The 55058-nt window shown below is 57.6% G+C and carries 59 protein-coding genes and 5 tRNA genes (1 of these 64 running past the window's edge); 38 read left to right on the forward strand and 26 right to left on the reverse strand.

Features of this window, described 5'->3' with window-relative positions:
* On the reverse strand, positions 1 to 253 hold a 253-nt coding region (locus TU76_RS20000; RefSeq protein WP_048352387.1), incomplete at its 3' end, for a transporter substrate-binding domain-containing protein.
* Positions 254 to 602: 349 nt separating this feature from the next.
* Between TU76_RS20000 and TU76_RS20005 the strand changes: the two genes are divergently transcribed.
* The 6 genes from TU76_RS20005 to tcuC all read left to right on the forward strand — a co-directional run bounded on the left by TU76_RS20005 (position 603) and on the right by tcuC (position 6268).
* Positions 603 to 884 carry a hypothetical protein gene (locus TU76_RS20005; RefSeq protein ID WP_019825411.1) on the forward strand — a complete coding sequence of 94 codons (282 nt, stop codon included), beginning with the start codon at positions 603 to 605 and terminating at the stop codon, positions 882 to 884.
* 70 nt (positions 885 to 954) lie between these two features.
* Positions 955 to 1158, forward strand: a complete 204-nt coding sequence (locus TU76_RS20010) for a hypothetical protein (protein ID WP_019825413.1) — start codon at positions 955 to 957, stop codon at positions 1156 to 1158.
* 56 nt (positions 1159 to 1214) lie between these two features.
* Positions 1215 to 2150: a LysR family transcriptional regulator gene (locus tag TU76_RS20015; protein ID WP_019825415.1), complete on the forward strand. Its 936-nt coding sequence runs from the start codon at positions 1215 to 1217 to the stop codon at positions 2148 to 2150.
* Between the two features lie 170 nt (positions 2151 to 2320).
* A complete protein-coding gene (tcuA, locus tag TU76_RS20020) occupies positions 2321 to 3775 on the forward strand; it encodes an FAD-dependent tricarballylate dehydrogenase TcuA (RefSeq protein ID WP_046809263.1) in 1455 nt (484 codons plus the stop codon).
* On the forward strand, positions 3762 to 4919 hold the full coding sequence (tcuB, locus tag TU76_RS20025) for a tricarballylate utilization 4Fe-4S protein TcuB (protein ID WP_046809264.1): 1158 nt from the start codon (positions 3762 to 3764) through the stop codon (positions 4917 to 4919). The genes tcuA and tcuB overlap by 14 nt, the downstream gene beginning before the upstream one ends.
* Before the next feature lie 47 nt (positions 4920 to 4966).
* On the forward strand, positions 4967 to 6268 hold the full coding sequence (gene tcuC, locus TU76_RS20030; protein WP_037032257.1) for an MFS transporter: 1302 nt from the start codon (positions 4967 to 4969) through the stop codon (positions 6266 to 6268).
* A 272-nt stretch (positions 6269 to 6540) separates the two neighbouring features.
* On the opposite strand, the gene TU76_RS20035 is transcribed toward tcuC, so the two are convergent.
* Positions 6541 to 7314, reverse strand: a complete 774-nt coding sequence (locus TU76_RS20035) for a ParA family protein (protein ID WP_048352388.1) — start codon at positions 7312 to 7314, stop codon at positions 6541 to 6543.
* Positions 7315 to 7689: 375 nt separating this feature from the next.
* Between TU76_RS20035 and TU76_RS20040 the strand changes: the two genes are divergently transcribed.
* A complete protein-coding gene (locus tag TU76_RS20040; RefSeq protein ID WP_048352389.1) occupies positions 7690 to 8436 on the forward strand; it encodes an outer membrane beta-barrel protein in 747 nt (248 codons plus the stop codon).
* Between the two features lie 287 nt (positions 8437 to 8723).
* Here the strand turns inward: TU76_RS20040 and TU76_RS20045 are convergent.
* A tRNA-Val gene (locus tag TU76_RS20045) sits at positions 8724 to 8800 on the reverse strand.
* 184 nt (positions 8801 to 8984) lie between these two features.
* On the opposite strand from TU76_RS20045, the gene TU76_RS20050 reads away from it, so the two are divergent.
* Entirely contained in the window at positions 8985 to 10268 is a 1284-nt protein-coding gene (locus TU76_RS20050; protein ID WP_048352390.1) for an NAD(P)/FAD-dependent oxidoreductase, read from the forward strand.
* 120 nt (positions 10269 to 10388) lie between these two features.
* Here TU76_RS20050 and TU76_RS20055 read toward each other — a convergent pair whose 3' ends face one another.
* Entirely contained in the window at positions 10389 to 11066 is a 678-nt protein-coding gene (locus TU76_RS20055; protein WP_046809266.1) for a lipoprotein, read from the reverse strand.
* 224 nt (positions 11067 to 11290) lie between these two features.
* On the opposite strand from TU76_RS20055, the gene TU76_RS25435 reads away from it, so the two are divergent.
* Positions 11291 to 11458 carry a hypothetical protein gene (locus TU76_RS25435; protein WP_019826110.1) on the forward strand — a complete coding sequence of 56 codons (168 nt, stop codon included), beginning with the start codon at positions 11291 to 11293 and terminating at the stop codon, positions 11456 to 11458.
* 888 nt (positions 11459 to 12346) lie between these two features.
* On the opposite strand, the gene TU76_RS20065 is transcribed toward TU76_RS25435, so the two are convergent.
* Together TU76_RS20065 and TU76_RS20070 are read right to left on the reverse strand one after the other, a co-directional pair.
* Positions 12347 to 13102, reverse strand: coding sequence for a TerC family protein (locus tag TU76_RS20065; protein WP_019826113.1), 756 nt, complete (start codon positions 13100 to 13102; stop codon positions 12347 to 12349).
* Positions 13103 to 13132: 30 nt separating this feature from the next.
* Complete coding sequence (locus TU76_RS20070) at positions 13133 to 13372, reverse strand: hypothetical protein (RefSeq protein WP_046809267.1); 240 nt, start codon at positions 13370 to 13372, stop codon at positions 13133 to 13135.
* A 135-nt stretch (positions 13373 to 13507) separates the two neighbouring features.
* Here TU76_RS20070 and nhaR point away from each other — a divergent pair, with 135 nt between their 5' ends.
* Positions 13508 to 14407 (forward strand): transcriptional activator NhaR, encoded by a 900-nt coding sequence (gene nhaR / locus TU76_RS20075; RefSeq protein WP_019826115.1) that lies wholly within the window; start codon positions 13508 to 13510, stop codon positions 14405 to 14407.
* On the opposite strand, the gene TU76_RS20080 is transcribed toward nhaR, so the two are convergent.
* Positions 14394 to 15557 (reverse strand): MFS transporter, encoded by a 1164-nt coding sequence (locus TU76_RS20080; protein ID WP_048352391.1) that lies wholly within the window; start codon positions 15555 to 15557, stop codon positions 14394 to 14396. The two genes, nhaR and TU76_RS20080, sit on opposite strands and share 14 nt — an antisense overlap.
* Before the next feature lie 283 nt (positions 15558 to 15840).
* Between TU76_RS20080 and sstT the strand changes: the two genes are divergently transcribed.
* Positions 15841 to 17073, forward strand: a complete 1233-nt coding sequence (gene sstT, locus TU76_RS20085; RefSeq protein ID WP_048352392.1) for a serine/threonine transporter SstT — start codon at positions 15841 to 15843, stop codon at positions 17071 to 17073.
* A gap of 56 nt (positions 17074 to 17129) precedes the next feature.
* Here sstT and TU76_RS20090 read toward each other — a convergent pair whose 3' ends face one another.
* Entirely contained in the window at positions 17130 to 17639 is a 510-nt protein-coding gene (locus TU76_RS20090; protein WP_048352393.1) for a DUF1993 domain-containing protein, read from the reverse strand.
* A 109-nt stretch (positions 17640 to 17748) separates the two neighbouring features.
* Between TU76_RS20090 and TU76_RS20095 the strand changes: the two genes are divergently transcribed.
* Positions 17749 to 19065 (forward strand): MFS transporter, encoded by a 1317-nt coding sequence (locus TU76_RS20095; RefSeq protein ID WP_048352394.1) that lies wholly within the window; start codon positions 17749 to 17751, stop codon positions 19063 to 19065.
* A gap of 131 nt (positions 19066 to 19196) precedes the next feature.
* The gene (locus TU76_RS20100) at positions 19197 to 19868 is read left to right on the forward strand and encodes a YceH family protein (protein ID WP_019826140.1); all 672 of its coding nucleotides are present in this window, start codon (positions 19197 to 19199) and stop codon (positions 19866 to 19868) included.
* A gap of 38 nt (positions 19869 to 19906) precedes the next feature.
* Here TU76_RS20100 and TU76_RS20105 read toward each other — a convergent pair whose 3' ends face one another.
* Positions 19907 to 20725: a shikimate 5-dehydrogenase gene (locus TU76_RS20105; protein WP_048352395.1), complete on the reverse strand. Its 819-nt coding sequence runs from the start codon at positions 20723 to 20725 to the stop codon at positions 19907 to 19909.
* Positions 20726 to 20955: 230 nt separating this feature from the next.
* Here TU76_RS20105 and TU76_RS20115 point away from each other — a divergent pair, with 230 nt between their 5' ends.
* From TU76_RS20115 to TU76_RS25665, 3 genes are all read left to right on the forward strand, one after another.
* A complete protein-coding gene (locus tag TU76_RS20115) occupies positions 20956 to 21306 on the forward strand; it encodes a hypothetical protein (protein WP_019826143.1) in 351 nt (116 codons plus the stop codon).
* Between the two features lie 160 nt (positions 21307 to 21466).
* The gene (locus TU76_RS20120; protein WP_019826144.1) at positions 21467 to 21661 is read left to right on the forward strand and encodes a hypothetical protein; all 195 of its coding nucleotides are present in this window, start codon (positions 21467 to 21469) and stop codon (positions 21659 to 21661) included.
* Between the two features lie 95 nt (positions 21662 to 21756).
* Positions 21757 to 21951, forward strand: coding sequence for a hypothetical protein (locus TU76_RS25665; RefSeq protein ID WP_082113487.1), 195 nt, complete (start codon positions 21757 to 21759; stop codon positions 21949 to 21951).
* On the opposite strand, the gene TU76_RS20125 is transcribed toward TU76_RS25665, so the two are convergent.
* Both TU76_RS20125 and TU76_RS20130 read right to left on the reverse strand, forming a co-directional pair.
* Entirely contained in the window at positions 21899 to 22210 is a 312-nt protein-coding gene (locus TU76_RS20125) for an AzlD domain-containing protein (RefSeq protein WP_048352397.1), read from the reverse strand. The genes TU76_RS25665 and TU76_RS20125 overlap by 53 nt on opposite strands.
* On the reverse strand, positions 22207 to 22902 hold the full coding sequence (locus TU76_RS20130) for an AzlC family ABC transporter permease (RefSeq protein ID WP_048352436.1): 696 nt from the start codon (positions 22900 to 22902) through the stop codon (positions 22207 to 22209). Before TU76_RS20130 ends, TU76_RS20125 begins: the two co-directional genes overlap by 4 nt.
* A 204-nt stretch (positions 22903 to 23106) precedes the next feature.
* Here TU76_RS20130 and TU76_RS20135 point away from each other — a divergent pair, with 204 nt between their 5' ends.
* A complete protein-coding gene (locus TU76_RS20135) occupies positions 23107 to 23625 on the forward strand; it encodes a Dps family protein (protein ID WP_019826151.1) in 519 nt (172 codons plus the stop codon).
* Between the two features lie 217 nt (positions 23626 to 23842).
* On the opposite strand, the gene TU76_RS20140 is transcribed toward TU76_RS20135, so the two are convergent.
* Positions 23843 to 24784: a class I SAM-dependent methyltransferase gene (locus TU76_RS20140; RefSeq protein ID WP_019826152.1), complete on the reverse strand. Its 942-nt coding sequence runs from the start codon at positions 24782 to 24784 to the stop codon at positions 23843 to 23845.
* A 229-nt stretch (positions 24785 to 25013) separates the two neighbouring features.
* Here TU76_RS20140 and TU76_RS20145 point away from each other — a divergent pair, with 229 nt between their 5' ends.
* The 3 genes from TU76_RS20145 to pbpG all read left to right on the forward strand — a co-directional run bounded on the left by TU76_RS20145 (position 25014) and on the right by pbpG (position 27079).
* Entirely contained in the window at positions 25014 to 25565 is a 552-nt protein-coding gene (locus TU76_RS20145; protein WP_046810525.1) for a DUF2975 domain-containing protein, read from the forward strand.
* A gap of 9 nt (positions 25566 to 25574) precedes the next feature.
* Positions 25575 to 25784, forward strand: a complete 210-nt coding sequence (locus TU76_RS20150; RefSeq protein WP_046810526.1) for a helix-turn-helix domain-containing protein — start codon at positions 25575 to 25577, stop codon at positions 25782 to 25784.
* A 356-nt stretch (positions 25785 to 26140) separates the two neighbouring features.
* Positions 26141 to 27079 carry a D-alanyl-D-alanine endopeptidase gene (pbpG, locus tag TU76_RS20155; protein ID WP_048352398.1) on the forward strand — a complete coding sequence of 313 codons (939 nt, stop codon included), beginning with the start codon at positions 26141 to 26143 and terminating at the stop codon, positions 27077 to 27079.
* Between the two features lie 134 nt (positions 27080 to 27213).
* Here pbpG and TU76_RS20160 read toward each other — a convergent pair whose 3' ends face one another.
* The 8 genes from TU76_RS20160 to gltX form a co-directional block, all read right to left on the reverse strand.
* Positions 27214 to 27666, reverse strand: a complete 453-nt coding sequence (locus TU76_RS20160; protein ID WP_019826160.1) for an Hsp20 family protein — start codon at positions 27664 to 27666, stop codon at positions 27214 to 27216.
* Between the two features lie 124 nt (positions 27667 to 27790).
* Positions 27791 to 28750, reverse strand: a complete 960-nt coding sequence (locus TU76_RS20165) for a tRNA dihydrouridine synthase (RefSeq protein ID WP_048352399.1) — start codon at positions 28748 to 28750, stop codon at positions 27791 to 27793.
* A gap of 73 nt (positions 28751 to 28823) precedes the next feature.
* Positions 28824 to 29258, reverse strand: coding sequence for an acyl-CoA thioesterase (locus TU76_RS20170; RefSeq protein WP_019826163.1), 435 nt, complete (start codon positions 29256 to 29258; stop codon positions 28824 to 28826).
* A 151-nt stretch (positions 29259 to 29409) separates the two neighbouring features.
* Positions 29410 to 29485 (reverse strand) — tRNA-Glu (locus TU76_RS20175).
* 77 nt (positions 29486 to 29562) lie between these two features.
* A tRNA-Ala gene (locus TU76_RS20180) sits at positions 29563 to 29638 on the reverse strand.
* Positions 29639 to 29688: 50 nt separating this feature from the next.
* Positions 29689 to 29764 (reverse strand) — tRNA-Glu (locus tag TU76_RS20185).
* Positions 29765 to 29839: 75 nt separating this feature from the next.
* Positions 29840 to 29915: transfer RNA gene (locus TU76_RS20190), tRNA-Ala, on the reverse strand.
* A gap of 292 nt (positions 29916 to 30207) precedes the next feature.
* Positions 30208 to 31689 (reverse strand): glutamate--tRNA ligase, encoded by a 1482-nt coding sequence (gltX, locus tag TU76_RS20195; protein ID WP_019826165.1) that lies wholly within the window; start codon positions 31687 to 31689, stop codon positions 30208 to 30210.
* Positions 31690 to 31901: 212 nt separating this feature from the next.
* Between gltX and TU76_RS20200 the strand changes: the two genes are divergently transcribed.
* From TU76_RS20200 to TU76_RS20245, 10 genes are all read left to right on the forward strand, one after another.
* Positions 31902 to 32852, forward strand: coding sequence for a 2-hydroxyacid dehydrogenase (locus TU76_RS20200; protein ID WP_019826167.1), 951 nt, complete (start codon positions 31902 to 31904; stop codon positions 32850 to 32852).
* A 69-nt stretch (positions 32853 to 32921) separates the two neighbouring features.
* Positions 32922 to 33872, forward strand: coding sequence for a siderophore-interacting protein (locus TU76_RS20205; protein ID WP_048352400.1), 951 nt, complete (start codon positions 32922 to 32924; stop codon positions 33870 to 33872).
* Positions 33873 to 34196: 324 nt separating this feature from the next.
* Positions 34197 to 35408, forward strand: coding sequence for a PepSY-associated TM helix domain-containing protein (locus TU76_RS20210; RefSeq protein ID WP_019826294.1), 1212 nt, complete (start codon positions 34197 to 34199; stop codon positions 35406 to 35408).
* Complete coding sequence (locus TU76_RS20215) at positions 35405 to 35944, forward strand: hypothetical protein (protein ID WP_048352401.1); 540 nt, start codon at positions 35405 to 35407, stop codon at positions 35942 to 35944. The genes TU76_RS20210 and TU76_RS20215 overlap by 4 nt, the downstream gene beginning before the upstream one ends.
* A complete protein-coding gene (locus TU76_RS20220) occupies positions 35944 to 36279 on the forward strand; it encodes a hypothetical protein (RefSeq protein ID WP_019826298.1) in 336 nt (111 codons plus the stop codon). The genes TU76_RS20215 and TU76_RS20220 overlap by 1 nt, the downstream gene beginning before the upstream one ends.
* Positions 36276 to 36830: a DUF6162 family protein gene (locus tag TU76_RS20225; RefSeq protein WP_019826300.1), complete on the forward strand. Its 555-nt coding sequence runs from the start codon at positions 36276 to 36278 to the stop codon at positions 36828 to 36830. Before TU76_RS20220 ends, TU76_RS20225 begins: the two co-directional genes overlap by 4 nt.
* 34 nt (positions 36831 to 36864) lie before the next feature.
* Positions 36865 to 37803: a metal ABC transporter substrate-binding protein gene (locus tag TU76_RS20230; protein ID WP_019826302.1), complete on the forward strand. Its 939-nt coding sequence runs from the start codon at positions 36865 to 36867 to the stop codon at positions 37801 to 37803.
* On the forward strand, positions 37800 to 38555 hold the full coding sequence (locus TU76_RS20235; protein ID WP_019826304.1) for a metal ABC transporter ATP-binding protein: 756 nt from the start codon (positions 37800 to 37802) through the stop codon (positions 38553 to 38555). Before TU76_RS20230 ends, TU76_RS20235 begins: the two co-directional genes overlap by 4 nt.
* Positions 38552 to 39451 (forward strand): metal ABC transporter permease, encoded by a 900-nt coding sequence (locus tag TU76_RS20240; RefSeq protein WP_016780336.1) that lies wholly within the window; start codon positions 38552 to 38554, stop codon positions 39449 to 39451. The genes TU76_RS20235 and TU76_RS20240 overlap by 4 nt, the downstream gene beginning before the upstream one ends.
* Positions 39452 to 40357, forward strand: coding sequence for a metal ABC transporter solute-binding protein, Zn/Mn family (locus TU76_RS20245; RefSeq protein ID WP_019826306.1), 906 nt, complete (start codon positions 39452 to 39454; stop codon positions 40355 to 40357). It begins immediately after the preceding gene.
* 223 nt (positions 40358 to 40580) lie between these two features.
* Here the strand turns inward: TU76_RS20245 and cycA are convergent, their stop codons facing one another.
* The 3 genes from cycA to TU76_RS20260 form a co-directional block, all read right to left on the reverse strand.
* Positions 40581 to 41990, reverse strand: coding sequence for a D-serine/D-alanine/glycine transporter (gene cycA / locus TU76_RS20250; RefSeq protein ID WP_019826308.1), 1410 nt, complete (start codon positions 41988 to 41990; stop codon positions 40581 to 40583).
* 348 nt (positions 41991 to 42338) lie between these two features.
* The gene (locus TU76_RS20255) at positions 42339 to 43667 is read right to left on the reverse strand and encodes an ATP-binding protein (protein WP_019826310.1); all 1329 of its coding nucleotides are present in this window, start codon (positions 43665 to 43667) and stop codon (positions 42339 to 42341) included.
* Positions 43664 to 44344 carry a response regulator gene (locus TU76_RS20260; protein WP_019826312.1) on the reverse strand — a complete coding sequence of 227 codons (681 nt, stop codon included), beginning with the start codon at positions 44342 to 44344 and terminating at the stop codon, positions 43664 to 43666. Before TU76_RS20260 ends, TU76_RS20255 begins: the two co-directional genes overlap by 4 nt.
* 146 nt (positions 44345 to 44490) lie before the next feature.
* On the opposite strand from TU76_RS20260, the gene dsbD reads away from it, so the two are divergent.
* From dsbD to TU76_RS20280, 4 genes are all read left to right on the forward strand, one after another.
* The gene (gene dsbD / locus TU76_RS20265; RefSeq protein WP_048352402.1) at positions 44491 to 46233 is read left to right on the forward strand and encodes a protein-disulfide reductase DsbD; all 1743 of its coding nucleotides are present in this window, start codon (positions 44491 to 44493) and stop codon (positions 46231 to 46233) included.
* Positions 46234 to 47106, forward strand: a complete 873-nt coding sequence (locus TU76_RS20270; protein ID WP_019826323.1) for a TlpA disulfide reductase family protein — start codon at positions 46234 to 46236, stop codon at positions 47104 to 47106. It begins immediately after the preceding gene.
* The gene (dsbG, locus tag TU76_RS20275; protein ID WP_046809822.1) at positions 47085 to 47858 is read left to right on the forward strand and encodes a thiol:disulfide interchange protein DsbG; all 774 of its coding nucleotides are present in this window, start codon (positions 47085 to 47087) and stop codon (positions 47856 to 47858) included. Before TU76_RS20270 ends, dsbG begins: the two co-directional genes overlap by 22 nt.
* A 203-nt stretch (positions 47859 to 48061) precedes the next feature.
* Complete coding sequence (locus TU76_RS20280) at positions 48062 to 48610, forward strand: RNA polymerase factor sigma-70 (protein WP_046809821.1); 549 nt, start codon at positions 48062 to 48064, stop codon at positions 48608 to 48610.
* A 132-nt stretch (positions 48611 to 48742) separates the two neighbouring features.
* Here TU76_RS20280 and TU76_RS20285 read toward each other — a convergent pair whose 3' ends face one another.
* Positions 48743 to 49534, reverse strand: coding sequence for a substrate-binding periplasmic protein (locus tag TU76_RS20285; RefSeq protein ID WP_046809941.1), 792 nt, complete (start codon positions 49532 to 49534; stop codon positions 48743 to 48745).
* 189 nt (positions 49535 to 49723) lie between these two features.
* Here TU76_RS20285 and TU76_RS20290 point away from each other — a divergent pair, with 189 nt between their 5' ends.
* Positions 49724 to 50266 carry a 3'-5' exonuclease gene (locus TU76_RS20290; protein ID WP_019826647.1) on the forward strand — a complete coding sequence of 181 codons (543 nt, stop codon included), beginning with the start codon at positions 49724 to 49726 and terminating at the stop codon, positions 50264 to 50266.
* Positions 50267 to 50345: 79 nt separating this feature from the next.
* Complete coding sequence (ppnP, locus tag TU76_RS20295; RefSeq protein WP_046809940.1) at positions 50346 to 50627, forward strand: pyrimidine/purine nucleoside phosphorylase; 282 nt, start codon at positions 50346 to 50348, stop codon at positions 50625 to 50627.
* A gap of 151 nt (positions 50628 to 50778) precedes the next feature.
* Here ppnP and TU76_RS20300 read toward each other — a convergent pair whose 3' ends face one another.
* Positions 50779 to 52536 carry an ABC transporter transmembrane domain-containing protein gene (locus TU76_RS20300; protein WP_019826651.1) on the reverse strand — a complete coding sequence of 586 codons (1758 nt, stop codon included), beginning with the start codon at positions 52534 to 52536 and terminating at the stop codon, positions 50779 to 50781.
* 253 nt (positions 52537 to 52789) lie between these two features.
* Between TU76_RS20300 and TU76_RS25445 the strand changes: the two genes are divergently transcribed.
* Positions 52790 to 52966 (forward strand): PA1571 family protein, encoded by a 177-nt coding sequence (locus TU76_RS25445; protein ID WP_046809938.1) that lies wholly within the window; start codon positions 52790 to 52792, stop codon positions 52964 to 52966.
* Positions 52967 to 53128: 162 nt separating this feature from the next.
* On the opposite strand, the gene pdxB is transcribed toward TU76_RS25445, so the two are convergent.
* A complete protein-coding gene (gene pdxB, locus TU76_RS20310) occupies positions 53129 to 54271 on the reverse strand; it encodes a 4-phosphoerythronate dehydrogenase PdxB (protein WP_048352403.1) in 1143 nt (380 codons plus the stop codon).
* Between the two features lie 175 nt (positions 54272 to 54446).
* Here pdxB and TU76_RS20315 point away from each other — a divergent pair, with 175 nt between their 5' ends.
* Positions 54447 to 55058 carry the 5' portion of an MATE family efflux transporter gene (locus TU76_RS20315; RefSeq protein ID WP_037032484.1) on the forward strand. 789 nt of this gene lie beyond the right edge of the window, so the window shows 612 of its 1401 coding nt (coding positions 1-612); it begins with the start codon at positions 54447 to 54449; the stop codon falls past the right edge of the window.

Genomic DNA, 55058 nt, shown 5'->3' on the forward strand with positions numbered 1-55058 from the left:
GGCCAGCGGCGATCACATCCCAGGACGGTGTTTCCAGCTTGAGCTTGACCCCTAGCCGTTGCGCCACGGCCTTGGCGACATCCACGTCAAACCCGTCCAGTTGGTTCTGATCATTGAGAAAGGAAAACGGCGGATAGCTCTCCATCAGCACGCCCGTCATCTCCCCTTTTTGGGTCACGCGATCCAGGGTGGGACCGGCAAAAGCCGTGGCACAGGTCGCAAGCAGTGCGAAGCCGAGAGGGAAGAGCGCCATAGTTTTCAAAGACCAATACTCCAATCATTTCAAAGTCATTTGAATAGATTAAAACGTACTATAAATCTCATTTGTACGTGTTTTATGGAATAAAAACCTCGCTTCGAGCTATATCGGGCACACACCGAAAGCCTCGCCAAACGGGCTTCCCACTTCGAGGCTTATCTGAGGGGTTAAACCAGACCGGGATGACCCTTTGCTTTGGCTTGTGACCGCGATATTCGCAACACGGATTCAACTTCCCTCGCGGTGCTATTGCATAACCGTCAAAGTCCGGTAGAACCTTGATGATCAGCGCAAGAACGTGCAGAGACTTGCCACCGATTTCGGCAATTGAAGGAAAATCATTATGGATATGGAAAAACTAAAGACGTTGTTGAAACCCTGGCTCTCGGCAGAGACATGGCACAGCGGGGATCCATTGGACGATCAACGCTTTCACCTGGCGTTAAAAAGCGCTTTCGATGAGTTCGGTGTACACATCAGTTCAGATGACTTTCAGCAGGCCATTGTGCTGTGCCTGCATGAGTACCGACCCAGGGATGTCACGTCATTTGAAAACGATGTCGAAGAGTTCGCGCAACGCGGCGAAGACATCGCCAGCTACCTGACCGACCTCAAGCCACATTGATTCTCCCGTCTGTTCACTGTGCCAGTCGCTCCCGGCACATCGCCGGGAGGTCACACCTCCAAGGCTCGGCGTGGGCAAATCGCTCATTGCCTTTTGTGAAAGCGCCGGCCACAAGCGTGGCATGCATGCCGTGCAGCTTTATACCAATGAGATGATGGCCGACAATCTGTTGGTCTACCCCAGACTTGGGTATGCAAACGTTGGGCAACGCACTGAAGACGGCTTCAAGCGCGTCTATTTCGAGAAGTTGCTCACGCCGCCAGACTTGATCTGATTTGTGCGGCAGCAAACGATCAGGGATTCAAATAACTGTTTCGCGGGACACTGACATTGGAATTAAGACAGCTGCGCTATTTCGTCAAAATCATCGAACATGGCAGTCTCGGGCGTGCGGCACTGGAACTGGACGTTGGGGTGTCAGCCCTCAGCCAGCAGATCTCAAAGCTCGAAAGCGAGCTGTGCACCCGCCTTCTTAATCGCACCACCACTGGCGTGACGCCGACAAGCGCCGGCCTTGGTTTTTTACACCACGCCCAACTGACACTGCGCCAAGCCGAAAACGCCATTATGGCGGCCCATCGCGGGCGAATGAGTGGCTACGTGAGCGTGGGCCTGCCACCCACCACCGCCACAGTGCTCGCCCTGCCGTTGATCAACGCAATGCGTGCCCGGTATCCAGACATACAACTGCACCTCGTAGAAATGCTCTCCGGGCACCTGGCTGCACAGCTCAACGCCAGACAAATTGACCTGGCCATTCTGTTCCAGCTCGAAGGCGGTAAACGCTGGAGCGTGACTCCCCTGCTGGACGAAAAGCTGTTTGTCATTGCCTCCCCCACTCTGCCCCAAGCGCCTTGTGGTGACAGCGTGCAGCTGGCAGACCTTGGTGGCTTGCCGCTGGTCATGCCCAGTGCGCAGCACGGTTTGCGTACGGCCTTGGTGAGCGCGTTCGAGCGGGTCGGTTTAACACCCAATGTCATCATGGAAGTGGACGGACTCGCCGTTCTGATGAACGCCGTCCGGGCCGGTCATGCTGCGACCATTCAACCGGGAGCCGCAGCGGCATTGAAAGACGAGTCCGGACTCTCACTGGTCAGAATTGCCGATCCCCATGTGGGACGACGCAACCTTCTGGCCACATTGGCTGACGACGAATTGTCGCCGGCTGCGCTGGCAACCCGGTTGGTCATGGTCGACGTAGCGCGGCAACTGGTTGTCGACAAACAGTGGCCGGGAGCAACGTGGATTGAGGAACAGGACGCTTAATCCCGGGTTCAGCCTCAAGTTGAGCGGTATCGTGTAAAGGCCAAGCCTTTAGCAAAACTAAACACCCCGCGTCAAAAGCAGCCTTTCGGCCCTCCCCCCCCCGCCTCTATCGTGCCCTCAACTCGCAAGGAGCACTTCGTTCCCGCCTCCTTGCAAATCGAGGAGCGATAATGATCGATGTTTTAATCGTGGGGGGTGGCAACGCAGCCTTGTGCGCCGCTCTAATGGCGCGAGAAGCTGGCGCCAGCGTGATGCTGCTGGAAGCCTCTGCGAAAATCTGGCGCGGGGGTAACTCACAACACACCCGCAACTTGCGCTGCATGCACGATGAGCCGCAGGACGTGCTGATCGATGCCTACCCGGAAGAAGAGTACTGGCAAGATCTTTTGAAAGTCACCGGCGGTATTACGGATGAGAAACTCGCGCGCATCGCTATCCGCGCATCGTCCACCTGTCGCGACTGGATGCGCGCTCACGGCGTGCATTTTCAGCCCCCATTGTCTGGCGCACTGCATGTGGCGCGTACCAATGCTTTTTTCATGGGTGGCGGCAAAGCATTGATCAATGCGTACTACCGCAGTGCCGAACGCCTGGGTGTAAAAATCCGCTACAACGCTCAAGTGACCGACATTGAGCTGGACGACGACAAGTTCGTCGCAGCCCACATTGGCGAGCACCTGGTTGATGGCCAGCCTATGGCGGCTGAACGCATTGAAGCCCGGGCGTGCGTGTTGGCCAGCGGTGGTTTCGAGTCCAACCGTGAGTGGCTCCGCGAAGCGTGGGGCCAGAACGAACGCGGTGAGTGGCCGTCCGATAACTTCCTGATCCGTGGAACCCGATTCAATACCGGCGTTGTGCTCCGGCGCATGCTTGATCTGGGCGCTGATGTGATCGGCGATCCGACCCAGGCCCACATGGTAGCAATTGATGCCCGCGCGCCCCTGTACGACGGCGGCATCTGCACACGTATCGACTGCGTTTCGCTTGGGGTGGTAGTCAATCGTGATGGCGAACGCTTTTATGACGAGGGCGAGGATTTCTGGCCTAAGCGCTATGCGATCTGGGGGCGCCTGGTCGCCAGACAACCAGGCCAGCAGGCGTACTCGATCATCGATCAACAAGCCATCGGCCGCTTCATGCCGCCCGTATTCCCCGGGACCACAGCCAATACTCTGCAGGACCTGGCCCGCCAACTGAACCTGCCTCAAGAGCAATTCGTCAAGACCGTCGAGGACTACAACAACGCCTGTCGCGTCGGCACGTTCGACCACACCGCGCTGGACGACTGTCACACACAAGGGCTGACACCTGCCAAGACCCATTGGGCAAGGCCGCTGGTCAAACCACCTTTCTATGCCTACCCGCTGAAACCGGGTGTCACGTTCACCTACCTGGGCCTTGCAACCGACCACACCGCCGCCGTGCATTTCAACGGCAAGGCGAGCCCCAACCTGTTCGTAGCCGGAGAAATGATGGCCGGAAATGTTCTGGGCAAGGGATACACCGCCGGCATAGGCATGGCCATCGGCACTGCGTTCGGCCGTATTGCCGGTGTGCAAGCGGCGGCCTCGGTGGGCTTTGGCGCTTCATCTGCGAACACGGAGTCTCGACATGCAACTGTTTGATCCCAACGCGTCGGGCGAGCTGATACCGGCCCTGAACCTTGACGAAAGTGAAGTCCAGCGGCAGATGACCATCTGCAATGCCTGCCGTTACTGCGAAGGCTTCTGCGCGGTTTTTCCGGCAATGACACGGCGCCTGGAGTTCACTCAGGCGGATATTCATTACCTGGCAAACCTGTGCCACAACTGCGGCGCATGCCTGCACGCCTGCCAATACGCCGCCCCCCATGAGTTCGAGGTCAATGTCCCGAAAGCCATGGCCAAAGTGCGGCTTGATACCTACGCCGAATACGCGTGGCCACGGGCGATGGGCAAGTTGTATCAGCGCAACGGGTTGACACTGGCGCTGGCATCCGGAGCGGGCCTGGCACTGTTTTTATGCCTGACACTGATGATCATGGGCAACCTGTTCACCGCGATCCCTGGAGGCAACTTCTACGGGATTTTCCCGCACAACACCCTGGCGCTAATGTTTGGCGCAGTGTTCGGTTTTGCGGTACTTGCGCTGACCCTGGGAGTACGGCGCTTCTGGCACAACATCTCACCGCCTGCAGCCTCCCTGCCGTTAAAAACCTCAGCGGCGCTGGAGGCGACGGCCAACGTTGCTCAACTCAAATACCTGGACGGCGGTCATGGTCAGGGCTGCAACAACGCCGACGATACATTTACCTTATGGCGCCGCCGGTTTCACCACCTCACCTTCTACGGCTTCATGCTGTGCTTCGCAGCAACCGGTGTCGCCACGCTGTATCACTATCTGCTGAAGTGGTCGGCGCCTTACCCGGTGTTTAGCCTGCCCGTGATGCTGGGCATTGTCGGTGGCATTGGCCTGCTGATCGGTCCCGCAGGTCTCCTTTGGCTGAACCTGCGCCGCAACCCTGCCCACGGCGACGAGAAACAAAAACCCATGGACCTGGGCTTCATCGCCCTGCTGTTTCTGGTGAGCGCAAGCGGCCTGGCGCTCCTGGCGTTTCGCGAAACCAGCGCATTGGGCTTGATGCTGGCTATCCATCTCGGGCTGGTCATGGCGTTTTTCCTGACCATGCCCTACAGCAAGTTTGCCCATGGAGTCTTCCGCAGTGCAGCGCTGCTCAAACACGCCATCGAAAAGCGTCAACCCAACCCGATTAACGCCGGCAGCGACTGACGGTCAGGTCACTCATTCCAATAACAATAGTGAGCACAACGGTAGCCATGATGAAAACTACAACGACAACAACCCGCGCCAAGGGGTCAAAACTGGGCGCCATCTTGCGGGTCACCAGCGGCAACTTTCTTGAACAGTTCGACTTCTTCTTGTTCGGGTTTTATGCGACCTACATCTCCCGGACGTTCTTTCCTGCTACCAGCGAATTTGCCTCGCTCATGATGACCTTCGCCGTGTTCGGCTCAGGCTTCCTGATGCGTCCGCTGGGTGCGATTGTGTTGGGGTCTTACATCGACAAGGTGGGCCGTCGCAAAGGGCTCATCGTGACGCTGTCGATCATGGCGGCCGGTACTGTATTAATCGCCCTGGTACCGGGCTATGCCAGTATCGGCATAGCGGCTCCGATTCTGGTGTTGTTGGGCAGGCTGCTACAGGGCTTCTCCGCCGGCGCGGAAATGGGTGGTGTTTCTGTGTATCTCGCGGAAATAGCTACACCGGGGCGCACCGGTTTTTACACCAGTTGGCAATCCGCCAGTCAGCAAGTTGCAATCGTCGTCGCAGCTGCATTGGGCTACACGATCAACGCCACCTTGCAGGCCGCTGAAATCGCCGATTGGGGCTGGCGCATTCCGTTCTTTATTGGCTGCGTGATCATCCCGTTCATTTTCATTATTCGCCGCTCCCTGGAAGAAACCGAAGCCTTCACGGCACGCCACCATCGGCCAACAACCCGCGAGGTTTTTCGCTCGATGCGTGACAACTGGCGTACCGTTCTGGCAGGCGGCTTGCTGGCGTCCATGACCACAACCACGTTCTACCTGATCACGGTTTACACCCCAACGTTTGGCAGAACCGTACTGAACCTGAGCACCACTGACAGCCTGGTGGTGACTCTGCTGGTGGGCATCAGCAACTTTTTCTGGCTGCCTGTGGGCGGCGCACTCTCTGACCGTATCGGGCGTCGGCCTCTGTTGCTGGCGATTTCCTTGCTGTGCATCTTCACCGCCTACCCCGCCATGCACTGGCTGGCGCAAGCCGCCAGCTTCGAACGACTGCTTGCTGTTCTGCTGTACTTCTCATTCTTCTTCGGTATTTACAACGGCGCCATGGTCGCGGCACTGACCGAAGTGATGCCACAAAACGTACGTGTGGTCGGGTTCTCCCTGGCCTTCAGCCTGGCGACTGCGGTGTTTGGCGGTTTCACTCCGGCAATCTCGACCCTGCTTGTTCAGGCCACCGGGGATAAGGCTTCACCTGCGTACTGGTTGATGTTCGCGGCAGTGTGCGGATTTACAGCGACAACGATTCTTTATCGTCGGCAAAGATCGTTAGCGGTCAGCGTCGTTTAGCACCGGCTCGATGCGTGTCACTCATTCACAGCGGGAGCTGGGTCTGAGTGACATTGGGTCGGTTAGCACGTTTCGTTTCGGGCAGCCGCTTCTCCATCGGCTGATAGACCAACCCTGCGAGCGCCCCCACGCCCCCACGCCCCCTGCAAGTGTGAATCCGTAGCTTTCATAGGCGGTTATCGAAGACAGCGATGCATGGACGGTCACTGATTCACCTCTGGCCTGCTCCAGCGCCGCACTCATCCTGGGCAGTATCTACCTTGCCCTTGCGATTAACTCGCCTGCTCCAACGCTGAAAAAAGGCTTACATATTCCAATGAAAGCTTATGCCGTGGCGCCAAGTGAATCATGGGCACAGACGCCTCATGGGACTCACGCATTTTGATTGTGCTGCTCAAATAGTTGGGCAATACAGGCATACCCTCCGCTATCAATTCGTCGATAAGCTGGCGGTGCAAACTGGCGCGCCCTACAAACTGGTTGACCACCACGCCCTCGACGACCAACGATTCATTATGGTCAGCCTTCAATTCGGCCACTTGCGCGATGACGCTGTAAAGCGCCTGACGGGAAAATTTGTCGCAATCGAAGGGAATCAACACACGGTCGGCGGCGATCAGCGCACTGTATGAGTAGAAATTAAGCGTGGGCGGCGTATCGATATAAATACGCTCGTAATCCTGCGAAAGCTCGACCAACAAGCGGCGCAGTTTATTGACCTTGAATTTCGACTCGAGCTTTGACTGGAGCTCAGCAAGCTCACCATTAGCCGTGACCAAGTGCAGGTTGTCATAGTGCGTTTCAGTGATTGCGACTCGATTCTTTTTGCTGGCGGGGCCACTGGAGAGGGTTTGCTTGAAAAAGTCGGCAATCCCCATAGGGATATCATCACCTGAGAGCCCCGTCAGATAGTGGGTGGCATTAGCCTGATGATCGAGATCCACGAGGAGCGTGCGATAGCCTTCAGCAGCACTGACAGCTGCCAGATTGCAGGCAATGCTGGATTTGCCAACGCCCCCTTTCAGATTGAATACAGCGCGGCGCATAAGACAGATACCCTGAGAAAAACCTCCCCTGATAATAAGAATGAAATATTTCAGTAATGTTTCTACGCGACAAAATGTTTCAAGTTTAAGACAGGCCAGTTTCCATTGCCGGTTCAAGGGAAAGCCTCAGGCCAGAGCATGGCATGATTGAACAATCGGCGGGTTCATGGCAGCCAGGCGGGTGAGTCAGCGCGTACGCGCCAAGCCTTCCTGGATCAATCGCCGGGTGCGCGCTCAGCACCTTAGCGCTTGAACTCAACGCAAAACCCAGATCTGGATTGACGGGTTTTACCGATATTTTTTGGAACTTTTTTTGGACGGGTTACATCAAAGCGCCGTTCAATATTTTTATCTACGTCATGGAGACATTCTCGAATGCTTACTGCAAAACTGCTGCGTCACACCTGTGCCCTCGCGCTGTTCAGCGCACCATTGGCAGTGATGGCCGCCCCAAGCACCGACCCCCTCTTCACTATCGGCCTGCTGGGCTCCTACAGCGATTTCAAGTTTGAAGGCGGTCGCGAGTCCGACAAGGAGCATTTGGGCCAAGGCGGTGTGTTCGCTAACTTCGGCAACAAGATGACCGCCGAATCTGGTTTCATCTACCAGATCGGTGGTGAAGCCAAATACAGCAAAAAGAATGACAACAAGCTCAAGGAAGCCCAAGCCGACCTGGACCTGGGCTGGCGTGCCGCGCTGGATGCGCGCAACTTCGTTGACGTGATCGTGGGTGGCGGCTACAGCTGGACCCGTTTCGAGCCTGAGATCAACGATCTGGACACCAAGCTGACCCTCAAATCGCCGTTTGCCAAGGCAGCACTGGGTTACAACCACCAGTTCGACACCTCCACCCTGCGAGTTGAAGTGGGTGCCCGTCACTCCATGGGGGGGCGCGCACGCATTAAGGTCGACGACTTCGGCAGCGACAGCGTCGACATGAAAGACCGTACCAACCCGTACGCGGAAGTTTCGCTACTGATGAACCAGAACGGTGACATGCCGATCAACGCGGGCGTGTACTACACCCGTACCGAGTACAAGATCGACGAAGATTCGCCGGTGGCCGACAACACCAAACTCAAGCGTGACGAGTTCGGCGTGAAGGTCGGTCTGGCGTTCTGATTTTTATAGCAGGCCTCGTATCATCGGGGCCTGCACCCGCCCTCGCACTTTGGCACAGGCCTGACAGGTCAAAAGCGCGATCAGTCCCTGGTCGCCGTAGCCGATAATTCTTTGAGCATGCGCAGAGCCAACCGAGTTCTAGTGAGGCCATGAGCCACGCCGCCGGAACAGGTGGTGGCTTATGCTCTCTTGGCACTACGAGAAGTCGTTTTGCAAATCGCAGACAACAAAAAAGGGCCCACCTTTCGGTGAGCCCTTCTAGACCGCCCAGCAGAGCGGATTTTGTTTGGTAGGCGCGATTGGACTCGAACCAACGACCCCCACCATGTCAAGGTGGTGCTCTAACCAACTGAGCTACGTGCCTGCTGTGGGGTCGCATTCTATAGATTTGCGGAGGGGTGTCAACACCTTTTTTGCAGCTAACCCTATGAATAGTCGAATTTTTTATTTTCCCCACAAAAAAGCTCATCTGCCAGTGGCTGGCGGGGGGATTTCAACTCAGGTAGCATCGGTCGCACTCGTAAAAAATATAAAACAGAGGCTGCAGAATGTCGAACACTCCCTATCCCCAGTCCTACTATGCGGCTTCAGCTAATTCGACTCCTGAGCGCCCTGCCCTGCAGGGTGAGGTTGAGACGGATGTCTGTGTGATCGGCGCCGGCTACACCGGACTGTCGAGCGCGCTGTTTTTGCTGGAGGCCGGTTTCACGGTCACGGTACTGGAAGCCGCGAAGGTGGGGTTCGGCGCTTCGGGGCGTAATGGCGGCCAGATCGTTAACAGCTATAGCCGCGATATCGATGTGATCGAGCGCACGGTGGGTGCCAAGCAGGCGCAACTGCTGGGGGATATGGCCTTTGAGGGCGCCAAGATCATTCGTGAACGGGTGGCCAAGTATCAGATCCAGTGCGATTTGAAAGACGGTGGGGTGTTTGCTGCGATCACTGGCAAACAGATGGGCCACCTGGAAGCTCAGAAGAAGCTTTGGGAACGCTATGGCAACACGTCCTTGGAACTACTGGATCAGCGCCGGATCCGTGAAGTGGTTGCCTGTGACGAATATCAGGGCGGGCTGCTGGACATGAGTGGTGGGCATATCCACCCGCTCAACCTGGCACTGGGTGAGGCAGCCGCCGTCGAGTCACTGGGCGGCAAGATTTACGAGCAGTCACCTGCGATCCGTATTGAGCGCGGTGCCAACCCTGTGGTTCATACGCCTCAGGGTAAGGTCAGGGCCAAGTTCATCATCGTTGCGGGCAATGCTTATCTGGGCAACCTGGTGCCCGAGCTGGCCTCCAAATCCATGCCCTGCGGCACGCAGGTCATCACGACCGACCCCCTTAGCGAAGAGCTGGCCAAAACGCTGCTACCCCAGGACTATTGCGTCGAAGACTGTAATTACCTGCTCGACTACTATCGCCTGTCCGGTGACAAGCGACTGATCTTTGGTGGTGGCGTGGTGTATGGCGCGCGGGACCCGGCCAATATCGAGGCGATTATCCGGCCAAAAATGCTAAAGGCCTTCCCGCAGCTCAAGGATGTGAAGATTGATTACGCCTGGACGGGTAACTTCCTGCTGACATTGTCGCGCTTGCCTCAGGTCGGACGTATCGGTGACAACATCTATTACTCCCAAGGCTGCAGCGGTCACGGGGTGACTTACACCCATCTGGCCGGCAAAGTGCTGGCCGAAGCCCTGCGCGGTCAGGCTGAGCGCTTTGATGCCTTTGCCGACCTGCCTCATTACCCGTTCCCCGGAGGACAACTGCTACGTACACCGCTGACCGCTTTGGGTGCGTGGTACTACAGCCTGCGGGACAAGTTTGGTTTTTGACTGTCATTGAGTGCCTTCGCGAGCAGGCTCGCTCCCACTTCAACTTCGGCGCCCACAGAGTTCGAGCCGTGCTGGGATTATTGTGGGAGCGAGCCTGCTCGCGATGCATACCCGCGCAAATTATGGGCGGGACTCCAGGGTCTTGATGGCTCTGGCCCCTGCCTGTTCCTGACCGGAGCGGGACAGGTCATTGGCCACTTTCAACCAGCGGGCCTTGTCGACATTGGCCGGTAATTGTGTCGGCGACAGGATCAACACCGCCCAACCACCCGCATCCTTCCAGGCTGACTCGAACGTATCGAAGTCCATAAGGCGTCGCCGCTCCATGCCTGCCCGCAACAGCACCGTCCCCTTGGCGCGGTTGTACCCTACAAGCATCCCGTAGCGCGGTTCTGTCCAGAGTGTTCCGTCATTGAAGCGCAACATGACCGGATAACCTGCCGCCACTTGGGCCAATAATGCATGCAAGGACGTGTCCAGCGGGTAAACCATCAACCCATAGCCAGCCGCCAGTTGTTCTATGCTGCCTTGCAACGACGCCTCGGCCTCCGGCAGTTTCAGCGGCTTGACCAAAAGCCCCGGGGTGATTCTGATCCGTTGCTCGCCGAGCATGCCGGCCAATGTCTGCGGGGCACCTTGATTGGCATTACCGCGAAAAAAGGGCACGCCATTGAGCTCGACTCGCTCAGGCAAACGCCGAAACTCGGGCGATTCGACACTGGCACACCCTACAATCGCCAACGCTAACAACGCCGCCAGCCACTTTCGCGCTGATATCAATCCAGTTACAGCCTGCATATTCCCTCGCCTTGAATGAACGCCAGACCGTAAGGACTGCCATGGCCGACGATCATAGGGCGCCAATAAGGCGAGGTATAGCCTTAAGCCACAGCCCAATCGTCGAGATAGAGCAAATCTGTTAGTCCAACACGACCTTCGGTCAATAGACTGCAACACTGCACAGACTAGACTGTCCACTGCTTAGCGTGTGTTTGAGCCCGTAGGGGGCAAAGGAGGCACTGATGAGCCCGATACTCACTATTTTCCTGCTGATCACAGGCTGGCTGGCCGTTGCCGGTGCCATGCTCTGGGGCCTGATGCGCATCAGTCGCCATCACCACCCGCAGGTGCAGGCCAAACCGCTGGACACCCCTGAAAAACTGGTGGTTGGCGCAGCAAAAACCCATTAGCACCTACTCAAACAGGGGGAGCTAATGGGCTTTTGTACTTCAGAAACTCAACGCTACACGTTGAAATACTTGGATATCCGCGCTGCAAAAGTTATCGGCTGAATACTCGCTTTTGAACTCCAGCTTTTGAATCCCGCAAGTAATTGACTTAACGCTGCTCGGAAAGCTCTACGCGCCCATCACAACTCACAATAGCAATCATTTGTCTCGCGTCTGAAACGAAGGGCACAGACCACCAGTTGTTGTGACTGTCGTAAATTGCCTCACCGTCTGGCTGGTAATGCGCAATCCCACCCTCCCCCGGATTACGCTCTAAATGACCTTTGATGGAGTTGTCAAAAAAGATACGGTCTGCCTCTGGGCAGGAGACATCGGAGTTATCCCCACACCCTTGAACAAAGATCGTCATTATTAGTACAGCGACTCTGGAGGCGCTCATCCACAATCCTCCCATTTTATTTCCTGCCCTTTAATTTGATAGGTTGAGTGATGTGAAAGTTGAATACCCTTTGCTGGCTGGCTGAGCGCCGATAAAGGTAGCGCCTAACTGGAGAGCATCCGACATAATCAAACTCCTTAAATGCTAATGATTAGCATTTAAGGATCTGCACAGTACACAATCAAACCACCATTTAATACTGGATGTTTACACATCAGGTACATCAGCCCCCATACGGGTAGTCACAGCGGTCAACGTAATAAGTTACTAATAGCTTGTTATTACTTGACTCATTACATCCCCAAAACGCTTAGACGCACACGGCTCGATAAACACAAAACTGGAAAGCGGTTATATCGGATTGTGAGGCAGACCCAGGATTTGAAAGTTCCCACAAAAAAGCCGCCCACCCCATACAGGGTGGACGGCTTTTTAACAGCAATGTCCGCTTACTTCACCAGGGCAGCCTGACGTTTTTCTCGTACCCGCCGCGCCAGAATGTTGAGTGTTTCAACAGTGGCCGAGAATGCCATCGCCGCATACACATACCCTTTAGGTACATGGGCGCCAAAGCCTTCGGCGATCAGGGTCATGCCGATCATGATAAGGAAGGCCAGCGCCAGCATCACCACGGTCGGGTTGTCATTGATGAACTTGGCCAGAGGCTCCGAAGCCAGCAACATCACCAGCACTGCCACTACAACTGCAATCACCATGATCGGCAAGTGCTCGGTCATGCCTACGGCAGTAATAATGCTGTCGATGGAGAACACCAGGTCCAGCATCAAGATCTGCCCGATAGCCGCGGCAAAACCCAAAGTGACTTTCGAGGACACGCTCTCGGTTTTTTCTTCCGCCTGCGGAGTCATGCTGTGGTGGATTTCGCTGGTTGCTTTCCACACCAGGAACAAACCACCGGCAATCAGGATCATGTCCTTCCACGAGAAGGCCTTGCCCAGTACTTCAAACACTGGCGTAGTCAATTGAACGATGTAGGCAATGGTACCCAGCAAGCCCAGTCGCAGAATCAGTGCCATGCCAATCCCTATGCGACGGGCTTTGGTGCGGTACTGCTCTGGCAGTTTGTTGGTCAAAATCGAGATAAAGATCAGGTTATCGATGCCCAGCACGATTTCCATCACAATCAACGTGGCTAAAGCGACCCAGGCTGCGGGGCTGGCAGCCAGTTGTAAAAGATATTCCATAAGTGTGCTCGGACTCTGCAGTAAGACTGGTTAGATAGCTTTGGACGATTCTTCGTTTTCTTGCTCAGGCTTTTCTTTTTCAATCAGCCCACCCGTGGCATCACTGAGCGCTTGTTCAGCTGCTTTGTGGGTGTCATCAATTGCCTGTTTAGCGGATTCAGCAGTCTTGCTCAACATTTGTTGCGCCGCTTTTTCAGCCTGATCGCAACCGGTCATGAGCAACAAGCCTGCCGACAATAGTAGTGCAACACCTGATTTTTTAATGTTCATGATCTTTTTCCTCTCTAAACCGACGACCACCTGGGTGGCTTGCGCATGACGCGGGATTCTAGAGAATCAAACACTTCAGTAAAATTCGTATTTATAAGCGCTATACTTCGTTTTTTACGAAGTGTTGCAGCGCTGATGCTTAATTACCGTCAACTCCATTATTTCTGGGTCGTGGCCAAAACCGGCAGCATCGTTCGCGCCTGCGAGCAACTGAACCTCACCCCGCAAACCATCAGCGGGCAAATCAGCCTGCTGGAAGACACCTACGGCCTGCCCTTGTTTCAAAAGGTCGGGCGCCAACTTGAGCTCACAGAGACCGGGCGCCAGGTGTTGCCCTATGCCGAGCAGATCTTTCAAGTCGGTATCGAGCTGGAAAGCATGCTGCGCATGGCGCCCAAGGAGCAGCAGATTCTGTTTCGGGTAGGCGTGGCCGATGTGGTGCCCAAGTCGATCGTGTATCGCTTGATCGCTCCGACCATGGAACTGGATGAGCCGATCCGTATCACCTGTCGTGAAGACAAGCTGGACCGGCTCCTGGCAGACCTGGCCATTCAACGTCTGGATCTGGTGATTTCCGACAGCCCGATGCCCTCCCACCTCGACATCAAGGGCTTCAGTCAAAAACTGGGCGAGTGCGGCATCAGTTTTTTCGCCACCCCTGCCCTGGCCAAGCATTACTCAGAAAACTTTCCGCAGTGCCTGCAAGGCGCGCCACTCCTGATTCCTGGGCCCGAAACCGTGTTGCGTAGCCGCTTGCTGCGCTGGCTGGCCGAGCAGCAGATACAGCCGCGGATCGTCGGTGAGTTCGATGACAGTGCACTGATGCAGGCTTTTGGCCAATCCGGGATCGGCGTATTCATTGCCCCCAGCGTGATTGCCCAGGAAGTGATACGCCAGTTTGACGTTGAGTTGATCGGCCATACCGAGGCTGTGACCGAATCGTTTTACGCCATTACCGTCGAGCGAAAAATCCGCCACCCCGGCATCGTTGCCATCACCGAGGGGGCCCGACGCGAATTGTTTACCCCGCGCTGACGCAAACGGGGCGCACCTTTGCGGTCATCAGCAGCAGCGCCAGCAAAATCGAGATCAGGATAAACCCGGCAGCGGCAAACCCAAGGCTGCCCAAACCATAGTTATCTATCACCCGACCACCGACCATAGCCCCCAGGCCAATACCCAGGTTGGCCCCGGCGATATTCAACGACGCCGCAAATGCCGGGGCATGGGGCGCGACTTTCATCAAGCGCACGTGGCTGACCAGGAACATTGCCGCCTGACTCACGCCCCAAATGCCCATCGCCGCCGCCAGGGCCAGGGTTGAGTGAATGCTGGGCACCAAGGCCACCAGCCCCCCGATCATGAAGGCACAAAATACCATCGAGGCAATCAGCGGATGGCGATCGACCATGCGCCCGCCCAACGAGTTACCAATCAAACCGACCGCACCAAAGCCCATCAGGCACCAGCCCACCAACGTCCCGTCAAACCCCGCCAGCCGCTCAAGGATGTCCGCCAGATAGGTGTAAGCGGTGAACATGCCGCTGAACACCAGCACCGACAACACGATATGGCCGATCATCAAAGGGCTGCGCAACAAGCCGAATTGCGACCTGAGGGTGACGGTCTCTTTGACCACACGGGTGTTTGGCAGGTAAATCCACAGCAGCATGGCCTTGGCCAGCGCAACCACAGCCAGAATGGCGAAGGCACTACGCCAGCCCCATGCATCAGAGATCAAGGTGCCTACCGGAATGCCAAATACCGTCGCACAGACAATCCCGAACCCGATTTTGGCAATCGCGCGCCCGGCATAATCCGGACCTACGATATCCACTGCCGTTTCACTGGCCAGGGCCCAGAACACCGGCAAGCCCAGTGCCGGCAACAGCCGCGCAAAGGCCATCACCCAAATATTCGGCGCCAGCGCCGCCACGGTGTTGGCGAAGGCGAACATCAGCAAAATCGAGATAAACAGCGGCTTTCGCGGAAAACGTGCAAACCAGGCGGTCAAAAACGGGCCAAGGGCGGCCACCGTAAAGGCAAACAAGGTCACCAGCAGACCGGCCTGGGGCACGCTGACATCAAGGTCGCGGGCAATCGAAGGCAGCAGGCCGACGATCACAAACTCAGTAGTGAGCACAGTAAAGCCGGCCGCGGACAGCAGCAGGATGGGCAACAGCATGAATAACTCCAGAGACAACGAGACCAGCGAAAGCCAGAAAGGCACGCTGATTTGAAGAAAAGTAGGGGGATACGCAATGTTAACAGAATGATTCAACCCTAAGCCATGTTGCTCGGGACGCGTTCTATCGCCGATGTGGCAGATTGCCCCTGCGTAGGAAAGCACCTACATCTCTATGATAAAGTTAGCCTTCCCGCCGACTTGCGTCGATCAGCCCGCCCGTTTGCCGCTGATCGCCCCATGGTTTTTTCAACGCACCACCCAGAACAACTAGAGAAACCCTATGACTGATGCTCCACCTACCTTGCTGCAGAAGCTCAAGGGCACCAGCCTGGTGACCCAGATTGTGATCGGTCTGATCGCCGGCATTTTGTTGGCCTGGCTTGCGCCTTCCGCAGCGCTCTCGGTGTCCTTTATCGGCAAGGTGTTCGTCAGCGCCTTGAAAGCCGTTGCCCCCATCCTGGTGTTTGTTCTGGTCATGGCATCGATTGCCAACCACAAACACGGCCAGGAAACCCACATCCGACCCATCCTCGTTCTGTACCTGTTCGGTACTTTTGCCGCTGCGGTCGTGGCCGTTATCGCCAGCATGCTATTTCCGTCCAACCTGGTGCTGGCCACTGAAAACATCGCCATTGCCGCACCCGGCGGTATCAGCGAAGTGCTGCAAAGCCTGCTATTGAGCGTGGTAGACAACCCGGTCAACGCACTGATCAACGCCAACTTTATCGGCATTCTGGCGTGGGCTATCGGGATGGGGGTTGCCATTCGCCATGCGGGTGACACCACCCGTACCGTGCTCAGCGACCTGTCCAACGGCGTCACGCTGATCGTGCGCGTGGTGATTCGCTTTGCACCACTGGGCATCTTCGGACTGGTGGCTTCAACACTGGCGACCTCGGGTTTCGGCGCATTGCTGGGCTACCTGCACCTGCTGACGGTGCTGATTGGTTGCATGCTGTTTGTGGCGCTGGTGGTCAACCCGCTGATCGTGTTCTGGAAGCTGCGTCGCAATCCGTATCCGCTGGTATTCCTGTGCCTGCGCGAAAGCGGGATAACCGCCTTCTTCACTCGCAGTTCGGCCGCCAACATTCCGGTGAACATGGCGCTGAGCGAACGCCTGGGCCTGCACGAAGACACTTACTCGGTCTCCATCCCGCTGGGCGCAACCATCAACATGGCGGGCGCGGCGATCACCATTACGGTGCTGAGCCTGGCCGCAGTCCATACATTGGGCATTGAGGTCGATATTCCGACAGCCATCCTGCTCAGTGTCGTGGCAGCCATTTGCGCCTGTGGCGCATCGGGTGTTGCGGGAGGTTCGCTGCTGTTGATCCCGTTGGCGTGCAGCCTGTTCGGCATTCCAAGCGAGATTGCGATGCAAGTCGTGGCGGTGGGCTTCATCATCGGCATCCTGCAGGGTTCGGCAGAAACCGCGCTCAACTCGTCCACTGACGTACTGTTTACGGCTGCGGCCTGCATGGCCAAGGAAGACTCAACCCTGCAGCAGGGCTGAGTCAATCAGCAAAACCTGTGGGAGCCGGGCTTGCCCCGCCTCCACAGGTGATTTGCTTAGAACGCGCCCATGTAGTCGCGCTTGCCGACTTCAACGCCATTGTGGCGCAGGATCGCGTAAGCAGTGGTCACGTGGAAGAAGAACTGCGGCAGGCCGTAGGTCAGCAGGTAAGCCTGGCCGGTAAAGCGTTTTTCTTTCGGAGTGCCCTGACGGGTGATGATTTCGATGCCTTCCTTGCCGTCGATTTGCTCAGGCTTGATCCCGTCAACAAAGGCCAGCACCTTGCTGATCAGTGCTTGCAGGTCAGCAAAGGTCACTTCGCTGTCGTCGTACTTCGGCAATTCGATTTCAGCCAGACGGCCCGAAACACCCTTGGTGAAATCAACGGCGATTTGAACCTGACGCACCAGCGGGAACATGTCCGGCGCCAGACGCGCTTGCAAAAATACGCTTGGCTCGATGTTCTTGGCCGTCGCGTGAGCTTCAGCCTTGGTCAGAACACCGCTCAGGGCGTTGAGCATTTGCTTGAAGACAGGAACGGAAGCGGCGTACAGAGAGATAGTCATGAAAGTCTCGACAGTCTGTGGGCGGGATTGGATGTGCGGCGATTATAGACACGCCTGTAGTCATCTGGTGTATGAAGATCAACCATAAGGCAACACCCGGGAAACACACATGCCCTCTACACATCCTGGCACTCCTCCCGCGACAACCCTGCCGGACCCGGTTCAGGCGCTTTATCGCAAGATCACCCGCAAACTCATTCCCTTCCTGTGCTTCTGCTATCTGGCCGCCTACCTGGACCGGATCAATATTGGCTTCGCCAAGCTGCAAATGCTGGGCGATCTGCAGTTCAGCGAAACGGCTTTTGGCCTTGGCGCCGGGCTGTTTTTCGTCGGCTACATCATTTTTGAGGTGCCGAGCAACCTGGCCCTGGAGAAAGTCGGCGCCAAGATCTGGATTGCCCGGATCATGATCACCTGGGGCCTGCTTTCGGCCTGCACCATGCTGGTCACCACCCCTACCCAGTTCTATATCGTGCGCTTCTTGCTGGGTGCGGCCGAGGCCGGATTTCTGCCCGGCGTTCTCTACTACCTGACGACCTGGTTTCCGACTCACCGACGGGGCCGCATCATTGCCCTGTTCATGATTGGCATGCCGCTCTCCAGCGTGATCGGCGGGCCGCTCTCGGGCTGGATCATGGGCGCGTTCGACAACACGGCAGGGCTCAAGGGCTGGCAGTGGCTGTTTATCATCGAAGCGATTCCCAGCGTTTTGCTGGGTATTCTGACGTTCTGGGCCCTGCCCAACAGCCACCACACCGCTAAATGGCTGAACGACAAAGAAAAAGCGCTGCTTGAAAACGAGCTGCGCCAGGATGACGCCGAAGGCAAAAACAGCAAGCACAGCTTTCGCGACGGCTTTTTCAACCTCAAGGTCTGGATGCTCGGGGGTATCGACTTCTCCATCCTGCTCAGCGCCTACGCCATGGCTTTCTGGATGCCCACCTTCATTCGCAATGCGGGCGTGGCCGACAACTTCCATATCGGTGTACTGACCGCCCTGCCCAGCGCCGCCGCCCTGATTGGCATGCTGTTGATTGGCGCAAGTTCAGACCGTCATCGCGAACGTCGCTGGCACATCATCGTGCCTTTTCTGATCGGCGCGGCGGCCATGGCCGGCACGACCTTCTATAGCCATAACGTCTTTGCCACGGTTTTACTGTTCGCCATTGCCTCGGCCGCCATCATCGGGGCCGTACCGGTGTTTTTCAGCTTGCCGGCGACCTTTCTCAAAGGGCGGGCAGCGGCCACGGGATTTGCCCTCGCGTGCTCGCTGGCCAATATCGCCGGCCTGGTGAGCAATTCGCTGATGGGCATCGCCATTGACGTGACCGGTAGCGGTTCAGGAGCGCTTTGGTTCTTCGCAGGCTGTCTGCTCCTGAGCAGCCTGCTGGTGATCGCCTTGCCAGCGAAACTGGTCAACCGCTGACACGCGACTAGGAACGCCTGTGGGAGCGAGCCTGCTCGCCCCCACAGCGCGGGGCTTACATGGCAGTCGCCCTGCCGCGCAAAAGACTCCACAATGGTCGCTGGCAACGGTTACTCAATTTGGAGAAGAAAATGGAAGTTCCCGCTAGTCAGCTCTCAGAAGACACTCAAATCGAATCTGACACCGGACCTCTGCTCAACAGCATCGAGATCCGCATTCTCGGCTCCCTGATCGAGAAACAGGCCACCAACCCTGAAACCTACCCTCTGACGCTCAACGCGCTGGTACTGGCGTGCAATCAGAAAACCAGCCGTGAACCGGTGCTTAATCTCACTCAAGGACAGGTCGGACAAAGCTTGCGCGCCCTGGAAGGCCGCGGCTTTACCCGATTGGTGATGGGTAGCCGTGCTGACCGCTGGGAGCATAAGGTCGACAAGGCGCTGGAACTGGTGCCTGCGCAAGTGGTTCTGCTGGGCTTGTTGTTTCTGCGGGGCCCGCAAACCCTGAACGAGCTCTTGACCCGCAGTTCGCGCATGCACGATTTCGAAGACATAGAGCAGGTGCAGCACCAGCTGGAACGTCTGATCGCCCGCGATCTTGCGCTGCTGGTGCCGCGCCAGAGCGGCCAGCGCGAAGACCGCTACATGCACGCGATGGGGGATCCGGCTGACATCGACACACTCATGGCTAACCGTCAGCAGCCTGCAGAGCGCAGCAGTGGCTCCATGGTATCGCTGGAGCGCTTTGAAGCTCTTGAAGCGCGCATCGCAGCCCTTGAGGCTCGCCTGGCAGACCTGGAATAAAGCGGATGTCGGGCGAGGTCACTCGCCCGACCCTGCCATCAGCTGCGGGCAAATGCCACCGCTGCCTGGAACTGCTCGGCACTAGGTCGAACACCGGTGTACAGCACGAACTGTTCCAGTGCCTGAATCGCAATAACCTCCAGCCCCGTGATCACCTGCTTGCCCTGAGCACGGCCACGGACGATCAATGGCGTTTCTACCGGAATCGCCACCACATCAAAGACAATATCGGCGCGATCGATGGCATCTGCTTCAAAGGCCAGATCTTCGGCTTCTGCCCCGCCCGCCATGCCCACCGGAGTGACATTGATCAGCATCTGGGGCCTGTGTGCGGCCAACTCCGGCTGCCACTCGTAACCACAGCTTGCCGCCAGCGCCCCCCCTGTCACCTCGTTACGCGCCACAATCAACCCATTGCGATAGCCACCGTCGCGCAATGCCGAGGCAACGGCCTTGGCCATGCCACCACTGCCACGCAATGCAAAAGTGGTGTCCTTAGGAACCTTGTGACTGTCGAGCAATTGCGCGATGGCAATGTAGTCCGTGTTGTACGCTTTGAGGTGACCATCGGTATTGACGATGGTGTTGATCGACGCGATGGCCCGAGCCGAGGCGTCCAGTTCGTCCACCAACTCAATGCACGCTTCCTTGAACGGCATGGACACACCGCAACCTCGAATCCCCAGGGCACGGATACCGGTCACTGCTCCCTTGAGGTCTTTGCTGCTGAACGCCTTGTAGTAAAAGTTCAGGCCCAGTTGTTCGTATAGATGATTATGAAAACGCAGTCCGAAGTTCCCCGGTCGACCCGACAGCGATATGCACAGCTGGGTGTCTTTGTTCGGATTCATTTGCATGCTCATCTCCTTGCTGAATGCTTTTAGATGGACGGCACAAGCCGTACCGGAAGTTTTGCTGGATCATAGTGCAGTTGCGAACGCTGAAACGTCTCAGCGCCCGCAGACCTTACACAAAATTTACCAACGCGCTTCGCAGTTTTTAATAAAACACGGTCTTAACGTTATCCCCGCAATTATCCGTGGTCTGGTGCAGGCCGAAAGTCGGGGCTGAAATTCGAGGAATCGTCATGATGCGTACCATCCCCAAAGTTGCTTTGCTTATCGGCGCCCTGGCTGCCTCTGGGCAGGCATCCGCTCATGGCGGTTGGGGTGCCGGACCTGCCATTTTTGGTGCGGTCGTCGGCGCCGCGGTTGTGGGTTCGGTCATTGCAGGCCAGGAGCAGCGCCCGGTGTACGTGCAACAACCGGTCTATGTCCAGCCGCAACCTGTTTACGTTCAGGCCCCGCCGGTCTACTACCAACCGCAACCGGTGTATGTCCAACCCCCTCAGCCTGTCTATTACGAGGGCTACTACGGTCGGCCGCACCCGGCCTACTATGGCCCGCCACGTGGCTATTACGGCCCGCCGCGCTGGTAGTCCCGGCGCAGGCAAGCCGGCAGGCTTTTTGCAGCTGTCGGTGGGTCCGAATAGACAATGTGAATGTCGCTGATGAGACACCGTACTGGCCCGGACTGCGGCATGATGGAGCGCCATTGGCGCGATCATCGGCACATTAATAAAAACAAGGACGGCCTCTATGCCTACACAAAACCCGCACCACATCGTAGGGCTCTGCACTTCAAGCAAGGTGTACAACACCCTGACCGAGCTCAAACAGCTCGAAGGCCATCGCACCGCCAAGCTGGTCTCACTCCTGGCCCAGCATCTGGTGCGCGAGGGATTACTGAGCGATCAGGAAGTCATGCACATGCTCGATCAAGTGGTTGACTGACACCTCATCGCCATCAATGACGACTATCACGCGCAATGATTTTTTGCGCAGCGGCCCAGCCCGTAAGGTAGCGACATTGTTTGAAGGAGGTGTTTATGCCCAAGATTCATGTCATGTCGGTCATCGGTAGCGCAGTACCCGCTCCGCTTCGCGCGCACGGCCTGCTGGCGTGCTGGTATGTGGTCAGTGACGGCGTTGCCCTCAGCGGCCCCTTTACCTCCCGTGCCGCCGCGCAAATCAAAGCCACCAGCGAAACAGATAGAACAGCGCCGCACTCAACGCGACACTGAGCAGGACGTTACGGCTCCAGAGCATGACCCCAATGGTGCATAGCCCGGCCAACAGGTACGGGTTGCCCGGGCTCAGGTCGACCCCGTGATCCTTGACGAAGATGATTGGCCCGCAAATCGCTGTCAGCATCCCCGGCACCGCGAATCCCAAAAATTCCTTTACCCCGCGATTCAAACGAATCGGCAACCGCGGCTCCAAAAACAGGTAGCGGTTGAAAAACAGTATCAGCGTCATCCCGCCTATGATTGCCCAAATCATGCCCAGTACCCTCCCAGTCGCTTGCACAGATAGCCTGCAACCATGCCCGACAGCCCTGCCAGCACAATGGCCGACTCCCAACCCCAATAACTGAACAGCACCACGGTCAGCAACGACACTGCTATGCAGACGATTGTCGGAAAGTTGCGAACGATGGGTGTGATTAACGCAATGAACGTCGCGGCAATCGAGAACTCCAGCCCCAGTTGATCCAGCCCCGGGATACTCTTGCCCAGCAGCACGCCCAGAAGGGTGAAAATATTCCAGCCCACGTACATGCACAGCCCAACGCCCAGTGCGTACCAACGATCGAACGTCTTCTGGTCAAACGGGCTGACCAGGGCAAAGAACTCATCGGTCAGCAAAAAGCCCAGCCCCAGACGCCATCTCGGTTCGAGTGGCGCCACCAGCGGTCGCAAATGCATGGCATAGAGCAAATGTTGCGAGGTCAGCAGCAAGGTAGTCACCAGGATTGAAATCACACTCGCCCCTCCCTTGATCATGCCGATCGCCACCAATTGCGCCGCACCGGCAAACACAAAAAGCGAGAGCCCCTGGCTTTGCGCGGGCGTCAATTGGGCATCGATGGCCGTGGAGCCGGCCAACAACCCCCAAGGGGCACACGCCAGCGTGAGCGGAAGACAGGCCATGGTGCCGCGCACAAACGCGGTTCGAGCAAGGGAATCAGACATAACAAACATTCCGGCAGTAAGCAGCGGCAAAGGGTCGCAACTTGACTGACGAAAGTCTTGAACGATCTTGCTCACAGGCCCTCAAAACTTTACGCGGGCTCCTTGAGACGCCCCGACGCGTTTGACGAGAGGCCGATCCTGGTCTTTAGTCAGCCGCATTCAAGTGACGTTAATTCCGATCAACCGCTGCCACGAGGAACCACCATGAAAGACCTGAAATCCGCCAAGGAAAGCAGAAAGGCCGATCTGCGGACACCTACGGCATTAAGCGAAGAAGCCTGCATCAACATTGCAGCCGAAGTGAATGCCCTGCTGGCTGATACCTTCGCCATTTACATGAAAACCAAGAACTTCCACTGGCACATGTCCGGTCCGCATTTCCGTGATTTCCATCTGCTGCTGGACGAGCAAGCCGATCAAATCTATGCGACCACCGACGCCATTGCCGAACGCGTACGCAAGCTGGGGCGCACGACGCTTCGCTCGATTGGCCATATTAAAAAGCTCCAGCGCCTGCTGGATAACGATGCCGACTTCGTCACTCCGGAAGACATGCTGGCAGAGCTGCGCGAAGACAACATCCAACTGGCGGCCTACATGCGTGAGACTCACGACATGTGCTCCGAACTCGGGGATGTAGCCACCACCAGCCTGCTGGAAAACTGGATCGACGAAGCCGAACGCCGCGTGTGGTTCCTGTTCGAGTCGTCGCGCACTAAATAACCGGCAAATTTTGTAGGAGCGGACTTGCTCGCGATACAGGCGACGCGGTTCGGCTGGAGCACCTGCTCGATGCCATCGCGATTAAGCCCGCCCCCACATGAACCATGAATTTTGTTTCACAGTCTTTGAGTGCAGCGAGAGGTATATTCACTGCGCTCATTGCTCATTCAATGAACCCCTTGGCCCGCACCTCCCCCAGCGGGCTTTTTTTTGCCTGTCAAACGCCTTGCTGGAACACCAGCGCTTTCAAACCGCATTCGGTATCGGCATCAGGGAACTCCGGGGGGTTATCCAGGCGCTGGACAAAACGCAGGCCGGGCGCATCACGGGTGACGCCATCGATCAGAAAGTCCGAACCCAGTGCAGGGTCGTTCATGCACGCCAGGACCGTGCCGTTTTCGCTGAGCAATTCCGGCAAACGGCGCACTACGCGCTGGTAATCCTTGGTCAACAGGAAGCTGCCTTTCTGGAACGACGGCGGGTCGATGATCACCAGATCGTAAGGACCGGTGCTTTTCACCTTGCCCCAGGACTTGAACAGTTCATGCCCCAGAAACGTCACCTTGCTCATGTCGTGCCCGTTCAACCGATGGTTGTCGCGGCCACGGCTCAGCGCTGCACGTGACATATCGAGATTGACCACATGCTCGGCGCCACCTTCTATCGCGGCCACTGAAAAGCCGCAGGTGTAGGCAAAAAGGTTCAATACCCGTTTGCCCCCGGCGTTGGCCCGCACCCAGTCACGGCCGTAGCGCATGTCCAGGAACAGGCCGTTGTTCTGCTTGCGGCCCAGGTCCACCCGATAGCGCAACCCGCCTTCCGTCAGCGTCCACTCATCAACCGCCTCACCCACCAGCCATTCGGTGTCGCTCTGCAGCGTATAGCGATGTTGCAGCACCAACGTGTGTGCGCCGCTGGCTTGCCATGGGGGTGACTGCACGAGAGTCATCAACAGTTGCTTCAAGGCGTCCAGCTGCCCGGCATCGGGCTCCTTGAACAGCGAGACCAGTACCACGCCTTGCAGCCAGTCCACCGTCAACTGCTCAAGCCCCGGCCAGCAACGTCCGCGCCCATGGAACAAACGTCGGGTTTCATCGGGCGCAGCCTCAAGAGCAGTCAATAGGTGCAGATGCAGAGTGGTTAACGCTTCAGGAGTCATCAGGCCGGCCGGTCAATTTCAAGGGCCGGCATTTTACACAATTGCATCGCCCTGCCTAACCTGCACAACTCGCTCATGCACCCGTAACCGCCCTTCCTGAAAAACTTAAAATTATCGTTTTACAATCATTTATTATCGAATTACGATACTTCCACCGCAAAACACCGCCTACCGTTTCTGCGCAGAATCCGGGCACTTAAAACCATCAGTACGACAGAAGGACTTTTAGATGAAAACTGATCACTTGGCCGATCGCAGCCGAATCCTGGCAACAGCCACTCTGGCACTCGTCGTGACCATGCTGCTGGCCAATATCGCTTACTGGATTTTCCCCAACGTCATTGGCACCTATGTCGGCGGATTCAGCCTCAGCGCCATGAGCAAAACACTGAATGCAGACATTCTTCAGATGCCCTGGTGGCAAGTCGCAGGTGCAATCGTGCTCTCCAGTATCCCCCTGCTGATACTGGCCAAGGGTTTGCTGGCACTGCGCAGCCTGTTTCTGGCCTACAGCAACGGGGAATACTTCTCGGCAGAGTCGGCTGAACTGTTGGGCAAAGTTGGCAAAAGCGTCTCTTTGTGGGTGCTGGCTTGCCTGCTGCTGACACCGGTCATGAGTGTCTGGATTACATTTTTGCGCCCTGCTGGCGAGCGTTTGCTCACTATCAGCTTTGAACCGTCGCATCTTGTTGCCTTATTCCTCTCCGCTTCTCTTATGATCATCGCCCGCAGCCTATACAACGCCTGTTCGTTGGCTCGTGAAAATCAGCAGTTTGTTTAAGAGGCCAAGATGCCGATCGAGATTAAGCTGGACGTGATGCTGGCCACCCGCAAGGTCAAATCCAAAGACCTCGCGCAGAGGGTCGGTATCACCGAGCAGAACCTGTCACTGCTCAAACAAGGGAAGGTAAAAGGTATAAGGCTCGCCACCCTGGAGGCTATTTGCATAGCGCTGGATTGCCAGCCCGGAGACCTGCTGCATTATCGAGCCGAATCGTAAAACTCCCGCTCACGCCTGTGGGGCCACCGCCCCACAGGCGTTGTACTTGGCCCCGCCTCCAGCGTTACTGACTGCTCGCCACCTCCAGGGGCCGGGTCAAACGCTTACTCTGTTCAGCCAGCCAACAGCTTTGCACTGCTAGGCTCGCCCGGGCACGAATCCCTGCTTCGCCAGCACTTGCAATTGACGTCTGCCAATGCACTGGCGCCTCAAAGCCTCATCCACGAATATTCGCTGATAAACCCTTCGAAATCAGGCATTTCTGCCGCTATTGATCCATACTGACAAAATGTAACGTTATGTGTGTAACAGCCGTTGCAGCCAGGTAATTCCCAACCATCCTTGAGTCATTCTGCGTGAAAATTCATCTTTCTATTTTAAGCCTGTGTTTAGTTCTGGCAGGCACCAGCGCCTCTTCAATCGCCGCAGCGGCTGAAAGCATTTCGGCCCCAAGGGATACCTCACAACTGCATATCGCCTCAGGCAGCGCGATGCTGATCGACCTGCAGACCAACAAGGTCATTTTTGCCAGCAACCCTGACGCCATCGTCCCCATCGCTTCCGTGACCAAACTGATGACCGCCATGGTGGTGCTGGACGCCAAGCAGTCGATGGATGAATACATTTCGGTCAACATCAGCGACACCCCAGAAATGAAAGGCGTGTTTTCGCGGGTCAAGATTGGCAGCGAGCTCTCGCGTCGCGAAATGATGCTGATCACCCTGATGTCATCGGAAAACCGCGCGGCTGCCAGCCTTGCCCATCACTATCCAGGCGGTTATGTGGCCTTTATCGCAGCCATGAACGCCAAGGCCAAAAGCCTGGGCATGATGAGTACCCATTACGTTGAGCCGACCGGCCTGTCGATTCACAACGTGTCCACCGCCCGCGACTTGAGCAAACTCCTGGCAACGGCGCGGCACTACCCGATGCTCAGCCAGTTGAGCACCACCAAAGAAAAAACCGTGGCGTTCCGCAAGCCCAACTACACCCTGGGCTTTCATAACACCGATCATCTGGTCAATAAGGACAAGTGGAATATCAAGATCACCAAGACCGGCTTTACCAATCAAGCCGGCCACTGCCTGGTGCTGGTAACCGAGATGGGCAATCGCCCGGTTTCGCTGGTGATTCTGGATGCCTTTGGCAAATACACCCACTTCGCCGATGCAGGGCGGATTCGCAACTGGGTTGAAACCGGTAAAAGCGGCAGCGTGCCCGACGTAGCCTTGCGCTACAAAGCCGACAAGAACCTGCAAAAACATCAGTTGACCGCAGGCCAGGCAGGAAAGTGATATTCAAGACGTAAATTGCAGGCACTTGCCCCGGGGAGAGATCGGGGACAAATGCCTGCGTACTGCACCTATCATGCACGCGGATAAAAAGAACCCCGCCTGAAGACGGGGTTCTTTGCTAACGCGTGCTCAGATCAGTGTTGCAGAGCAGGCTGCGAATCCCCATTGATCGGGATACGTTTGGCTTTTGCCTCTTCCGGTACCACCCGCTGCAGGTCGATGCTGAGTAAACCGTTGCTCAGGTTTGCACCTTTGATCTCGATATGGTCGTCGAGACGGAAGGACAATTTAAATGCCCGCTGTGCAATGCCTTGATGCAAGAAGGTCACGCCTTCTTCGCTGGTACTTTCACGTTTGCTGCCGCTTACGGTCAGCACACCTTTCTCTACTTGCAGGTCCAGATCATCTTGCTGGAAGCCTGCAGCTGCAACCACGATGCGATAGCTGTCCTCACCCCGTTTTTCAACGTTGTAAGGTGGGTAGCCGCCGCTCGAATCATTGCGCAAAGCGGTTTCAAACAAATCACTAAAACGGTCAAAACCGACAGAATTACGGAACAGTGGCGCCATTGAAAATGCGTTGCTCATAATTTCATCCTCCTGATTTCAGCGAGATTTAGTTACGCGACCCGGTTTCGGCATCGCGTACCCCTTAAATAGGGACCGTCAAAACCGTTTCAAGGGTTTTTCTGAAAATTTTTTTTCAGCCGTTTCAGGCAGCGTCTGCTGGCGGGTTGTTGACCAGATGGCGGACCTTTTCACAGTCGGTCTCACGACGCATGGCATTGAACAATACGACCGCTTCGGGATAGTTGCGCGTCAGCATGGCCAACCACTGCTTCAGGCGCCCGGGGGCTGAGCGCGGCGTCAGCTGAGCCTCGGCCTGAGCCCAGAAATCGCGGATCATGGGCTGCAAGTCAGCCCAGGTCATCGGCACCACTTCAACACCGGCACGGGCTGCGGCAATTTGCCGGGCCAGATCGGGGCGCGACACCAGGCCGCGACCCAGCATGATGTCTTCGGCACCACTGATTTCGCGGCAACGGCGCCAATCTTCAACCGACCAGATATCGCCATTGGCAAACACCGGCACCTTCACCACTTCCTGTACCTGGGCGATGTACTCCCAATGGGCAGGCGGCTTGTAGCCATCCATCTTGGTCCGCGCGTGCACCACGATCTGGCTTGCGCCCCCTTCGGCCAGGGCAATCGCGCACTCATTGGCGCTGTCTGGCGTGTCAAAGCCCAGACGCATCTTGGCGGTCACCGGGATATGCGCAGGCACGGTACGTCGTACCTGCAGCAGGATCGCGTGCAGCAGTTCGGGCTCTTTGAGCAGCACCGCACCGCCACGGGACTTGTTCACAGTTTTGGCCGGGCAGCCAAAATTGAGGTCAATCACTCCGGAGCCCAGCTCAACGGCCAGCGCCGCGTTGTCGGCCAAACAGGCCGGATCAGAACCCAACAACTGAACGCGCAACGGAACGCCGGAACGCGTCTGGGCACCGTGCTGCAGTTCGGGGGCGAATTTATGGAAGTAGGCTTCTGGTAACAACCGTTCGGTGACCCGAATAAATTCGGTCACACACCAATCAATACCGCCGGTGCGGGTCAGGACATCACGCAGGATGTTGTCGACCAACCCCTCCATCGGCGCCAAAGCAATTTGCATGGGTGACTCTCATAAAAAACGTGCGGCAGTTTACGCCGTTCTGTAGGCAATCGGTATGAGCAGGCGCTGCTGATCAGGCTGTCACGACAGCCGGGCCATAACCTTCAAGGAACTCGGGCGGCAAGCGCTTGGCCTTGCCGGTGGACAACTCGATGCAGACAAAGGTGGTTTGGGCGCGCAGCAAGGTCACGCCATCGCTGGGGCGCACGAGCTGAAAGTGTCGGGTCATGCGCAAGCGCTGGTCACAGTCGACAATCCAGGTCGCCAATTGCAGCTCATCGTCTTCGTAGGCGCTGGCCAGGTAATCGATTTCATGCCGGGATACCGCCATGGCGCGGTCAAGACGACGGTACTCGGTGAGGTCCAGCCCCAGGCGCTGCGAATGGCGCCAGGCACATCGTTCCAGCCAGACCACATAGGCCGCGTTATTGGCATGGCCGAACCCGTCAATGTCTTCGGCCTTAACGTGCAGGTCAATGATGAACGGTGCTGCCAAATCCCAACTCATGCCTTGTCTCCCTGTAAACAAAAAAGGAGCGCAGTGTAACGCAGAGGTGGCACCAGCAAGCTTCAAGGCGAGGAATATAAAAACTGCAGACAAACAAAAGGGTCATTCAATAATCGAATGACCCTTATAAATCCCGCATAGCGGGTAATCGTGGCGTCCCCTAGGGGACTCGAACCCCTGTTACCGCCGTGAAAGGGCGGTGTCCTAGGCCACTAGACGAAGGGGACACAAACCCTTCTAACAGTGATCAGCACTCGGTGCTGATCGATTCAATGCCAGTGTGGCCCGACATTGAACTGTAAATTGGTGGAGCTAAACGGGATCGAACCGTTGACCTCTTGCATGCCATGCAAGCGCTCTCCCAGCTGAGCTATAGCCCCGATTTATCGCCTGGCGGCGGAGCATCACCGAAGTGCTGCTTCTGTAAAACTGGCGTCCCCTAGGGGACTCGAACCCCTGTTACCGCCGTGAAAGGGCGGTGTCCTAGGCCACTAGACGAAGGGGACACAAACCTTCTAACTGATCAGCGCTGAGTGCTGATCGATTCAATGCCGGTGTGGCCAGACATTGAACTGTAAATTTGGTGGAGCTAAACGGGATCGAACCGTTGACCTCTTGCATGCCATGCAAGCGCTCTCCCAGCTGAGCTATAGCCCCAGACAGTCAACGCAGCGTGTTATTGCTGCTTGTTTCATGTTGCTGTGTGGACGGGGCGCATATTAAGACTGGATCGGTAGGCTGTCAAACTTATTTTCAAAGTTTTTAAAAAAAATTTGCCGTGAGAACAACCACTTACCTTCCCTGCCCCGTAAATACTGGCCCAAACCCATCTAGACGCTTTTGTAGAAGCGGGCTTGCTTGCGATGGGAACGACGCGCAGTGCCAGGCAATACGTGTCGATACCATCGCGAGCAAGCCCGCTCCCACAGAAAAAAACCGCCTGCGATGATTAATTCAGCGCGTTAAACAGCTTTTCCCACTCTTTGTTTTCTTTCTTCGAAACGCCGCCCAGCAGGTCCAGCGCCTGGCGCAGACGGAAGCGGGTCAGGTCCGGCCCCAGAATTTCCATGGCGTCCAGCACCGACACCGAGCTTGCTTGTCCCGTGATCGAAGCGAACATCAGCGGCATGGCATCACGCAGCTTCAGCTCCAGGGATTCAACCACCGTCTGGATGCAACCGGTGATGGCGTCTTTTTCCCACTGACGCAGGCTCTCAAGCTTCCACAGAATCAATTGCATCAACTGACGCACTTGTTCGTTGGACAGCTTCTTGTGCTCAAACAACTTGGCATCGAGTTGCAAGCCACCCGAGAAGAAGAACCCGGCCAATGGCGCGATCTGGCTGAAGGTCTCAACACGACCCTGAACCAGCGGGGCGATCTTCATCATGTACTCAGGGTTCAACGCCCATTGCTGAACGCGGCTGGCGAACTCTTCCAGCGGCAGGTCACGCAACCATTGGCCGTTGAGCCAAGACAGCTTCTCAACGTCGAAAATCGGCCCGCCCAGCGAGACGCGGGACAGGTCAAAGTTATCAACCATTTCCTGCAACGAGAACTTCTCGCGCTCGTCCGGCATCGACCAGCCCATGCGACCCAGGTAGTTGAGCATGGCTTCAGGCATAAAGCCCATGCGCTCGTAGAACGTCACCGAGGTTGGGTTTTTGCGCTTGGACAGCTTGCTCTTGTCCGGGTTGCGCAGCAGCGGCATGTAGCACAGTTGCGGTTGTTCCCAGCCGAAGTACTCGTACAGCAGGATCAGCTTGGGTGCCGATGGCAGCCACTCTTCGCCACGCAGTACGTGGGTGATGCCCATCAAGTGATCGTCGACCACGTTGGCCAGGAAGTAGGTCGGCAGACCATCGGTTTTCATCAGCACTTGCATGTCCATGCGATCCCACGGGATCTCAACATCGCCGCGCAGCAGGTCTGGCACTACGCAGACGCCTTCGGTAGGCACTTTCATGCGGATCACGTGCGGTTCGCCAGCAGCCAGACGGGCCGCCACTTCTTCTTTGGACAGCAGCAGCGCACGACCGTCGTAACGAGGGGTTTCACCCTTGGCCATTTGCTCGGCGCGCATCTGGTCCAGCTCCTCGCTCGTGCAGAAGCACGGGAAGGCATGACCCATATCGACCAGTTGCTGGGTGTACTTCTTGTAGATCTCGCTGCGCTCGCTTTGACGGTACGGGCCGTGTGGGCCACCAACGTCCGGGCCTTCGCTCCAGGTGATACCTAACCAGCGCAAGGCATCGTAGATCTGCTGCTCGGACTCGCGGGTAGAACGCAATTGGTCGGTATCTTCGATCCGCAGGATAAATTCGCCGCCATGCTGCTTGGCAAAGCAGTAGTTGAACAAAGCGATGTAAGCGGTGCCGACGTGGGGGTCGCCGGTAGGCGATGGCGCAATGCGCGTGCGAACGGTGGTCATGGGCGGTCTCGAAGTGGAGATAAAACAAAGGGCGAATGGTAACAGGCCGAGACGGCTTGGCTCCAGCGCAGCAGGCCAACAAGGTCACATCCCCCGCCCCACGGCTCAATACAGCGAAAACAGAGCACCTGCATCAAGCTCGATAAAAAGAAACCGCCCGGCAGAGATGCTAACCTCTGGCCACGCTCTAATCCCCTTGGCCGGAGTCCTCTATGGCCCATGTCGTACTGGTGTTGGTTGAAACGGTAAATGACTACTTGCCACTGCTTGAGCGCGAAGGTTTCGAGCTGATACTGGCGCCCACACCGTCCAGCCGCGCCGAAGCCATTGCCGAGCATGGCGCACGGATCAACGCGGTGCTGACCCGTGGGCCGCTGGGTTTATATGCCGAAGAGATCGCCGACATGCCTTCGCTGCTGATTATCTGCGTGATCGGTGCCGGTTATGAGCATGTAGACCTGCAGGCCGCCAGCAACCGCGGGGTAGTCGTCACCAATGGCGCCGGCGCCAATGCCTCATCGGTGGCCGACCACGCGATGGCGCTTTTACTGTCACTGGTACGCGGCATTCCCCAGGCCGATGCCGGCATCCGTCGCGGTGAATGGAACAAGCTGCGCCAACCTTCGTTGGCGGGCAAGCGCATGGGCATCCTCGGCCTGGGCGCAGTGGGCATGGCCATTGCCAAACGTGCAGCCAACGGGTTTGACATGAGCATCAGCTATCACACCCGCCAGGAACGCCACGACATGCACTACACCTACTGCAAAAACGTGATCGAACTGGCCAGTTCGGTAGATTTTCTGATCGTTGCCACACCCGGCGGTAGCGAGACACGACACCTGGTCGATACAGCCGCGCTGTATGCCCTGGGCCGCAACGGTTACCTGATCAACATTGCCCGAGCCAGCGTGGTCGACACCCAGGCCCTGATCGATGCCTTGGCCAAAGGCAAAATTGCCGGGGCCGGGCTCGATGTTTTCGATGATGAACCAGAAGTACCGGACGCACTCAAATTGCTCGGCAATGTGGTAATGACCCCCCACATGGGCGGCCAATCACCGGAAGCCGCTGAGGGCACCGTGCAAATGGTGGTCAACAACCTGCTCGCCTTCTTTGCCGGGCAACCCGTATTGACCCCGGTACGGTTACCCGAACCTCAATAAGTACGGAGTTTAAATTAAGCCCCCAGCAGCTCGTTATACACAACGACTCCTGCTTATTGAGGTGCTGATATGTCCCCCGCTGCCGCCCTGGTACACAACCTGCGCAATCGACTCAGTAAACCCACCGCCTACCGGCTGTTCGATATCCAGCTCAAGCGCCGCATCACCTTGAGCCCCTCGCTGACACGCTTTGTGTTCGGTGGCAGCGACGTAGCACTGATGCGCACCCTGGCACCCGATCAGCGAGTCAAGTTGTTGTTCCCCAGCGCCAATGGCGAGCCCTCCAACCTGCCAAAACAAGGGGATTGGCGGGCGCCCCTGCGCGACTTGAGCCCCGAACGGGTGCCGCCCATGCGCTCCTACACCATTCGCAACCTGCGCCTGGAGGCAGGCGAACTGGATATCGACTTTGTCCTGCACGGCGTCACCGGCCCCGCCACACGCTGGGCGACACAGGCCAAAGCGGGTGCCCCCCTGCAAATTGCGGCCCCTAATGCCGCCTATACGGACGACCCGGGCGGCTATGAGTGGCAACCGCCACAAGGCATGCGCAAAGTGCTGCTGATCGGCGACGAAACTGCGCTGCCCGCCATCGCCGGCATCCTCGAAGAGCTGGCACATCACCCCGACACCCCTCAGGTGCAGGTTTTTATTGAAGTACCCGAAGAATCCGACTGCCAAAACCTGGTCTGTGGCCCGAACACCAAAATCCACTGGCTACCCCGTGCCAGCCTGGGCAAGCAGCACGGTGACGGCATGATCCTCGCCGCCCGTGAACTGGCCAGCCTGCCGCCCCGACGCCTGCAGGCAAAGGCTTGTGCTGTCCTGCAAGAACTTGATCTGGACAACCAGCGCCTCTGGGAACGGGCCAGCGCCAGGCACAACGAGTTTTATGCCTGGGTGGCTGGAGAATCGACGGCGGTGATGGCGATCAGAAGGTTTTTCATCCATGAATGCGGCATGGACCGCAAGGCTTTGACCTTGATGGGTTATTGGAAGCTGGGACGGTCATTGGGCTGATACTGGCCCTTGTAGCAGTTGCCGAAGGAACGAGGCTGCGTTCGGGCGCGTAGCGATCGTAAAACCTGAGTCCGCAGGGTATCTGACAGGCCGCATGCATTGATTTCACGACGGCTACGCCGCCGAACGCAGCCTCGTTCCCTCGGCAGCTGCTACGAAAATTTGCCCCCCTCAGCTCGCAGCAGAGCATTTACTGGAACGCATGAAACATTTTATTACAAATACAGCTTCGGGTTTTACTCACCTCATTCGTCCTACATGTATAAGAGATCGCTTCTCAATGGCGATTACACACCCGCCCTACCCCCGAGTTTGCCGTTTCCCATGTCCAAAAAGTCCCGATCCAAACTCTGGTTTCTGGTTCACAGCTGGTTGACCCTGCCTATATGGTTCTTCGTCCTGATTGTCTGCGTGACCGGCACCTTGGCCGTGGTCAGCCAGGAAATTGTGTGGCTTGCCACCCCTGAAGCCCGATCCACCCAGCCGTTTGATGACGCTCCACTGCTGACATACGAGCAGGCGCTGACCGCCATTCACAAGGCCGAACCGAACCTGGCCGTTCAGTCGATCAGCCGCCCGGATGAGTCGCACTTTGCCCTCGTGGCCCGTGTGGTGTACCCGGACGGCCGCTCGCCATCGCTGTACATCAACCCGTACACCGGGGCGATCCAGGGGGAAAGCCCCAGCTTTGACTTCCAGGCCTTTACCCGCGCGTTGCACGGCTGGTGGTTGGTGCCGTTCACCAATGGCTTCAGTTGGGGCTGGTATCTGGTGTCGTTCCTCGGCCTTCCATTGCTGGGGTCGCTGATCACCGGCCTGGTGGTCTACAAAAAATTCTGGAAGGGCTTTTTTAAACCCAACCTGCGTTTCAATCATGGTGCACGCATTTTTTGGGGCGACTTCCATCGCTTGTGCGGCATCTGGTCGATCTGGTTTATTGCGGTCATTTCCATCACCGGCCTGTGGTTCTTGATTCAGGCCTTTATGTTCGATAACCAGATTTCGATTTCGACCGCTGGCAACCCGCCTGTTGTGGCGCGCCAGGACGTGCCGATCATGCCTGACGGCAAGCCCGCACCGCAGATCAGCCTCGATCAGGCAGTCAAGATTGCCGCCGAAAGAATTCCTGGGCTGGAAGCGAGTTTTGTCAGCCTGCCGAGCAATGCCTACGGACACATCGAGGTCGGCGGCCCGGGCTGGTATCCACTGCTGTTCCAGACAGCAGAAATCAACCCGTATAACGGCGCGATCGAAGGCTCGCGAATGATTGCCGACCGCTCCGGGCTGGAGCTGGTCACCGAGTCCATGCGTCCGCTGCACACCGGCGATTTTGGCGGCCTGTGGGTCAAGCTGATCTGGTTCTTCTTCGGCCTGATCCTCAGCATGATGATTCTGAGCGGCCTGCTGATCTGGACCAAACGCACTGCGCTGGCCACCGCCAATGCTTTCAAGCGCAGCGAGAAATCACAGCGCGCACCCGCCAAAACCCAGACCGCCACGGCGCATAGCCAACAGCCAGAAGAGGCCAATGTATGAGCAAGGCAGTGGCCGCACAGCCCTCCACCACCCTGGGCCGGTGGTGGCACAAATGGCGCTTTCACATAAATGTCCTGCTGTTGTTGGTGCCGCTGGGCTTCATGCCCAAGTACTTCGCAGATGCCTCGCTGTTTCGTGGGGACAGCGGCTTGGGCGAGCGTGAAATCGGCATCGTACAAGTCGGCCCCTGGAGCCTGAAACTGGCTGAGTTTCGCAACGAAGCCCCGCGCCCTGATGGCCCGGCCGGCTATATGAAGAGCTTTAACGCGGCCCTGTGCGATACCTGCATCGATCAGGTCAAGGCCGCCTACCTGCGAATCGGCAAACCTCGCAGCCTGCGGGCCGCTGGCGTAATTTTCTTCGGTACGCCCTACCGTATGGGCGCCACCATGCCGATCCCGGATCGCACCAAAGCCGACGCCGAGCTGTGGATCACCCTTGAGGGGTGGGACGGCTCCATGCATCAGGCCTCCATTCCCCTGAGTCAGGCCTCACCGGCAACGGTGGCCTGGCTGGCCCAACGAGGAACCAAATAATGCCTTCGCGCCTGTTTAAAAAACCTGCCCTGGCGGCAGGATTTATTGCGTTGCTCGGTGTCTGCAACCAGGCACTGGCCCACAACCCGATGTGTGAGTGCAAAGCCGTGGAAGACGGGCAAATCCGTTGCACAGGCGGGTTCTCCGACGGCAGCGGCGCACCGGGAGTGACCCTGGATGTGATCGGCTACGACGAAACCATCCTGGTGCCCGGCAAGCTGGGAGCGGATTCAACCCTGACCTTCAAGCGTCCCGATTCCGAGTTTTATGTCCTGTTCGACGCCGGCCCCGGTCACATCGTTGAAATCGACCAAGCCGATATCGAGGCCCCATGAGCACTCAAGTCGTGCGTCCGGCCGGGGCCGGGCATGAAACCCTGTATGTGCTGCTGTTGTGCCTGTTGATTTTGACTGTAGCCGGCTCCGTGGTGGCCTGGCGTCACGAGTCGCAGGAGATTACTTCGGTGGCCGCCCATCAACTGGATGCACGACGGGACCTGACCGCTGCCGAACAAGGTATCTACGCCGACCTGCGGGTCACCCTGGATGAAATCCAGTTGCTGCGCGAAGAGTCCAGTGCCCTGCCCCAACCCGCTCAACTGGCCGAAGAAGGCTTTGCACCCTTTGCCAGCGATGCCAGCTCCGTGAGCCGTGGCAACCATGCCTGGCAATTACTGGGCGAGCAGGCGTATCTGGGCACCAGCCCCAACCCTGAGGTGGCGGGTTCGTTCTTGATGCGCATCAGCTCCCAGCCGGATATATGGCTCAACCGCACTCCCGACGTAAAAGCCCCCACCGACTTCAGCGATGCCGCCCTTAACCAAAGTGGCTGGCAGCAAGTGATCGCGCAATTCGATGCCGGGGTTACACGCCAGCATCGGCACTGAACCCACCGCTTGACCTGAGAGAAGACTGCTCGCCATGTCGATTTCATCTGTTGTGCGTCGCCGCACCGTGCTACTGGCCGCCCTGTTTACCTTTTGCCTGTCACCACAGGCCTTTGCCGACGCCCCGGCCCCGCTGGCCAAGCCGTTGCGTATTGGTATCACCCTGCACCCTTACTACAGTTACGTGGCCAATATCGTCGGCGACAAAGCCGAAGTAGTGCCGTTGATTCCCGCAGGCTTTAACCCCCACGCCTATGAGCCCCGGGCTGAAGACATCAAGCGCATCGGCACACTGGATGTGATCGTGCTCAATGGCGTGGGTCATGATGACTTTGCCGACCGCATGATCGAGGCCAGTGAAAAACCGGACATCCCGGTAATCGAGGCCAACCAGAATGTTCCACTGCTGGCAGCCACAGGCAACGCGGCTCGCGGCGCGGGCAAGGTGGTCAACCCGCACACGTTCCTGTCGATCAGCGCCTCGATTGCCCAGGTCAATAACATTGCCCGCGAACTGGGCAAACTCGACCCGACCAACGCCAAGACCTACACCGCCAATGCACGCGCCTACGGCAAGCGCCTGCGCCAAATGCGCGCGGACGCCTTGGCCAAGTTGACCCAGGCACCGAACGCCGACCTGCGCGTAGCCACAGTGCACGCGGCTTACGACTACCTGCTGCGTGAGTTCGGCCTGGAGGTCACCGCCGTGGTTGAGCCTGCCCACGGCATAGAACCAAGCCCCAGCCAGTTGAAGAAAACCATCGATCAACTGCGCGAGCTGGATGTGAAAGTCATCTTCTCCGAGATGGACTTCCCTTCCACTTATGTGGAGACCATTCAGCGCGAGTCAGGGGTCAAGCTGTACCCGCTGTCGCATATTTCCTATGGCGACTACAGCGCTGACAAATACGAAAAGGAAATGACCGGCAACCTCGATACCGTGGTCAGGGCCATTCAGGAGGCCGGAGCATGACCGCCGTTGAACCCTTGTCAGTTGCAGTCTGCGGGCCAGGGGTCGAGTTTGATCAGGTGTCGCTGACCCTGGGCCGAACGCCCATTCTGGATCATGTCAGTTTCAGTATCCGCCCCGGCAGCGTGCATGCACTGGTCGGGCCTAATGGCGGCGGTAAAAGTTCGCTGATCAAAACGCTGCTGGGGCAAATGCCCCATCAGGGTCGCCTGTGCCTGAACTGGCCTGGCGAGCCGGGACTGATCGGCTATGTTCCCCAGGCGCTGGAATTCGATCGCGGGCTGCCAATGACCGTCGATGATTTCATGGCCGCCATGTGCCAGCGCCGTCCAGCGTTTATGGGCTTGTCGCGCAAGGTGGCTCCCGCCATCGGTGAAGCGCTGGAGCGCGTGGGCATGCAGGACAAACGCAAGCGGCGCATGGGCGCACTGTCCGGCGGCGAGCGCCAGCGCGTGTTGTTGGCACAGGGCCTTATCCCCGCACCGCAGCTGCTGGTACTGGACGAGCCCATGTCGGCGCTGGACGAAGCCGGTGCACGGGTATTTGAGCGTTTGCTGACTGACTGGCGTCAGGCCGGGGTCACGGTGGTATGGATTGAACACGATTTGGCCGCCGTAAAACGCTTGGCAGAACGCGTGACCGGACTCAATCGCCAGGTGCTGTTCGACGGCCCGCCCGAGCAAACCCTGAGCCCCGAACGTCTGCTCAACCTGTTTTCAACCCATCCCAAGGCTCACGGGAGCGCCCTTTCATGAGTTACGAAGCGTTCCGCTTGATGGTTCAGGGCTGGGCTTCTGCGGGCTATCTGCCCGAAGTGCTGGCTTACGGTTTTGTGGTCAACGCCTTGCTTGCCGGTTTGCTGATTGGCCCGGTGCTTGGCGGGCTGGGAACCCTGGTCGTGGTCAAACGCTTCGCGTTTTTTTCCGAAGCCGTGGGGCATGCCGCGCTGACTGGCGTGGCCATCGGCATCCTGCTGGGTGAACCCTACACCGGGCCTTACGGCAGCCTGTTTGGCTATTGCCTGCTGTTCGGGATCTCGCTTAATTACCTGCGCAACCGTACCGGCCTGGCCCCGGACACACTGATCGGGGTGTTCCTGTCGGTGTCATTGGCACTGGGCGCCAGCCTGCTGCTGATTCTGGCGGGCAAGATCAACGTGCATATCCTCGAAAACGTGCTGTTCGGCTCCGTATTGACGGTCAACGGCAACGATTTGCTGGTGTTGGCGGTGGTCGGCGCGCTGGTGCTGGGCCTCAGCCTGCCACTGTACAACCGCATCATGCTCGCCAGTTTCAACCCGCAACTGGCCGCTGTGCGCGGGGTCGCTGTCAAAGCTTTGGACTACCTGTTTGTAATCCTCGTAACGCTGATTACCGTAGCCGCCGTAAAAGTCATTGGTGCGATTCTGGTGGGCGCACTGCTTGTGATTCCGGCCGCTGCGGCGCGTTTGCTCAGCCAGTCGCTTAAAGGTTTTTTCTGGATTTCAGTGTTGATCGCCACCGTCAGCACCCTGTGCGGCATCCTGTTGCCCATCGTGTTTGACCTGCCGATTCCGTCCGGCGCCGCAATTATTTTGATGGCCGGTATCGCCTTCGCTCTCGCCGCCATCGCCCGCGGCGTGGTGCCCAGCCTAAAAGGGAATATTGGATAAATGTTCACTCTGCGCAAACTCGCACTGGCCCTGGCCATCACCGGCCTGCTCAGTACTCCACTGCTGGCAGCCGACACTGCAACGCAACCGGTGCGCATCCTCGCCAGCCTGCCGATCACTTACGGGCTGGGCGAGTTGCTGCTCAAAGACAGCAACGTGACCCTGGAGCGGGCCGCTGCGGCCAATTTGCCCGGCAGCCGGCAGAGCGCCTATTTCAGTGGTCGCGGCGCTCCGGCCCTGCACAAACTGGCCACAAACGCAGATGCCGTGATCGGCCTGCGCTCTGTGTGGAGCGATGACCCGCTGTACCCCATGGCACGGCGCAGCAATATCCGCATTGTTGAAGTTGACGCTGCGCGACCAGTGGACGGCAGCCTGCCGGGCATTGCTGTGCAACCGGGTGTTCACAGCGATGGCCTGAACAGCCAGCCGTGGCTGACCAGCAACAATATGGGACGCATGGCGGACGTGATCGCAGCCGATCTGGTGCGGTTGGCACCGGATGCCAAGCCAAAGATCGAGGCCAACCTGGCAGGTCTCAAACAGCGTTTGCTCAAGCTCAGCGCCGACAGCGAAGCACAGCTGGCCAAGGCTGATAATTTGGCCGTGGTGAGTTTGTCGGATCGGCTGGACTACTTGATTGGCGGGTTGAATCTGGAACGGGTTGAGGTCGATCACAAAGGCGATGAGACCTGGACCCCCGAGTCGCTGCAAGCGCTGACCCAAACCCTGAAAGACAATGAGGTAGCGCTGGTGCTGGATCACCGTCAGCCGGCAGCTGCGGTGAAAGCTGCGATCGCCGAAGGTGGCAGTGAACTGGTGGTGGTGACCGCAGATGGCGCTGACCCAGTGGCCGAGTTGCAAGACACTATCGACGCCATTGTCAAGGTGCTGAGCCACAGCTGAACCTGGTTGGTCACCTGGCGCGTTGCGACGCTTGCAGCGCGCCCTGCCAGTTCGCAGCAACTGCCGAAGGCTGCGTTCGGCGGAGCAGCCCTCGCAAAACAGGCCCCTGCAGTGCAGCAGACAATTCCCGGGTTCAGTTTTACGGGTGCTCCGCCCCCGGACGCAACCTCGCTCCTTCGTCAGCGGCTACGGGCCTTGTATCCCCAAGCCATGAAAAACGCGATTACTGCGTCTCACAAGCCTGACTCTCGGCCTCCTGCTTGTTGCGGCGAACAGAGCGATACCCCACAGCCAGCAGCACGAACCAGACGGGCACCATATACAGCGCCTGACGGGTGTCGGTTTCCAGAGCCAGCAGTACAAGGATAAACACGAAGAAAGTCAGGCAGACCCAGACCATGACCTTGCCACCGGGCATTTTGTATTTCGATGCGCGGTGCAAGTGGTCACGCTTTTTGCGATAGGCCAGATAGGACAGCAGGATCATGGTCCAGACAAACATGAACAAGGTGGCCGATACCGTGGTGATCAGGGTGAAAGCCTCCATCAGGTTGGGCACCACATAGATCACCAGCGCTCCCGCCAGCAAGCAGATGCAGGAGAAAATCAGGCCGTTTGAAGGCACCGCTCTGCGCGACAGACTCTTGAACTTGCCCGGGGCATCGCCATCCATTGCCAGGCCAAACAGCATGCGGCTGGTTGAGAACACACCGCTGTTGGCCGAAGAGGCCGCAGAGGTCAGGACCACGAAGTTGATGATGCCGGCGGCGGCGGGCAGACCGGCGAGCATGAAGAGCTCAACGAAGGGGCTCTTGTCGGCCACAACATCACGCCATGGCGTAACGGCCAGAATCGCGATCAGCGCAAACACGTAAAACATAATGATGCGCAACGGAATCGAATTGATCGCACGGGGTAGATTGCGCTCCGGGTTTTTGGTTTCTGCGGCGGTGGTGCCTACCAGCTCGATGCCGACAAAGGCAAACACGGCAATCTGGAAGCCGGCGAAAAAACCCATCACGCCGTGGGGGAACATTCCGCCGTCATTCCACAGGTTGGCCAGGGATGCCGAGTTGCCAGTCGGTGACTGGAACGCGGTGGTCACCATATAAAGACCGGTGCAGACCAGTGCGCAAATGGCCACGATCTTGATCATGGCAAACCAGAACTCCAGTTCCCCGAACATTTTTACCGTGATCAGGTTCAATGACAGCAGCAGCGCCACGCAGCCGATAGCGGGCAACCACAGGGGGATATCCGGGAACCAGAAGTGGGTATAGCCAGAGATGGCGATCACATCGGCGATGCCCGTGACGATCCAGCAGAACCAGTAGGTCCAACCGGTAAAGTAACCCGCCCTGGGGCCCAGCAGGTCGGATGCAAAATCGATGAACGACTTGTACTTGAGGTTGGATAACAGCAGCTCGCCCATGGCGCGCATCACGAAAAACAGCATAAAGCCGATGATCATGTAGACAAATATGATGGAGGGGCCTGCGAGGCTGATGGTCTTGCCCGAGCCCATGAACAGACCGGTACCGATGGCTCCGCCAATGGCGATCAACTGGATATGACGATTGGACAGGCTGCGCTTCAGTTCTGGTTCTTCTGTGGCAGGTTGGTGATTTTGCATGAATCATCCTCTTATTGTTCTTGTACGAGGTCCTCACACCAGACAAACATCATGTTCACCCGATGTTCTGTGCCAGCCTCGTACGAGCAGTCAAGTGGGCCGTTTATGCGCCGTAGGGGTCTGTTAATCCAGAATGGAATCACGCCACCAAAAAGCGGTCTGTGGGTGATTCGGTAAAGCGCGGGTACTGTAAACCATGGCCCAATTGAAGTTGTAACAAAATCAGTACATTGCAGCGCATTCTAACCGTCAGGCCATTATGGGAGCGGGCTTGCTCGCGATGGCATCATTGCGACTGGCCTGGCAGACCGCGTCGCCTGCATCGCAAGCAAGCCCGCTCCAGCTCCCTTAAAGAGTGCTTTTCAACGGCATTCGCAGTTCAACCCGCAAACCATCGGACTGACTGTCAAAAGTCAGTTCGCAGCGGCAACGCTCGACAATCGCTTGCACGATCGCCAGGCCCAGCCCACACCCATTGCTGTTGCCATTGCGCCAGAAGCGCTGGGTCATGTGCTGCAATGTTTCGGGGGCTATGCCGGGGCCGTGGTCGCGGACCACGAAGTTTACGTGCGAGCCCTCAACGGCAACCGTCAATTCCACCTGGGTGCCGGGCGGGGTATGGCGCAAGGCGTTGTCCAGCAAGTTACGCAGCGCTGCAATGGCCAATACCGATGGAACTTCAAGCGCCGTGGTCGGGAGGTCTGGCGGAAGATGCAAGCGGATGTGTTCACCACCGGCACTGGCGGCATCATGAATCGCCAGGCGCGCCACTTGCTCGGCCGAGCAATTGACCCCGTCATCAAATGACAGGCTGCCTTCAACCCGCGCCAGCAGCAGCAATTGCTCAAGGGTTCGGTGCAAGCGGTCGGCACCCGCTTCGGCATGGGCCAGTGATTGTTCGCGGGCCTGGCCATCGGTCATGCGCGCTACTTGCAGGTGGGTTTTGATCGCAGTCAGCGGGCTGCGCAATTCGTGGGCCGCATCGCCGGTGAGGCGCCGCTCACGCTCGATGGTCTTGGCAATACGCGCGAACAGCTGGTTCTGCGAATCGAGCAGTGGTTTCAGCTCACTGGGCAATGGCGTGATGTTCAGCGGTTGCAATGAGTCTGCATCGCGGCGCATCAAGGCATCGCGCATCCGGTTGAGCGGCGCCAGCCCTTGGCCGATCCCCAGCCACAGCAACAATAGACACACCATCAGCGCCATGCCCACGGGCACCGATGCCGCCAGCAGGACCGACAGGTTCAGTGCCTCGCGCTCGACCTGACGATCCGCGGTGGTAATACGCAGATCACCGCGATCCAGGGTAAAGGTGCGCCAGGCGGCGCCGTCGATAATCTGGTCATGAAACCCTGCCGATTGTGACTGCATCGGCTGGTCCGGATTATTGTGGCTACGGGCCAGGATCTCGCCGCGCAACGAACTGACCTGACAGGCCATGCCGCCGGGCACGGTCAGTTGCTCGGCACTGAAATGGGTGCCCTCGCCTTTTACCGGCAATTGCGGCAATTGCTCCAGCAACCCCGCTACCATGCGCGCCGAAGCCACCAGCCGCTGATCGAGGGAAAACATCATTTGCTGGCGCAGGTCGCTGAGCATCCAGGCCGCAGCCAGGGCCCAGACCAGAACAAATGCCGAGCCAATAGTCAGGCTCAAGCGCAGGCGCAGACTCATCATGCTTCTGACTCTGCGCCATCTGCATGTCCCAGGCGATAGCCCAGGCCACGTACGGTTTCAACGATGCCGTTGCCCAATTTACGTCGCAGGTGATGGATATGAACGTTCAGGGCATTGCTCTCCAGTTCGTCACCAAAGCCATAAATACTGTCCTTGAGCTGCTCACTGGACAGTACCCGCCCACGGTTGTGCAGCAAGGCTTGCAACAGCGCCTGCTCACGGCGGGACAAGTCGACTGGTTGACCCGCCAGCAAGGTCACGCGACTGCTGGGGTCGTAACTCAGGCTACCGTGCTCGATCAGGTTGACGCTGCGACCTGCAACCCGACGCAGCAACGTGTGCAGCCGGGCTGCGAGTTCACGCAGATCAAAGGGTTTAAGCAGGTAATCATCGGCACCGGCCTGCAGGCCGTCGACACGATCGGTCACCGAGTCACGGGCAGTCAGAATCAGTACGGGCAATTCGAGCCCCTGCTGGCGCAACTGCTGCAGCAGCTTGAGGCCGTCTTCGTCGGGCAAGCCCAGGTCAAGCACCATCACATCGAACTCGGCGGCCTTCAACATGGCCCGCGCCGCACTGGCCGTGCCGACGTGCTCAACCGTCAGGCCCTGAGCCGTCAGCCCGGCCTTGATGCCGCTGGCGATCAGTTCGTCGTCTTCGCAAACCAGTACATGCATGCTGATACCCGCTTAAATGAGCCGATTAAAAGGTCATGGGATTAAGGGCCGATTATGCCGTGTACACCGCGATGTGCATCGGTTAATGATCGGTTAATCGCAGGAACACACTGTAGCTGCACTTGAACTTGCCCAAGGCTTTACCCATGCGTTTGCTGCTGTCCTTTCTATTGATGTGTTTGGTCGGTGTGGCTCAGGCCCAGACCGCGAACAATCCGTTTGCACAGCCTGACTTTCTACCGGTCAACAAAGCCTTCACATTCAGTGTCGAGCCATTGCCTTCAGGCGAAACCCGCCTGCAATGGAAAATAGCCGATACCTATTACTTGTACCAAAAGCGCTTCAAGTTCGACGGGCTGGATCCGGCAAAAACGCCCGTACTGCCCCAAGGTCTGGAACACAGCGATGAATTCTTTGGCGCCACCCAGGTGTATCGCAACAAGGTTGAGATACTGATCCCTGCAGGCGCCAGCGGTCAGGTCAAGGTCAGTTGGCAAGGCTGCGCCGATGCGGGTCTGTGTTATCCACCACAAAGCCAGACGGTTGATCTGGGCGGTGCGCAGCCTGTGGCCGCACAAGGTCAGGCGCAAGACCAGTCACTGGCTGCCAGTTTGCAGCAACGCTCGCTAGGCTGGAGTTTGTTGCTGTTCTTCGGCCTGGGCCTGTTGCTGGCCTTCACTCCATGCTCACTGCCGATGCTGCCGATTCTGGCAGGGCTGGTGGTAGGCAGCGGTGCCAAGGCCGGGCGCGGTTTTGCCGTGGCCGGCAGTTATGTGATCAGCATGGCGCTGGTGTATGCCGGACTGGGGGTGCTGGCTGCCCTGCTGGGCGCCAACTTGCAGGCCCTGCTGCAACAGCCCTGGCTACTGGGCAGTTTTGCCGCGCTGTTTATCCTGCTGTCGCTGCCCATGTTCGGCTTTTTTGAGCTGCAATTACCCGCGGCTCTGCGCGACCGCCTTGAAACCGCCGGGCGTGGCCGCAAGGGCGGCAGCTTGATCGGCGCAGGCATTCTCGGTGCCCTGTCCGGCTTGCTGGTCGGCCCCTGCATGACCGCACCACTGGCCGGTGCCTTGCTGTATATCGCGCAAAGTGGCAATGCCGTTCAAGGCGGCCTGGTGCTGTTTGTGATGGGCCTGGGGATCGGCGTACCGCTGTTGCTGCTGGTTACCGTGGGCAGCCGCTTCCTGCCCAAGCCCGGTGCCTGGATGAACCTGATGAAAGGCCTGTTCGGCTTCCTGTTCCTGGGTACCGCATTGCTGCTGGTACGCCCGGTACTCGATGAGTCCTTGTGGGTCGGCCTGTGGGGCGTGCTGCTGATCATTCTGGCGTGCACCCTGTGGCAACAGGCTCAGACGTTCCTGCGCGCCAAAACCCTGTTCAATCCGTTAAGCCTGCTGGCGGGCCTGTGGGGTTGCCTGCTGTTGGTGGGCGCGGCCGGCGGCGGTACCGATCTGTGGCAACCATTGCAGGTGTACACCGCCAAAACAGTGGCGGGCGCCAGCACTGCAAGCGCTGCCCACGATGCGTTTATCACCATCAAGGACCCCGCCAGCCTGGACCGTGAACTGGCCAGCGCCAAGGCCGATGGCCAGTGGGTGATGCTCGATTACTACGCCGACTGGTGTGTGTCGTGCAAGGTCATGGAGAAGCAGGTGTTCGGCAAACCCCAGGTGATGGAGGCATTGCAAGGTGTGCGCCTGTTGCGTCTTGACGTGACCGCCGATAATGTCGCCAGCCGCGAACTGCTCAGCCGCTATCAAGTACCCGGCCCGCCCAGCTTTGTCTGGATCGGCCCCAACGGTATTGAGCGTCGCGGGCAACGCATCACTGGCGAAGTCAACGCCCAGACCTTTTTGAATAACTGGAACGCCACTCGGGAACTCCTCTAAATGCTGACCCTGACCATCGGTTCGTTTGCGCTGGCCATCAACCACTTGCTGCTGATTCTGGCCCTTGCCCTGGCGACACTGGTGGGGTGGCGTGTGGCCAAGCGCGGTGGCGAAAATCCCGAGTCAGTGCTGTTCAGCCTTTTTTTACTGGGCTTGCTGACGGCGCGCATCGGTTTTGTCGTCAGCTATTGGCGCTACTTCAAGGACGACCCGCTGCAAGTCCTGGACTTGCGTGACGGCGGATTCTTGCTGTGGCCGGGGCTGATCGCCGTGGTGGCCGGCGCGGTCATCTGGGGCTGGCGCAGGGTCGGCTTGCGTCGGCCACTGGGTTGGGGGCTAGGCAGTGGCCTGGCGTTCTGGCTGCTTGCCAGTCTCTCGTCCAATCTTTATGAACAAGGCACACGGCTGCCCGAGTTGGTGTTGCGCAACGCCGACGGCGAGTCGGTGCAATTGAGCAGCTATCAGGGCGGCCCTCTGGTGATCAACCTGTGGGCCACCTGGTGCCCGCCATGCCGGCGCGAAATGCCGGTATTGCAAAACGCCCAGCATCAGCATCAGAACGTAACGTTCCTGTTCGTCAATCAGGGCGAGAGTATGCAGAGCGTCAGCACCTTCCTTGAAACCCAGGGCCTGAACCTCAGCAACGTGCTGTTCGACAGTGGCGGCCAGCTGGCGCAAAAAGTCGGCTCAATGGCACTGCCGACTACGCTGTTCTACAGCGCTGAAGGCCGGCTGCTGGGCAGCCATTTGGGCGAGTTATCCCAAGCCAGCCTGGCCCGGGCCATGGAGCCTTTAAACCTGAACAATTCAATGTCGGCCCAACAGGCCGACCCTGCAAGGAATGAGCAAAAATGTTTAACCGCAAACTGCTAACCCTGAGCATGACCGCCCTGCTGGGCGCCGCACTTTTGCAATCCCCTGTGTTGCAGGCTGAAGAGCTGCCGCCGGCGATCAAGAAGATTGAAGCCAAAGGCGCAAAAATCATTGGCAGTTTCGATGCTCCCGGCGGTTTGCGTGGCTATGCCGCCCAGTACCAGAACCGTGGCATGGCGCTGTACCTGACCCAGGACGGCAACGTGCTGGTGGGCAATTTGTATGATGCAGACGGCAAGGACCTAAGCCTGGCTCCGTTGCAAAAACTGGTTTACGAACCCATGGCCAAGCAAGTTTGGGCTGAAATGGAAAAGAGTAACTGGATCGCTGATGGCAAAAAGGATGCACCGCGCATCGTTTACCTGTTCAGCGACCCGAACTGCCCGTACTGCAACATGTTCTGGGAACAAGCCCGCCCGTGGGTTGATTCGGGCAAGGTGCAATTGCGCCACATCATGGTGGGCATTATCCGCGAAGACAGCCCGGCCAAATCTGCCGCCCTGCTGGCCGCCAAGAACCCTCAGCAAGCGCTGCATGATCACGAAAAAGCCGGCAAGGCCAGCACTCTCAAGCCATTGACCAAAATCCCGGCCGATGTTCAGGCCAAGCTGGATGCCAACGCACAGCTGATGGAGGAGCTGGATGTGGCAGCAACCCCGGCGATTTTCTATCTGGACCAACAAGGCAACCTGCAACAGCAACAAGGCGCGCCGTCGCCGGAAAAACTGGTGCAGATTCTCGGTCCCAAGTAAAACCCGCTGGCTGTGCCCTTTGGAACACAAGGTCACAGCCAGCACCAACACCTGCGTGAGGCATGTCTCAGTTCGAGCTTTTCAGTGCTATTAGTTCTATTTCTCAATTGACAATCATTATCATTAAGCCTAGTTTGTGAACAGCTGTGTAGGACGCTTCCACGAAGAGCGCCTCACTCAATCATTCGCAACAGGTGATCTCCATGACGGAACAAATGTCCACAGGCAAGTGCGACTCACCCTTACTTCAAGCCTTTGTTGATAACCGACTGGTCCTGGTCAAAATCGCAGCACGCATCACCGGTTGTCGATACAGAGCTGAGGATGTCGTGCAGGATGCTTTCTTCCGTCTGCAGTCCGCCCCCCAGATCACCTCTTCATTCAAGGCGCAGCTCAGCTACCTGTTCCAGATCGTGCGCAACCTTGCGATTGATCACTACCGCAAGCAAGCGCTGGAACAGAAATACTCGGGCTCAGAAGAAGAAGGCCTGAACGTGGTCATCCACGGCGCCTCCCCGGAAACTTCGTTGATCAACTTCTCAACCCTGGAGCACATTGCGACCGCTCTGACCGAACTGCCGAGCCGCACGCGCTATGCATTCGAGATGTATCGCCTGCACGGTGTACAACAAAAAGACATTGCCAAGGAGCTGGGCGTGTCGCCAACGCTGGTCAACTTCATGATTCGCGATGCCCTGATTCATTGCCGCGAGGTATCGGGAACATACCCCGATACCTATGCGCGACGCTGATTCAGGCCACTGCCGTTTGCACAAACACATCGTGCGTCCGGATTTACCTCAGCGGCTCCTGTAGCCGCTGCTCAACACTGCGATCGACGGCAAAGCTGCCGCGCCATCACCTCCCCCTTCCCGGATCAATCGTTACATGGCAACCACGTCAATTTGGTAGGGCCCAAAAATGGCTCTCAACTGCCCGCTGTCACGAAGATTGTTCAACATTTGCGCGAATTCCTGACTCTTGATCGGAGCATCGAGCCGCAACAACGCGTAGTGCCGATAGACCTGATCGACACGCTCGGACACCATAATCTGTGATTTGACCTTAGGGTCGTAGCGCTGGATGTCAATCAGGTTGGAACGCGTCATCAATGCAATGTCTGCCCGCCCGCGCAAGACCATCAACAAGTTGCTTTCGTGGGAATAGGTCAGGGTTGCGCTGAAGGTATTGGTAAGGAATTTCGGTGCTGAGTTGAACCCGGCAAAGGCATAGTGATAGCCGCTGAAGAGCGCAAGCCGCTTGCCGCTCAGGTCATCAAAATAACGTTGCGCGCGATCAGGGTTCTGCCTGGCCACAAACACTTCTGCGTCTTCGAGGCCCATGTCCACGGCCGTGTACGAGAGCTCCTGCCAACCCCAGGCCGGGTTTTCGAACATCATCATGTCCACCCGCCCCCGCTCAAAATCACGCACGCGCCTCGGGATCGAGCTGGGTACCAGAACAAAGCGGTAGTCGCTCTGGAGCTGGTTGAGGGCGTTGAGCAATTTGGACAACAGACCGGTATCGGCACCGCGCTCCGGGCGTACGGTATACGGCGGAAAATGCGCAGCTCCGACCCTGATTTCCTGGGCGGCCCAAACCGGCGTTAGCCAGATTATGCCGAGGGTCAGCAACACACTATGAGCCAACTGAATCGGCGAACACTTCAAAACCATACACATCCCGCGCCGCCCATGGCTGGAACTTATTGATCGACACACGACCTTAGATCGAGCACGCACACCATTGAAGCGCATATAGACTAGCAAGCAAGCGGTCCACTGGCCCACTACAAAATAACCGTGCGGGTCAGTGTTTTAGCTACGCTCCCACTTCAACGCCGATGCTGTTAAAGGAAGCTGCACATGCCTCACTGGCTGGTAATTGATCTGGAAGCCACAACCGATGATGGCGGCTGGCCCCTGGAGGAAATGGAAGTGATTGAAATCGGTGCCAGCGTGGTCACCCGCGCAGGCCGGGAGGTCGATCATTTTCAGCGTTTCATTCGACCACAACGTCGGCCGTTGTTGACCCCTTTTTGCCGTCAACTGACTCGCATCACCCAGGCCAACATTGACACCGGTGCACCGATGACGGTGGTCTGGGAGCAGTTCGAACGCTGGCTGGGCCAACATCTACCCAAACTCGAAGGCTGGGCCAGTTGGGGCGACTACGATCGCAAACAGCTGGAGCAGGAATGGCGCCAGAAACAACTGGGCAGTGCCCTGCTGCAATTGCCGCACATGAACCTCAAGCAGCAATTTGCCCAGGCCCGTCAGTTAAAGCGTGCGCTGGGACTTAACAGCGCACTGCAACTGGCCGGAATGCAGTTCAGTGGCCAGCAACATCGAGCCTTGGAAGATGCGCGAAATACTGCACGTTTATTGCCTCTGGTGCTCAAAGGCTGACGGCCACAAAAGGGCGTGACGGGATAAAACGGCTTCTGCATACTGGCCAGCCCTTTTTAGCCCATTCCGAGGAATCGCCATGTTTAAAGTCAACGAATACTTCGACGGCACCGTCAAGTCTATTGCCTTCGCACAAACCGAAGGCAAGGCCACCATTGGCGTCATGGCTGCGGGCGAATACGAATTCGGCACGGCCGAGCGTGAAATCATGCACGTGGTTTCAGGTGAGCTGAGCGTCAAGCTGCCGGGCAGCAACGCATTTGAAACATTCAAGAGCGGCAGCCAGTTCAACGTACCGGCCAACAGCAAGTTCCAGCTCAAGGTTGCGGTAGATACTGCCTACCTGTGTGAGTACCGCTAAGGCCCTGCACATTCCCCTGTAAATACTCTGTCACCGGTCAAGGCCCTCCGTGGGAGCGAGCCTGCTCGCGAATGATTTTCGCGAGCAGGCTCGCTCCCACGGTTGAAGTATCTCAAGCCATCGCCCCTCGGCAGCTGCTACGGATCTCTTTTCACATCCCTACATTGAACTGCAACGCCGCCAGTCGCGCATACAGCGGATTACTGGCGATCAACTGTGCGTGAGTGCCAATGGCAACCAGCTTGCCCTGATCCATTACCGCGATGCGGTCGGCGTTTTGCACGGTGGCCAGGCGGTGAGCAATCACCAGCGTCGTTCGGCCTTGCATCAGGCTGGGCAATGCCTCTTGGATCAAGTGTTCGCTCTGGGCATCCAGGGCACTGGTGGCTTCGTCCAGCAACAAAATGGGCGCATCGACCAGCAGCGCCCGGGCAATAGCCAGACGCTGACGTTGACCGCCCGACAAACCCAGACCGCCGTCACCCAAGTGGGTTTTATAGCCCTCGGGCATTTGCAGGATGAAGTCGTGGGCATGGGCAATTCGCGCGGCGGCTTCAACTTGCGCATCACTGGCGCCAGCATTGCCATAACGGATGTTGTCTTCAATGGTGCCGAAAAACAGGGCCGGGGTTTGCGACACCAGGGCAAAGCAACGACGCAGGTCGTGCGGGTCTAGCTGGGTGATGGGCTGCTCCTCCAACAAAATCCGCCCTTGCTGGGGATCGTAGAAGCGCAGCAGCAGGTCGAACAACGTCGACTTGCCCGCTCCTGACGGGCCGACCAGCGCCAGGGTCTCCCCTGCATTGACCGACAGGCTCAGACCATCAATGGCATAACTTTCAGGCCGCGACGGGTAGGCAAATCGCAGGTCTTCAAGCCGCAGATTGCCGTCCACCCGCTCAGGCAACACTCGTAGATCCTTGTCCGGTGCCAGGATCAGGCTTTTTGCCTGCAGCAGTTCGGCAATTCGCTCCGCCGCACCTGCCGCCTGTTGCAACTCGCCAATAACTTCGCTCAGGGTGCCGAACGCGCTCCCTACAACCAAGCTGTAAAACACAAAGGCTGCCAGCTCGCCACCGGTGATGCGCCCTGCGATGACGTCCATGCCACCGACCCACAGCATCACCCCCACAGCCCCCAGCACCAGCAGGATCACCAGCGTGATCAACCATGCCCGTTGCAGAATGCGTTTGCGTGCAGTGGCAAACGCATGCTCAACGGTGCTGGCAAAACGCTGCTGATCCTGCTGTTGGTGGTTGTAGGCCTGGACCGTCTTGATTTGGCCCAAGGCTTCGGCGACATAGCTGCCGACATCCGCTATCCGGTCCTGACTCTGGCGCGAGAGGCTGCGCACCCGACGGCCAAAAAACAGGATGGGCACCAGCACCAGAGGCAGGGCGACCACCACAATACTGGTGAGTTTGGGGTTGGTGACAAACAGCAGGACCACGCCACCCACCACCATCAGGCTGTTACGCAAGAACAAGGACAGCGAAGAACCAATCACTGACTGCAGCAAGGTGGTGTCGGTGGTCAGTCGTGACTGGATTTCAGAACTGCGGTTGTTCTCATAGAACCCGGGGTGCAAGTCGATCAGGTGATTGAACACCTGGCGGCGAATATCGGCGACCACCCGCTCACCGATCCATGACACCAGATAAAAACGTACAAAAGTGCCCACGGACAAGCCGAGCACCAGCACCAGAAAAAAACCGATGGACTGGTTAAGCAGATGGGGGGACTGAGTCATAAAACCCTTGTCCACCAACAAGCGAATGCCCTGCCCCATCGACAAGGTGATCCCCGCTGTGACAATCAGGGCCAACAGGGCGCCAAATGCATGCCAACGATAGGGGGCAATGAAATGGGTGGCCAGACGAATGGCACGACGATGACGGGACGAAAGCATGGGAGGGGTATCCAGAATGAGGATCAGCGTGAAAAGCCTTACACAGCCTACAACGAAGTTCGGCTTATCTTGGTAAACCTTTCTCACTCGTCTTGAATATGACCTGCAACAGCAAGCCCTAGGCAGTAATGTTCTAAAGTCGGGGTGGAAGTTTCAGGATATTTCTGTTGGACTGGGCTGGTGGCCAAGTTTGTAACAGCTTGGTCATTAAACGGATCTACAGTATCGCTACACCCTGATGAGGAGACAGGCCATGGATTTGCAACAGAACGCTCAAGCCGTACCGGTGATTCGCACCCAACCACAGCAATCTCTGGGGTGCGCGTTTATCGACGAGAATGGTCAGGAAATCTTGATCACTGAAGCGATGATTCAGGACGCCTGCCACGAACTGGAGCAACGCCTGGTCAAGCCTGTGCACAAGGACTGATCCTCTGTGACAGCGGGCAACCGTGCGATGGCATTACTGCGGTTTACCGGACAGACCGCACCGTTTGCATCGCTGACCAGCCAGCTCCACACATGAGATAGCAACCCAAGAATGACTGACCGGCCTTATTGCATAAGGCCGGTTTTTTTATGCCCTGACTCTTTAGACAGGCACCGCACCCAAGGCCTTTACCAGTTGATTCAAGGCCACTGACTCACCCTCGATATGCACAGGCAGGCCTTCGATTTCGCGGCGAATCGGGTAGTGCTTGCGCAATGCATCGAACGCCAGCTTCTGCTCCTGGACACTGCCGATCAGGCTACGACGAAAATCCGCATCGTCACGGCGCGGGTCGTACACACCGCGACAAATCATGGCCATGGCCCAGCCAGGATCGCTGTCGGCATTCAGTTCAACCTTCGCCAGCCATGGAGCGGGCAGCAGGTCGGCGAGTTTGACCTGCGGGGTATGCCCCAGAAAATCACATAACGCCTGATAAACCTGCGCAGTACCACGCTGCTTGCCATCCAGGCTGTACCCGGCAATGTGTGGAGTCGCCAGTACGCACAGGTCAGCCAGTTCGACGTCGACTTGCGGCTCGCCCTCCCACACATCCAGCACTGCCTGCAGGTCTTCGCGTCGGGTCAATACTTCGCGCAGCGCCGCGTTATCAACGACTGGACCGCGGCTGGCGTTGATCAGCCAGGTGCCCGGTTTCAGTTGCTCCAGACGTTGCTGATCGAGCAAGTGCCAGGTCGGGTAGTCGCCGGTTTTGCTTAGCGGGGTGTGCAGGCTGAGTACATCACACTGCTCGATGATCTGTTCGAGGGTGACGTAATCACCTCCTTCACAGGCCTGACGCACGGGGTCGCAAACCAGTACGTTGAGGCCCAGAGCACGCAGAACGTTGACCAGACGACCGCCCACTTCACCGGCGCCGATCACACCGTAGGTACGCCGGGTCAGATCGACACCTTCAATTTCGGCCAGGGTCAACAGGCTGCCAAGCACGTAATCGACCACACCACGGGCATTGCAACCGGGGGCGCTGGACCACTGAATACCGGCTTGCTGAATGTAGTCGAGGGCCAGGTGATCGGTACCGATGGTGCATGTGCCGACAAACCGCACCGCGCTGCCTTCAAGCAACTCACGGTCCACTTTGGTCACCGAACGCACCAGCAGGACGTCTGCATCGTGGACGTCTGCGCGGCTGATCTGACGCCCCGGCAAACGGCGTATTTCACCGAAGTCAGCAAAAAACTCTTCGATCAGCGGAATATTTTCGTCAGCAACAATCAACATGGCAGGCTCCTTTGGCGGAGTGGCAGTGTAGGCGTTGTTACGCTGAATGGGCCAGCCAAGCGTGGAAGGTACTTACGATCATGCTTACAAAGCTCCTACAACTCAGTGTTTTCTGACCTTTTGGTCAAGCGTACAATCGCCAGCTTTGCGCGTTAAACACTGTGGATGCACGCTTGTGAACTCTGTCACTCATACCCCCCCTTCTACCGCTGTAAGCCGCCCGGCCCGGGTTCGTACAGAAGTACGCGCACTCCTGGCGCTGGCGTTTCCGATCATCATTTCGCAAATCGCCACCACCGCCATGGGGTTTGTCGATGCGGTGATGGCCGGGCGTGTCGGTCCTCGGGATCTGGCTGCCGTGGCGCTGGGCAACTCTATCTGGGTCCCGGTGTTTTTACTGATGTCGGGCATTTTGTTGGCCACCACCCCCAAGGTGGCACAGCGTTTTGGCGCGGATGCTCACAGTGACATTGGCCCGATCGTGCGCCAGGCCCTGTGGCTGGCGCTGATCACCGGCCTGTGCGCGGCCCTGATTCTGATCGGTGCCGAGCCACTTTTGCATGCGATGAAGGTCGACCCTGACTTGATCGACCCGAGCATGGGCTATTTATACGGGATCGCCAGTGGCATGCCGGCCGTTGGGCTGTATTGCGTGTTGCGCAACTTCAGCGATGGCCTGGGTAAAACCCGACCAAGCATGGTGCTGGGGCTGAGTGCACTGGCACTCAATATCCCGATCAACTACATCTTCATTTATGGTCACTTTGGCGTCCCGGCCATGGGCGGC

Origin of the sequence: Pseudomonas psychrophila, assembly GCF_001043005.1 — a bacterium.
Classification (GTDB): domain Bacteria; phylum Pseudomonadota; class Gammaproteobacteria; order Pseudomonadales; family Pseudomonadaceae; genus Aquipseudomonas; species Aquipseudomonas psychrophila.

Excerpts from the sequence above, each read along its gene's own strand:
- dsbG (WP_046809822.1), top strand. The coding sequence starts at position 47,085 with ATGTTTAACCGCAAACTGCTAACCCTGAGCATGACCGCCCTGCTGGGC.
- gltX (WP_019826165.1), bottom strand. The coding sequence starts at position 31,689 with ATGACCACCGTTCGCACGCGCATTGCGCCATCGCCTACCGGCGACCCC.
- TU76_RS20035 (WP_048352388.1), bottom strand. The coding sequence starts at position 7,314 with ATGCGCCGCGCTGTATTCAATCTGAAAGGGGGCGTTGGCAAATCCAGC.
- TU76_RS20245 (WP_019826306.1), top strand. The coding sequence starts at position 39,452 with ATGTTCACTCTGCGCAAACTCGCACTGGCCCTGGCCATCACCGGCCTG.
- TU76_RS20270 (WP_019826323.1), top strand. The coding sequence starts at position 46,234 with ATGCTGACCCTGACCATCGGTTCGTTTGCGCTGGCCATCAACCACTTG.
- TU76_RS20100 (WP_019826140.1), top strand. The coding sequence starts at position 19,197 with ATGGAAGTTCCCGCTAGTCAGCTCTCAGAAGACACTCAAATCGAATCT.
- TU76_RS20120 (WP_019826144.1), top strand. The coding sequence starts at position 21,467 with ATGCCTACACAAAACCCGCACCACATCGTAGGGCTCTGCACTTCAAGC.
- TU76_RS20125 (WP_048352397.1), bottom strand. The coding sequence starts at position 22,210 with ATGATTTGGGCAATCATAGGCGGGATGACGCTGATACTGTTTTTCAAC.
- TU76_RS20240 (WP_016780336.1), top strand. The coding sequence starts at position 38,552 with ATGAGTTACGAAGCGTTCCGCTTGATGGTTCAGGGCTGGGCTTCTGCG.
- TU76_RS20140 (WP_019826152.1), bottom strand. The coding sequence starts at position 24,784 with ATGACTCCTGAAGCGTTAACCACTCTGCATCTGCACCTATTGACTGCT.
- TU76_RS20290 (WP_019826647.1), top strand. The coding sequence starts at position 49,724 with ATGCCTCACTGGCTGGTAATTGATCTGGAAGCCACAACCGATGATGGC.
- TU76_RS20080 (WP_048352391.1), bottom strand. The coding sequence starts at position 15,557 with ATGCTGTTGCCCATCCTGCTGCTGTCCGCGGCCGGCTTTACTGTGCTC.
- TU76_RS20130 (WP_048352436.1), bottom strand. The coding sequence starts at position 22,902 with ATGTCTGATTCCCTTGCTCGAACCGCGTTTGTGCGCGGCACCATGGCC.
- ppnP (WP_046809940.1), top strand. The coding sequence starts at position 50,346 with ATGTTTAAAGTCAACGAATACTTCGACGGCACCGTCAAGTCTATTGCC.
- TU76_RS20285 (WP_046809941.1), bottom strand. The coding sequence starts at position 49,534 with ATGGTTTTGAAGTGTTCGCCGATTCAGTTGGCTCATAGTGTGTTGCTG.
- TU76_RS20070 (WP_046809267.1), bottom strand. The coding sequence starts at position 13,372 with ATGAACATTAAAAAATCAGGTGTTGCACTACTATTGTCGGCAGGCTTG.
- TU76_RS20300 (WP_019826651.1), bottom strand. The coding sequence starts at position 52,536 with ATGCTTTCGTCCCGTCATCGTCGTGCCATTCGTCTGGCCACCCATTTC.
- pdxB (WP_048352403.1), bottom strand. The coding sequence starts at position 54,271 with ATGTTGATTGTTGCTGACGAAAATATTCCGCTGATCGAAGAGTTTTTT.
- tcuB (WP_046809264.1), top strand. The coding sequence starts at position 3,762 with ATGCAACTGTTTGATCCCAACGCGTCGGGCGAGCTGATACCGGCCCTG.
- TU76_RS20200 (WP_019826167.1), top strand. The coding sequence starts at position 31,902 with ATGGCCCATGTCGTACTGGTGTTGGTTGAAACGGTAAATGACTACTTG.
- nhaR (WP_019826115.1), top strand. The coding sequence starts at position 13,508 with ATGCTTAATTACCGTCAACTCCATTATTTCTGGGTCGTGGCCAAAACC.
- dsbD (WP_048352402.1), top strand. The coding sequence starts at position 44,491 with ATGCGTTTGCTGCTGTCCTTTCTATTGATGTGTTTGGTCGGTGTGGCT.
- TU76_RS20050 (WP_048352390.1), top strand. The coding sequence starts at position 8,985 with ATGTCGAACACTCCCTATCCCCAGTCCTACTATGCGGCTTCAGCTAAT.
- TU76_RS20105 (WP_048352395.1), bottom strand. The coding sequence starts at position 20,725 with ATGCAAATGAATCCGAACAAAGACACCCAGCTGTGCATATCGCTGTCG.
- TU76_RS20225 (WP_019826300.1), top strand. The coding sequence starts at position 36,276 with ATGAGCACTCAAGTCGTGCGTCCGGCCGGGGCCGGGCATGAAACCCTG.
- cycA (WP_019826308.1), bottom strand. The coding sequence starts at position 41,990 with ATGCAAAATCACCAACCTGCCACAGAAGAACCAGAACTGAAGCGCAGC.
- TU76_RS20230 (WP_019826302.1), top strand. The coding sequence starts at position 36,865 with ATGTCGATTTCATCTGTTGTGCGTCGCCGCACCGTGCTACTGGCCGCC.
- TU76_RS20090 (WP_048352393.1), bottom strand. The coding sequence starts at position 17,639 with ATGACTATCTCTCTGTACGCCGCTTCCGTTCCTGTCTTCAAGCAAATG.
- TU76_RS25445 (WP_046809938.1), top strand. The coding sequence starts at position 52,790 with ATGGATTTGCAACAGAACGCTCAAGCCGTACCGGTGATTCGCACCCAA.
- TU76_RS20210 (WP_019826294.1), top strand. The coding sequence starts at position 34,197 with ATGTCCAAAAAGTCCCGATCCAAACTCTGGTTTCTGGTTCACAGCTGG.
- sstT (WP_048352392.1), top strand. The coding sequence starts at position 15,841 with ATGACTGATGCTCCACCTACCTTGCTGCAGAAGCTCAAGGGCACCAGC.
- TU76_RS25665 (WP_082113487.1), top strand. The coding sequence starts at position 21,757 with ATGCCCAAGATTCATGTCATGTCGGTCATCGGTAGCGCAGTACCCGCT.
- TU76_RS20260 (WP_019826312.1), bottom strand. The coding sequence starts at position 44,344 with ATGCATGTACTGGTTTGCGAAGACGACGAACTGATCGCCAGCGGCATC.
- TU76_RS20205 (WP_048352400.1), top strand. The coding sequence starts at position 32,922 with ATGTCCCCCGCTGCCGCCCTGGTACACAACCTGCGCAATCGACTCAGT.
- TU76_RS20040 (WP_048352389.1), top strand. The coding sequence starts at position 7,690 with ATGCTTACTGCAAAACTGCTGCGTCACACCTGTGCCCTCGCGCTGTTC.
- TU76_RS20280 (WP_046809821.1), top strand. The coding sequence starts at position 48,062 with ATGACGGAACAAATGTCCACAGGCAAGTGCGACTCACCCTTACTTCAA.
- TU76_RS20150 (WP_046810526.1), top strand. The coding sequence starts at position 25,575 with ATGCCGATCGAGATTAAGCTGGACGTGATGCTGGCCACCCGCAAGGTC.
- TU76_RS20160 (WP_019826160.1), bottom strand. The coding sequence starts at position 27,666 with ATGAGCAACGCATTTTCAATGGCGCCACTGTTCCGTAATTCTGTCGGT.
- TU76_RS20095 (WP_048352394.1), top strand. The coding sequence starts at position 17,749 with ATGCCCTCTACACATCCTGGCACTCCTCCCGCGACAACCCTGCCGGAC.
- TU76_RS20255 (WP_019826310.1), bottom strand. The coding sequence starts at position 43,667 with ATGATGAGTCTGCGCCTGCGCTTGAGCCTGACTATTGGCTCGGCATTT.
- TU76_RS20135 (WP_019826151.1), top strand. The coding sequence starts at position 23,107 with ATGAAAGACCTGAAATCCGCCAAGGAAAGCAGAAAGGCCGATCTGCGG.
- TU76_RS25435 (WP_019826110.1), top strand. The coding sequence starts at position 11,291 with ATGAGCCCGATACTCACTATTTTCCTGCTGATCACAGGCTGGCTGGCC.
- TU76_RS20170 (WP_019826163.1), bottom strand. The coding sequence starts at position 29,258 with ATGAGTTGGGATTTGGCAGCACCGTTCATCATTGACCTGCACGTTAAG.
- tcuC (WP_037032257.1), top strand. The coding sequence starts at position 4,967 with ATGATGAAAACTACAACGACAACAACCCGCGCCAAGGGGTCAAAACTG.
- TU76_RS20235 (WP_019826304.1), top strand. The coding sequence starts at position 37,800 with ATGACCGCCGTTGAACCCTTGTCAGTTGCAGTCTGCGGGCCAGGGGTC.
- TU76_RS20165 (WP_048352399.1), bottom strand. The coding sequence starts at position 28,750 with ATGCAAATTGCTTTGGCGCCGATGGAGGGGTTGGTCGACAACATCCTG.
- TU76_RS20115 (WP_019826143.1), top strand. The coding sequence starts at position 20,956 with ATGATGCGTACCATCCCCAAAGTTGCTTTGCTTATCGGCGCCCTGGCT.
- TU76_RS20065 (WP_019826113.1), bottom strand. The coding sequence starts at position 13,102 with ATGGAATATCTTTTACAACTGGCTGCCAGCCCCGCAGCCTGGGTCGCT.
- TU76_RS20055 (WP_046809266.1), bottom strand. The coding sequence starts at position 11,066 with ATGCAGGCTGTAACTGGATTGATATCAGCGCGAAAGTGGCTGGCGGCG.
- TU76_RS20005 (WP_019825411.1), top strand. The coding sequence starts at position 603 with ATGGATATGGAAAAACTAAAGACGTTGTTGAAACCCTGGCTCTCGGCA.
- TU76_RS20220 (WP_019826298.1), top strand. The coding sequence starts at position 35,944 with ATGCCTTCGCGCCTGTTTAAAAAACCTGCCCTGGCGGCAGGATTTATT.
- TU76_RS20145 (WP_046810525.1), top strand. The coding sequence starts at position 25,014 with ATGAAAACTGATCACTTGGCCGATCGCAGCCGAATCCTGGCAACAGCC.
- tcuA (WP_046809263.1), top strand. The coding sequence starts at position 2,321 with ATGATCGATGTTTTAATCGTGGGGGGTGGCAACGCAGCCTTGTGCGCC.
- TU76_RS20215 (WP_048352401.1), top strand. The coding sequence starts at position 35,405 with ATGAGCAAGGCAGTGGCCGCACAGCCCTCCACCACCCTGGGCCGGTGG.